57 protein-coding genes (2 of these 57 running past the window's edge) are annotated in these 56,127 nt (G+C 65.9%); 32 read left to right on the top strand and 25 right to left on the bottom strand.

Going from position 1 to position 56,127, the window contains the following annotated elements:
* The 4 genes from IV112_RS11345 to IV112_RS11360 form a co-directional block, all read left to right on the top strand.
* Positions 1-1,860, top strand: the 3' portion of a protein-coding gene (locus tag IV112_RS11345) for an EAL domain-containing protein (RefSeq protein ID WP_304003610.1). It extends 663 nt beyond the left edge of the window; 1,860 of the gene's 2,523 nt are visible here — the last part of the coding sequence; its start codon lies beyond the left edge, outside the window; it ends in the stop codon at positions 1,858-1,860.
* Positions 1,861-2,011: 151 nt separating this feature from the next.
* Positions 2,012-2,404, top strand: a complete 393-nt coding sequence (locus IV112_RS11350) for a DUF4398 domain-containing protein (protein ID WP_304003611.1) — start codon at positions 2,012-2,014, stop codon at positions 2,402-2,404.
* The gene (locus IV112_RS11355; protein ID WP_304003612.1) at positions 2,404-3,312 is read left to right on the top strand and encodes an OmpA family protein; all 909 of its coding nucleotides are present in this window, start codon (positions 2,404-2,406) and stop codon (positions 3,310-3,312) included. The genes IV112_RS11350 and IV112_RS11355 overlap by 1 nt, the downstream gene beginning before the upstream one ends.
* 254 nt (positions 3,313-3,566) lie before the next feature.
* Positions 3,567-4,190, top strand: coding sequence for a Crp/Fnr family transcriptional regulator (locus tag IV112_RS11360; RefSeq protein WP_438362236.1), 624 nt, complete (start codon positions 3,567-3,569; stop codon positions 4,188-4,190).
* A gap of 55 nt (positions 4,191-4,245) precedes the next feature.
* Here IV112_RS11360 and IV112_RS11365 read toward each other — a convergent pair whose 3' ends face one another.
* The 4 genes from IV112_RS11365 to IV112_RS11380 form a co-directional block, all read right to left on the bottom strand.
* Positions 4,246-7,170 (bottom strand): EAL domain-containing protein, encoded by a 2,925-nt coding sequence (locus IV112_RS11365; RefSeq protein ID WP_304003614.1) that lies wholly within the window; start codon positions 7,168-7,170, stop codon positions 4,246-4,248.
* A gap of 87 nt (positions 7,171-7,257) precedes the next feature.
* On the bottom strand, positions 7,258-8,421 hold the full coding sequence (locus IV112_RS11370; protein WP_304003615.1) for a methyl-accepting chemotaxis protein: 1,164 nt from the start codon (positions 8,419-8,421) through the stop codon (positions 7,258-7,260).
* A 161-nt stretch (positions 8,422-8,582) separates the two neighbouring features.
* Positions 8,583-9,281: a Bax inhibitor-1/YccA family protein gene (locus IV112_RS11375; protein ID WP_304003616.1), complete on the bottom strand. Its 699-nt coding sequence runs from the start codon at positions 9,279-9,281 to the stop codon at positions 8,583-8,585.
* 57 nt (positions 9,282-9,338) lie between these two features.
* Complete coding sequence (locus IV112_RS11380) at positions 9,339-9,677, bottom strand: HPF/RaiA family ribosome-associated protein (protein ID WP_304003618.1); 339 nt, start codon at positions 9,675-9,677, stop codon at positions 9,339-9,341.
* A 109-nt stretch (positions 9,678-9,786) separates the two neighbouring features.
* Here IV112_RS11380 and IV112_RS11385 point away from each other — a divergent pair, with 109 nt between their 5' ends.
* The gene (locus IV112_RS11385) at positions 9,787-10,659 is read left to right on the top strand and encodes a LysR family transcriptional regulator (protein ID WP_304003619.1); all 873 of its coding nucleotides are present in this window, start codon (positions 9,787-9,789) and stop codon (positions 10,657-10,659) included.
* A gap of 17 nt (positions 10,660-10,676) precedes the next feature.
* On the opposite strand, the gene IV112_RS11390 is transcribed toward IV112_RS11385, so the two are convergent.
* The 4 genes from IV112_RS11390 to IV112_RS11405 form a co-directional block, all read right to left on the bottom strand.
* Positions 10,677-11,525, bottom strand: coding sequence for a DUF429 domain-containing protein (locus IV112_RS11390; protein WP_304003620.1), 849 nt, complete (start codon positions 11,523-11,525; stop codon positions 10,677-10,679).
* 34 nt (positions 11,526-11,559) lie between these two features.
* Positions 11,560-12,219: a PEP-CTERM sorting domain-containing protein gene (locus IV112_RS11395; protein ID WP_304003621.1), complete on the bottom strand. Its 660-nt coding sequence runs from the start codon at positions 12,217-12,219 to the stop codon at positions 11,560-11,562.
* Positions 12,220-12,416: 197 nt separating this feature from the next.
* Positions 12,417-13,067, bottom strand: a complete 651-nt coding sequence (locus IV112_RS11400; protein ID WP_304003622.1) for a lamin tail domain-containing protein — start codon at positions 13,065-13,067, stop codon at positions 12,417-12,419.
* A 34-nt stretch (positions 13,068-13,101) separates the two neighbouring features.
* Positions 13,102-14,016 (bottom strand): SdiA-regulated domain-containing protein, encoded by a 915-nt coding sequence (locus IV112_RS11405; RefSeq protein ID WP_304003623.1) that lies wholly within the window; start codon positions 14,014-14,016, stop codon positions 13,102-13,104.
* A gap of 187 nt (positions 14,017-14,203) precedes the next feature.
* Between IV112_RS11405 and IV112_RS11410 the strand changes: the two genes are divergently transcribed.
* Positions 14,204-14,650 carry an MEKHLA domain-containing protein gene (locus IV112_RS11410; RefSeq protein WP_304003624.1) on the top strand — a complete coding sequence of 149 codons (447 nt, stop codon included), beginning with the start codon at positions 14,204-14,206 and terminating at the stop codon, positions 14,648-14,650.
* Entirely contained in the window at positions 14,647-15,858 is a 1,212-nt protein-coding gene (locus IV112_RS11415) for a M20 aminoacylase family protein (protein ID WP_304003625.1), read from the top strand. Before IV112_RS11410 ends, IV112_RS11415 begins: the two co-directional genes overlap by 4 nt.
* Before the next feature lie 114 nt (positions 15,859-15,972).
* Here IV112_RS11415 and IV112_RS11420 read toward each other — a convergent pair whose 3' ends face one another.
* Positions 15,973-17,598 carry a hypothetical protein gene (locus IV112_RS11420; RefSeq protein ID WP_304003626.1) on the bottom strand — a complete coding sequence of 542 codons (1,626 nt, stop codon included), beginning with the start codon at positions 17,596-17,598 and terminating at the stop codon, positions 15,973-15,975.
* A 134-nt stretch (positions 17,599-17,732) separates the two neighbouring features.
* On the opposite strand from IV112_RS11420, the gene IV112_RS11425 reads away from it, so the two are divergent.
* Positions 17,733-18,209 carry a cyclic nucleotide-binding domain-containing protein gene (locus tag IV112_RS11425; protein ID WP_304003627.1) on the top strand — a complete coding sequence of 159 codons (477 nt, stop codon included), beginning with the start codon at positions 17,733-17,735 and terminating at the stop codon, positions 18,207-18,209.
* Positions 18,206-19,327: an AI-2E family transporter gene (locus IV112_RS11430; protein WP_304003628.1), complete on the top strand. Its 1,122-nt coding sequence runs from the start codon at positions 18,206-18,208 to the stop codon at positions 19,325-19,327. Before IV112_RS11425 ends, IV112_RS11430 begins: the two co-directional genes overlap by 4 nt.
* A 5-nt stretch (positions 19,328-19,332) precedes the next feature.
* Here the strand turns inward: IV112_RS11430 and IV112_RS11435 are convergent, their stop codons facing one another.
* Positions 19,333-19,725: a group II truncated hemoglobin gene (locus IV112_RS11435; protein WP_019918310.1), complete on the bottom strand. Its 393-nt coding sequence runs from the start codon at positions 19,723-19,725 to the stop codon at positions 19,333-19,335.
* Between the two features lie 157 nt (positions 19,726-19,882).
* On the opposite strand from IV112_RS11435, the gene IV112_RS11440 reads away from it, so the two are divergent.
* Positions 19,883-20,653 (top strand): SapC family protein, encoded by a 771-nt coding sequence (locus IV112_RS11440; protein ID WP_304003629.1) that lies wholly within the window; start codon positions 19,883-19,885, stop codon positions 20,651-20,653.
* Here the strand turns inward: IV112_RS11440 and IV112_RS11445 are convergent.
* Both IV112_RS11445 and ompR read right to left on the bottom strand, forming a co-directional pair.
* Positions 20,650-22,065: an ATP-binding protein gene (locus tag IV112_RS11445; RefSeq protein ID WP_304003631.1), complete on the bottom strand. Its 1,416-nt coding sequence runs from the start codon at positions 22,063-22,065 to the stop codon at positions 20,650-20,652. The two genes, IV112_RS11440 and IV112_RS11445, sit on opposite strands and share 4 nt — an antisense overlap.
* 27 nt (positions 22,066-22,092) lie before the next feature.
* Positions 22,093-22,821, bottom strand: coding sequence for an osmolarity response regulator transcription factor OmpR (gene ompR / locus IV112_RS11450; RefSeq protein WP_019918306.1), 729 nt, complete (start codon positions 22,819-22,821; stop codon positions 22,093-22,095).
* Positions 22,822-23,000: 179 nt separating this feature from the next.
* Here ompR and IV112_RS11455 point away from each other — a divergent pair, with 179 nt between their 5' ends.
* From IV112_RS11455 to IV112_RS11465, 3 genes are all read left to right on the top strand, one after another.
* A complete protein-coding gene (locus IV112_RS11455; RefSeq protein WP_304003632.1) occupies positions 23,001-23,285 on the top strand; it encodes a hypothetical protein in 285 nt (94 codons plus the stop codon).
* An 87-nt stretch (positions 23,286-23,372) separates the two neighbouring features.
* On the top strand, positions 23,373-23,642 hold the full coding sequence (locus tag IV112_RS11460) for a hypothetical protein (protein ID WP_304003633.1): 270 nt from the start codon (positions 23,373-23,375) through the stop codon (positions 23,640-23,642).
* A gap of 147 nt (positions 23,643-23,789) precedes the next feature.
* Positions 23,790-24,827 (top strand): DUF1501 domain-containing protein, encoded by a 1,038-nt coding sequence (locus tag IV112_RS11465; protein WP_304003634.1) that lies wholly within the window; start codon positions 23,790-23,792, stop codon positions 24,825-24,827.
* A gap of 7 nt (positions 24,828-24,834) precedes the next feature.
* On the opposite strand, the gene IV112_RS11470 is transcribed toward IV112_RS11465, so the two are convergent.
* Complete coding sequence (locus IV112_RS11470) at positions 24,835-26,403, bottom strand: response regulator (protein WP_304003635.1); 1,569 nt, start codon at positions 26,401-26,403, stop codon at positions 24,835-24,837.
* 135 nt (positions 26,404-26,538) lie between these two features.
* Between IV112_RS11470 and tsaB the strand changes: the two genes are divergently transcribed.
* The 4 genes from tsaB to IV112_RS11490 are packed head-to-tail and all read left to right on the top strand — an operon-like array spanning position 26,539 to position 29,117.
* On the top strand, positions 26,539-27,234 hold the full coding sequence (tsaB, locus tag IV112_RS11475) for a tRNA (adenosine(37)-N6)-threonylcarbamoyltransferase complex dimerization subunit type 1 TsaB (protein ID WP_304003637.1): 696 nt from the start codon (positions 26,539-26,541) through the stop codon (positions 27,232-27,234).
* Positions 27,234-27,722: a ribosomal protein S18-alanine N-acetyltransferase gene (gene rimI / locus IV112_RS11480; protein ID WP_304003689.1), complete on the top strand. Its 489-nt coding sequence runs from the start codon at positions 27,234-27,236 to the stop codon at positions 27,720-27,722. The genes tsaB and rimI overlap by 1 nt, the downstream gene beginning before the upstream one ends.
* Before the next feature lie 10 nt (positions 27,723-27,732).
* Complete coding sequence (locus tag IV112_RS11485) at positions 27,733-28,509, top strand: uracil-DNA glycosylase (RefSeq protein ID WP_304003638.1); 777 nt, start codon at positions 27,733-27,735, stop codon at positions 28,507-28,509.
* 56 nt (positions 28,510-28,565) lie between these two features.
* Positions 28,566-29,117 carry a glycine zipper domain-containing protein gene (locus IV112_RS11490; protein ID WP_304003639.1) on the top strand — a complete coding sequence of 184 codons (552 nt, stop codon included), beginning with the start codon at positions 28,566-28,568 and terminating at the stop codon, positions 29,115-29,117.
* A gap of 74 nt (positions 29,118-29,191) precedes the next feature.
* Here IV112_RS11490 and lplT read toward each other — a convergent pair whose 3' ends face one another.
* Positions 29,192-30,457, bottom strand: a complete 1,266-nt coding sequence (lplT, locus tag IV112_RS11495; protein WP_304003640.1) for a lysophospholipid transporter LplT — start codon at positions 30,455-30,457, stop codon at positions 29,192-29,194.
* A 247-nt stretch (positions 30,458-30,704) separates the two neighbouring features.
* Between lplT and IV112_RS11500 the strand changes: the two genes are divergently transcribed.
* The 3 genes from IV112_RS11500 to radA are packed head-to-tail and all read left to right on the top strand — an operon-like array spanning position 30,705 to position 34,178.
* Positions 30,705-31,604 carry a LysR family transcriptional regulator gene (locus tag IV112_RS11500; RefSeq protein WP_304003641.1) on the top strand — a complete coding sequence of 300 codons (900 nt, stop codon included), beginning with the start codon at positions 30,705-30,707 and terminating at the stop codon, positions 31,602-31,604.
* Between the two features lie 46 nt (positions 31,605-31,650).
* Positions 31,651-32,811: an alanine racemase gene (gene alr, locus IV112_RS11505; protein WP_304003642.1), complete on the top strand. Its 1,161-nt coding sequence runs from the start codon at positions 31,651-31,653 to the stop codon at positions 32,809-32,811.
* Between the two features lie 5 nt (positions 32,812-32,816).
* Positions 32,817-34,178: a DNA repair protein RadA gene (gene radA / locus IV112_RS11510; RefSeq protein ID WP_304003643.1), complete on the top strand. Its 1,362-nt coding sequence runs from the start codon at positions 32,817-32,819 to the stop codon at positions 34,176-34,178.
* 232 nt (positions 34,179-34,410) lie between these two features.
* On the opposite strand, the gene IV112_RS11515 is transcribed toward radA, so the two are convergent.
* The 3 genes from IV112_RS11515 to IV112_RS11525 form a co-directional block, all read right to left on the bottom strand.
* Complete coding sequence (locus tag IV112_RS11515) at positions 34,411-35,304, bottom strand: nitrate- and nitrite sensing domain-containing protein (RefSeq protein ID WP_304003644.1); 894 nt, start codon at positions 35,302-35,304, stop codon at positions 34,411-34,413.
* Positions 35,298-36,497, bottom strand: coding sequence for a methyl-accepting chemotaxis protein (locus IV112_RS11520; RefSeq protein WP_304003645.1), 1,200 nt, complete (start codon positions 36,495-36,497; stop codon positions 35,298-35,300). The genes IV112_RS11515 and IV112_RS11520 overlap by 7 nt, the downstream gene beginning before the upstream one ends.
* 178 nt (positions 36,498-36,675) lie before the next feature.
* Positions 36,676-37,986, bottom strand: coding sequence for a DUF3422 family protein (locus tag IV112_RS11525; protein ID WP_304003646.1), 1,311 nt, complete (start codon positions 37,984-37,986; stop codon positions 36,676-36,678).
* 180 nt (positions 37,987-38,166) lie between these two features.
* Here IV112_RS11525 and IV112_RS11530 point away from each other — a divergent pair, with 180 nt between their 5' ends.
* From IV112_RS11530 to IV112_RS11585, 12 genes are all read left to right on the top strand, one after another.
* Positions 38,167-38,817 (top strand): GspH/FimT family pseudopilin, encoded by a 651-nt coding sequence (locus tag IV112_RS11530; protein ID WP_304003647.1) that lies wholly within the window; start codon positions 38,167-38,169, stop codon positions 38,815-38,817.
* On the top strand, positions 38,814-39,269 hold the full coding sequence (gene pilV / locus IV112_RS11535) for a type IV pilus modification protein PilV (RefSeq protein ID WP_304003648.1): 456 nt from the start codon (positions 38,814-38,816) through the stop codon (positions 39,267-39,269). The genes IV112_RS11530 and pilV (IV112_RS11535) overlap by 4 nt, the downstream gene beginning before the upstream one ends.
* On the top strand, positions 39,266-40,342 hold the full coding sequence (locus IV112_RS11540; RefSeq protein ID WP_304003649.1) for a PilW family protein: 1,077 nt from the start codon (positions 39,266-39,268) through the stop codon (positions 40,340-40,342). Before pilV (IV112_RS11535) ends, IV112_RS11540 begins: the two co-directional genes overlap by 4 nt.
* A complete protein-coding gene (locus IV112_RS11545) occupies positions 40,339-40,965 on the top strand; it encodes a pilus assembly PilX family protein (protein ID WP_304003650.1) in 627 nt (208 codons plus the stop codon). Before IV112_RS11540 ends, IV112_RS11545 begins: the two co-directional genes overlap by 4 nt.
* 20 nt (positions 40,966-40,985) lie before the next feature.
* Positions 40,986-44,633 (top strand): pilus assembly protein, encoded by a 3,648-nt coding sequence (locus IV112_RS11550; RefSeq protein ID WP_304003651.1) that lies wholly within the window; start codon positions 40,986-40,988, stop codon positions 44,631-44,633.
* Between the two features lie 16 nt (positions 44,634-44,649).
* Complete coding sequence (locus IV112_RS11555; protein WP_304003652.1) at positions 44,650-45,108, top strand: type IV pilin protein; 459 nt, start codon at positions 44,650-44,652, stop codon at positions 45,106-45,108.
* A gap of 108 nt (positions 45,109-45,216) precedes the next feature.
* The gene (locus IV112_RS11560) at positions 45,217-45,837 is read left to right on the top strand and encodes a GspH/FimT family pseudopilin (protein WP_304003654.1); all 621 of its coding nucleotides are present in this window, start codon (positions 45,217-45,219) and stop codon (positions 45,835-45,837) included.
* Positions 45,837-46,283: a type IV pilus modification protein PilV gene (gene pilV, locus IV112_RS11565; protein WP_304003655.1), complete on the top strand. Its 447-nt coding sequence runs from the start codon at positions 45,837-45,839 to the stop codon at positions 46,281-46,283. Before IV112_RS11560 ends, pilV (IV112_RS11565) begins: the two co-directional genes overlap by 1 nt.
* Positions 46,280-47,272: a hypothetical protein gene (locus tag IV112_RS11570; RefSeq protein ID WP_304003656.1), complete on the top strand. Its 993-nt coding sequence runs from the start codon at positions 46,280-46,282 to the stop codon at positions 47,270-47,272. Before pilV (IV112_RS11565) ends, IV112_RS11570 begins: the two co-directional genes overlap by 4 nt.
* Positions 47,269-47,808, top strand: coding sequence for a pilus assembly PilX family protein (locus IV112_RS11575; RefSeq protein WP_304003658.1), 540 nt, complete (start codon positions 47,269-47,271; stop codon positions 47,806-47,808). The genes IV112_RS11570 and IV112_RS11575 overlap by 4 nt, the downstream gene beginning before the upstream one ends.
* Positions 47,809-47,810: 2 nt before the next feature.
* Positions 47,811-51,197: a pilus assembly protein gene (locus IV112_RS11580; protein WP_304003660.1), complete on the top strand. Its 3,387-nt coding sequence runs from the start codon at positions 47,811-47,813 to the stop codon at positions 51,195-51,197.
* 2 nt (positions 51,198-51,199) lie between these two features.
* A complete protein-coding gene (locus tag IV112_RS11585; protein WP_304003661.1) occupies positions 51,200-51,532 on the top strand; it encodes a hypothetical protein in 333 nt (110 codons plus the stop codon).
* Between the two features lie 524 nt (positions 51,533-52,056).
* Here the strand turns inward: IV112_RS11585 and IV112_RS11590 are convergent.
* The 8 genes from IV112_RS11590 to IV112_RS11625 all read right to left on the bottom strand — a co-directional run.
* Entirely contained in the window at positions 52,057-53,127 is a 1,071-nt protein-coding gene (locus tag IV112_RS11590; RefSeq protein WP_304003662.1) for a zonular occludens toxin domain-containing protein, read from the bottom strand.
* Positions 53,124-53,264 carry a hypothetical protein gene (locus IV112_RS11595; RefSeq protein WP_304003663.1) on the bottom strand — a complete coding sequence of 47 codons (141 nt, stop codon included), beginning with the start codon at positions 53,262-53,264 and terminating at the stop codon, positions 53,124-53,126. The genes IV112_RS11590 and IV112_RS11595 overlap by 4 nt, the downstream gene beginning before the upstream one ends.
* Positions 53,265-53,609 (bottom strand): DUF2523 family protein, encoded by a 345-nt coding sequence (locus IV112_RS11600; protein ID WP_304003664.1) that lies wholly within the window; start codon positions 53,607-53,609, stop codon positions 53,265-53,267.
* 1 nt (position 53,610) lies between these two features.
* Positions 53,611-54,627, bottom strand: a complete 1,017-nt coding sequence (locus IV112_RS11605) for a hypothetical protein (protein ID WP_304003665.1) — start codon at positions 54,625-54,627, stop codon at positions 53,611-53,613.
* Between the two features lie 447 nt (positions 54,628-55,074).
* On the bottom strand, positions 55,075-55,209 hold the full coding sequence (locus tag IV112_RS11610; protein WP_304003666.1) for a hypothetical protein: 135 nt from the start codon (positions 55,207-55,209) through the stop codon (positions 55,075-55,077).
* A gap of 62 nt (positions 55,210-55,271) precedes the next feature.
* The gene (locus IV112_RS11615) at positions 55,272-55,631 is read right to left on the bottom strand and encodes a hypothetical protein (RefSeq protein WP_304003667.1); all 360 of its coding nucleotides are present in this window, start codon (positions 55,629-55,631) and stop codon (positions 55,272-55,274) included.
* Between the two features lie 47 nt (positions 55,632-55,678).
* A complete protein-coding gene (locus IV112_RS11620; RefSeq protein WP_304003668.1) occupies positions 55,679-55,942 on the bottom strand; it encodes a hypothetical protein in 264 nt (87 codons plus the stop codon).
* Positions 55,943-55,945: 3 nt separating this feature from the next.
* Positions 55,946-56,127 carry the final stretch of a replication initiation factor domain-containing protein gene (locus IV112_RS11625; RefSeq protein WP_304003670.1) on the bottom strand. It continues 772 nt past the right edge of the window, so 182 of the gene's 954 nt are visible here — the last part of the coding sequence; its start codon lies off the right edge, out of view — the gene reads right to left on this strand; the stop codon is at positions 55,946-55,948.

Below are 56,127 nucleotides of genomic sequence, written 5' to 3' on the forward strand. Positions count from 1 at the left end.
GCGGAGATGCGCCTGCTGCGCCGCGATGGCATCGTCGTATGGGCGCGACTGCATGCGGCCTTCATGGCGGATGGCGGCCTGCCCCGAGGATGCGTGCAGACGGTCGAGGACATCACCGGCCGCAAGGCGGCCGAGGCGGTGCTGCAGCAGGCCGAGGAGGCGCTGTTCGACGAGAAGGAGCGGGCGCAGGTCACGCTGAACTCGATTGGCGACGCAGTGCTGGCCACCGATGTCGACGGCTGCGTGAGCTATATGAACCGGGTCGCCGAGTCGATGACCGGCTGGACGGCGCGCGAGGCGCTGGGGCGGCCGCTGACCGAAGTATTCGCCGTCATCGACGGCACCACCCGCGCCGTGGCCGCCAATCCGGCGCAGCGTGCCGTCGCCGAGGACCGGACGGTCGGTCTGGCGATGGATTGCCTGCTCATCCGGCGCGACGGCGTCGAACTGCCGATCGAGGATTCGGCCGCTCCGATACACGACCGCCATGGCCGGGTGACCGGCGCCGTCATCGTGTTCCATGACGTCAGCCAGTCGCGCGCCATGACCGTGCGCATGGCGCACATGGCACAGCACGACTTCCTGACCGGACTGCCCAACCGGGTCCTGCTGACCGAGCGGCTGGCGCAGGCGATCGGCCAGGCGGCGCGCCACCACAAGCAGGTCGCGCTGCTTTTCATCGACCTCGATTTCTTCAAGCGCATCAACGATTCGCTCGGCCATGCCGTGGGCGACCAGTTGCTGCAGTGTGTGGCCGAACGGCTGGCGGGTTGCGTGCGCACGACAGACTCGGTGTGCCGCCAGGGCGGCGACGAATTCGTCATCCTGCTGGCCGAGATCGAACAGCCGCAGGATGCCGCCGGCGTGGCCGACAAGTTGCACCAGGCTTTCATCGAGCCACAGCAGGTCGCCGGGCACGCGCTGCAGATCACGCTGAGCATCGGCATCAGCGTCTATCCGGACGACGGCAACACGGCGGATGCCATGATGCAGAACGCCGATACCGCGATGTACCACGCCAAGGCGCAGGGCCGGAACAACTGTCAGTTCTTCACGCCCGAAATGAACGCGCGTGCAGTGCATCGCCTGCTCATCGAGAGCGGTCTGCGCCGGGCCTTGGGGAACGCCGAGTTCCGGCTGCACTATCAGCCGCAGATGAATCTGGCGTCAGGCAGCATGACCGGCGCCGAGGCGCTGCTGCGCTGGCGCGATCCGGACCACGGGCTGATCCCTCCAGCGCAGTTCATACAGATCGCCGAAGAGTGCGGGCTCATCGTGCCGATCGGACAGTGGGTGATGCGCGAAGCGTGCCGGCAGATACGCGCCTGGCAGGAGGCCGGGCTGCGCGTGGTGCCGGTCGCCGTCAACATTTCGGCGGTCGAACTGTGGCGACCGGGCTTCGCGGACAGCGTTGCGCGCATCCTCGGTGAAGCCGGCGTGCCGCCGCACCTGCTGGAGCTCGAGCTGACCGAGAGCCGGCTGATGGAGGACGCCGAATCGTCGATGAGCGTACTGAAATCGCTCAAGTGCATCGGCGTGCAGCTGGTGATCGACGATTTCGGAACCGGCTATTCCAGCCTGAGCTATCTGCGACGCTTTCCGTTCGACACCCTGAAGATCGACCAGTCCTTCGTGCACGACCTCGACAGCGACGAGGGCGACGACGGCATCGTCGGCGCCATCATCGGCATGGCCACTCATCTGCGGCAGAAGGTGATCGCGGAGGGGGTGGAGACCGAGCAGCAGCTTGCCCTGTTGCGCATCCGGCAGTGCGAGTCGGTGCAGGGACATCTGCTCGGCCGACCGGTGGATGCCGACGCGTTCGCCAGCCTTCTTGCGCAGCGTATGCCGCTGCGCTGAAGGCGCTGGGTACGCCAGCGTACCGACCTGCGGGTGCGGCGGCGCAACACTGATGTCCGAACGATGCGGCGGCAGCGCACCCCTGGGGTGCGCATCGCGCCGTGACCGCACGGCGACCGGTGTCGCCGGCGGCTTCAACAGGGAACACGATATGAACAAGCACTCCAGCCCGTACCGGGCAGGCCGGCAGGGCGTCGCCGCAGTGGCGGTGCTGATGGCGCTCGTCGGCTGTGCGTCGACACCACCGCCCACCGCATCACTGCAGGCAGCCGAGCGGGCCATCGCAAGCGCCGAGCAGGCGCGCGTGACCGACTTTGCCGCCAGCGAACTGGGCGAGGCTCGCGACAAGCTCAACGCTGCCCGTGACGCCGTGCGGCAGGAAGACATGGGGCGCGCCTATCGACTGGCCGAGCAGTCCCGCGTCGCCGCCGAACTGGCATCCGCCCGTGCCGCTCTGGCACGTGCCCGCGCCGTGAATGCGGACATGAGCCGCAGCACCGACACGCTGAAGCAGGAAATGCAGCGCAACACCGGAGACCGCTGATGGACATCACCCGATACGCCGCGACCAGACTGGGGGCAGCCGTTCTGAGCACGATTGCGCTGGCCGCCTGTTCGACACTTCCCGACGCCTCACCCGGTGCCGACGCGGCACGCAACAAGCTTGCGCAACTGCAGGCCGACCCGCAGCTAGCGCGCCGGGCTCCGGAGGCACTCCGCGATGCCGAAGCGGCGGTGCGCGAGGCGGAACTGCCGCCACGCGACAGCGAACAGGCAGCACATCGCGTCGTGATGGCTGAACGCAGGATTGATATCGCGCGGGCACTGGCCGAAGCGCGGCTGGCGGAAGACCAGCGCAGCCAACTCGCCGCGCAGCGCGAAGGCGCGCGACTGGATGCCCGGACGCGTGAGGCCGACGTCGCTCGGGACGATGCCACATCGGCGCGCAGTGACGCCGAGGACGCCCGCGGCGACGCCGAGCTGTCGCGCCGTCAGGCCGAGACTGCGCGGGCGGATGCGGCCAGGGCGGAACAGGCGAATGCGGACGCTCAGGCACGGATGGATGAGCTCGAAGCCCGTCCGACCGATCGCGGTCTGGTCATTACGCTGGGTGACGTGCTGTTTCGCAGCGGCGAAGCGGGGTTGATTGCAGGCGTCGCACCGGACCTGGACAAGCTTGCGGCGTTCATGGAGGCCTATCCGGAGCGCACCGCGACAGTCGAGGGGCACACCGACAACGTGGGCCGCGGTGACGCCAATCTCGGCCTGTCGCAGCGACGGGCCGATTCGGTGAAGGCCTATCTGGTGGCCCGCGGCGTTTCGTCGTCGCGCATCGTCGCCTCCGGCATGGGCGAACATGCACCGATCGCCAGCAACGAGTCCGCCAACGGGCGGCAGCAGAACCGCCGCGTCGACATCATCATCAACACCGCGGGCGACGGTCGCCGCTGACGCAACGGTGGTGTCCGGGCAGTTCTCCGCTGCCCGGAAGCTATGTACGGTAACGCACATAGCTTCCGGGTGATCGCTTGCTATAGTGATTTCAAGTGTTTTCCAGCGTGCATGCAGCACGCTTTTTTTTGATTACCCAAAGTCGCTGGAGGGCGCTGAACGTGAACGCCGCAGACCCGAAAAGCAACCGTCTGCTTGCCGCACTGCCCGAGGCCGACTGGCCGCGCTGGCAGCCCCTGCTGGAATGGGTCGATATGCCGCTGGGCGAGGTGCTGTACGAATCCGGCCGCACCCTCAGCCATGTCTACTTTCCGACCAGCGCCATCGTGTCGCTGCTCTACGTAATGGAGAACGGCGCCTCGGCGGAGATCGCCGTGGTCGGCAACGAAGGCGTAGTCGGCATTTCGCTGTTCATGGGCGGCGAGTCGACGCCCAGCCGCGCGGTCGTGCAGAGTGCCGGCAGGGGCGTGCGCATGCGCGCGCAGACGATCAAGGAAGAATTCAACCGCGCCGGCCCTGTCATGCATCTGTTGCTGCGCTACACGCAGGCGCTGATCACGCAGATGGCGCAGACGGCGGTGTGCAACCGCCACCACACGCTGGACCAGCAGCTGTGCCGCTGGCTGCTGCTGAGCCTGGACCGCCTGCAGGGCAGCGAGCTGACGATGACGCAGGAACTGATCGCCAACATGCTGGGCGTGCGTCGCGAAGGCGTGACCGAGGCCGCTCTGAAGCTGCAGAAGATCGGCCTGATCCGCTACGCGCGCGGCCACATCCACGTGCTCGACCGGGCAGGGCTGGAGGCGCGTACCTGCGAGTGCTACGCGGTGGTGAAGAAGGAATACGACAGGCTGCTGCCAGACCGCACGGCGACGTAATGGCCATCGCGGGTCAGGTAGTGCGCTATGCAATTCCCGCTGTGGTGAGCATGTTCTATCCCACCCCCATCATGTGCGCAAAGCCGTGCGGTGACGCCTGCTGCATTTTCAGCAAGGCCTCGAATTCCGCAGCCGGCAGCGGTTTCGCGAACAGATAACCCTGCGCGTAGTCGCAGCCCAGCCCGTCGAGGATGTCGCGTTGCGCCACCGTTTCGACGCCTTCCGCCACCACCTCGATGCCCAGCTTGTGCGCCAGCAGCACGATGGCCTCCGGCAGAGCCGTGCCGGACGGATCCACGGTCATGTTGCGGACGAAGGACTGGTCGAGCTTCAGGTAGTCCATGTCGAACTTGCTCAGGTATGACAGCGCCGAATAACCGGTGCCGAAGTCGTCGATCGAAATCTGCATGCCCGCCTCGCGGAATTTCTGCAGCTGTCGCGACACGCTGCTGCTGGCGTCGAGCAGCAGGCTTTCGGTGATTTCGATCACCACGCTGTCGCCCGGCAGGCCGAGCGCTTCGATGTGGGCCACCCAGTTGGCGTGGCCCTCGCTGCGCGCGAACTGGGCCGGCGACATGTTCACGCCCATCTGCAGTTCCGGCGCGTAGTGCGCACGCCAGTGCAGCAGCTGGCGGGTCGCGTCGCGGAACACGCGGTCGCCGATCGGCACGATGAGGCCGGTTTCCTCGGCCAGCGGGATGAAATCGGCCGGGCTGACCAGGCCGCGCTCCGGATGCATCCAGCGCAACAGCGCCTCGGCCTTGTGGATGCGCCCGCTGCTCAGGCTGATGATGGGCTGGTAGTGCAGCACGAACTGGTCGTTGTCGACCGCGGTGCGCAGGTCCTGCACCAGTTGCTGGCGCCTGAGCGCCGCCTCCTGCATCGAACTGACGAAGTAGTTGAAGCGGTCGCGCCCGGCATCCTTGGCGCCGTACATCGCCTGATCGGCGTTGCGGATCAGGCTGTCGGCGTCGGTGCCGTCCTGCGGGTAGACGGTAATGCCGATGCTGGCCGACAGATGGGCGTGGGCGTGGCCGAGTTCGAACGGCGCCTGCAGCGCCCGCAGCACCTCGCCAGCGATGCGTTCGGTTCCGGCGGGGTCGTCCTGCTCCGACAGGATGACGGTAAACTCGTCGCCGCCCAACCGCGCCACCGTGTCGGACTCGCGCACGCAACTCGTGATGCGACGCGCGGCCTCGATCAGCACGAGGTCACCGGTCTGGTGGCCGAAGGCGTCATTCACGTCCTTGAAGCGGTCGAGGTCGATGAACATCAGCACCATCGGGTGGCCGCTGCGGTGCGACTTGCGCAGTTCCTGCTCCAGCCGGTCGCGGAACATGCGGCGGTTCGGCAGCTGGGTCAGCACGTCGTAGTTCGCCTGCGTCCAGATCAGCTCCTCGGTGCGCTTCTGTTCGGTGATGTCGCGGATGAAGGCGCTGAACTCGTAGGTGCCGCGATGCATGTTGGCGGAGATGGTCAGTTCGATCGGCAGATCGTGTCCGTGACGATGACGGCCGCTGATCTTGACGCGCTTGTTCAGCACCGGGCCGACGCCCGATGCCATGAAGTGTTTCAGGCCGCGCACGTGAGCGTCGCGGAATTCCGGAGGAATGATAACGTCGTGCATCGGCCGGCCCAGCACCTCGGTTCGCGACCAGCCGAATATCCGTTCGGCCTGCGGGTTCCAGCCGGTGATCAGGCCGTCGGCGTTCATCTGCACGACCGCGTCGAGCGCAGACTCGATGATGGCGCGCATGCGCGCATCGTCCTCTTCGCGCGCCGCCATCAGGCCGGTCAGGCCGTCGGCCATTTCGTTGAAGCTGGCCGCGACCTGCGCCAGCTCGTCCTGGCTGTCCGGGCGGATGCGTACCTTCAGGTCACCGCCGGCCAGCGCGTGTGCCGACGCGGCGAGTCCGGCCACGGTCCGCGTGATCGCGAAATAGCCGCCGATGGCACAGTAGGCCGCTCCGACGAGCATCAGCAGGGCGACGCCGAGGGTCGTGTACAACGCCTGGTCGAGCCGGTCGATACGCTGGCGGATCAGGTCTTCGGCGGTCGGCAGCAGCGACTGTTCGATCTGACGATAGATGCGGTCGATGGCCGCCGTCGTGCCGTCGTAGAACACCTGCGGTGACAGCGCGGTCTGTCCGGAAGACGCCAGCAACTGCGTCTCGACCTGACGCACGATGCTGCCCAGCGAGTCGGCGATATCTACCGCCGACCTCGATACCGCCTCCTGCAGCGACGGGTTGTAGCGGCCGGTCTTCTCGATGTTGTAACTGGCGCTCTTGCGCGCGGCATCGAGCTCGGCGACCAGCGCTGACATTTCGATCAGCTGTTGCGGCGTCGCCGACCCGGCCGCGAGGATGACGGTGCCGAAGGCACGTACCCTGCCCAGTCGCTCTATCGTCGCCGGCAGCTTGCTCACGCTGCTGTCGATCAGATAATAGGAAGCGGGCTCGGGGTCCAGCGTCAGCAGGTAGCGGTCGGCGACGTCGGCCTCGAAATTGAGCATGTGCTCGATCAGCCGCGTGTGTACCTCGAAATTGATTTCCGGCGACCAGCCAGGCCCCTGCATGCGCAGACGTTCCCACTCGGTGCGGATGTCGAAGAAGTCACGACTGGTGGTCAGATCGCGCGAGAGTTCGTGCACCAGCACGTCGAAAGCGGCGGTGACCTCCGCCTCGCGCGCCTCGCGCTCCGACCGCATCGCCACGACGCCCCCCAGTTCGCCGGCAATCAGGCCGCGATGCTTCTGCAGCGACTGCACGACCTGCGTCAGCGTGCGGATGCGCGCGATGCCTTCAAGCTCGTACCGGGCCGCGCGGATATCGGCGCTCAGACTGCTGTAGAGGTTGTAGACGACGACCGCGAAGGCGAACAGCACCATGGAGCCCAGCACCGCGAACTTGCGGGGGTAGTCCAGCCGGTTCATCAGTCGGATGGCGGGACTGAACAGTGTGCGGATGCCGCTTGCCATTTATCTCTGATGCCTGCCTTGCTGCGTACTTGGAGTCGGATTTGCCGACGGGTGCAGGCGACGCCGTCCGCGGGGTGGCGGAGGTGATCAGGTCTTGAAGGCCTGCACCGCGGCTTGCAGTGTCTGTGCCGCGCTGGCCACTTCATTGCCCTGCCGGGCGGTTTCCTGCGCACCGTGCGCGCTCTCTTCCGACAGCGCGAACAGTACGTCGTTGTTGCGCACGATCTCGCTCACCGCCGCGTTCTGCACGCTGAGGCTGCTGCTGATCGTGGTCGACTTGCCAGACAGTTCGAGCAGACGCTGCAGGATGTCGTCGAACTCGCTGACCGCGGCCGCCGTGTTCTGCGTGGCGCCATTCACTTCCTCGCTCGAACTGCGGACCAGGGCAATCGTCTGTTCGGCGTCGTCGCGGATGCGCACCACCAGCTGGCTGATGTCGTTGGCCGACGCCTGGCTGCGCTGCGCGAGCTTGCGCACCTCGTCGGCCACCACCGCGAAGCCGCGCCCCTGTTCGCCGGCACGGGCGGCCTCGATGGCGGCGTTCAGCGCCAGCAGGTTGGTCTGATCGGACAGTTCCTTGATCAGTTCGTTGATGCGGTTGATCGCACGCGAGTCCTCGACCAACTGCTCGATCACGGTGAGCGAGCTGGCCATCTTGTCGGAGGCGGCATGTACGCTGGTCAGCGATGCCTGCAGCGTCGTCTTGCCCGCCTGCGATGCTTCGCCGGCGCTGCGCGCCAGTTCGCTGGCCTCGTGCGACAGCGACTCGACCTCGCGGATGTTGCCGCTCATCTGTTCGATCGCGCTGCCGACGGCGCGGATCGAATCGAGCTGGCGGGTACCGTTCTCGCGCGCGGCGCCGGAGAAGGTGGACAGGTCCACCGCGGCACTGGTCAGCGTGCCCGACAGCCCTTGCACGCGCTCGACCAGCTGCTTCACCGCCTTGCGGGCCGCGTTGTACTCGTAGCACAGCCAGGCGAAATCGTCCTTGCCATCGAGGCTCAGCTTGCAGTCCAGGTGGCCCTTCGCCAGCGCATTGAGGCCGCCGACGATCACTTCGGCGCGCAGGCCGTAGAAGCGGCCGATCATCGCACCGGTCACCGCGCCGCCGATCAGCAGCACCAGCGAAGCACCGATCTGCAGCGGCCAGTTCTCCCAGCCGGAGGCGACGTTCAGCACGACGCAGCAGACCAGCGCCGACGAGGCACCGAACAGTGCAAAGGCCTTGCGCACACTCAGATTCTTCAACATGGCTCCTCCGGCGGGCGTATGTGTTGTGTGTTGCCCGGGCGCCGCAGCTACCCGTCCTGCAGGGTAACGGGTGCATTTCCCTGTTTCTTGAGCCGGCACGGCCGCGTTGCGGGACGAAAAAAAGTCCGCGGGCGGACAACCGGGATCGCACCGGAGGAGTGTCAGTCGTTGCTGCTGCCCATGAAGCCGAACAACTGCAGCAGCGAAGTAAAGAGGTTGAAGATGGACACGAACAGGCCGGTGGTGGCCATCACGTAGTTCGTCTCACCTCCACGCACGATGCGCTGCGTTTCGAAGGCGATCATGCCGGCCATCAGCAGCACCACGGCGGCGGACACGGTCAGCGACAGGGCAGGGATCTGGAAGAACATGGCGCCCAGACCCGCCAGGATCGCCACCACCATGCCGATGAACAGGAAGCTGCCCATGCCCGACAGGTCGCGCTTCGTCACCGTTGCCCAGCCGGACATCGCGAGGAAGACGCCAGCGGTGGCGCCGAGCGCCAGCGTGATGGTCTGGCTGCCGCCGGGCAGGCTCATCACCGCGTTCAGCAGCGGGCCGATGGTGTAGCCCATGAAGCCGGTCAGCGCGAAGGTGAGCAGAACCCCTGCGCCGCTGTCGCGGAACTTGTTGACTGCGAACAGCAGGCCGAAATAGCCGGCCAGCGTCAGCAGAATGCCCGGTGCCGGCCAGCGCGCCGCCATGGCAACGTAGGCGACGAGTGCGCTGAACGCCAGGTTCAGGCCAAGCAGCATGTAGGTATTGCGCAGCACCTTGCGACCGGCGCCGTCGATGACGACTGCGTCGGCGACCTCGGCGCGCAGGCCGAGCGGGGTGGTACGGGGATATCGATGTTCCATGTCTGTATTACTCCATTCGTTGAAAGCGTTGAGACGGATGCGCCCGATCGTGCGGGCTCATTCGGTCTGGAAATTCAGTGTCCGGGCGGATGAGTGCTGCCGCGCGCGGCGCACCGTGCGCAGCAGGCGCTGCGCGGCGCGGGCGAGTGCGGCGTCGAGCGCACCGCGCCAGTCGCGCGACCGTGCGCTGACCACCACCGGTTCGCTGCCGATCATCTGCAGTTCGACGCGCACCTCCTTGTCGACGCCACCACGTGGACCATTGGTGTCGTCGAGCCTCACCTTCGCTCTCGGCACGCGCCAGGCGAGTCGCCGCAGCACGAAGCGCAGCCGGTTCTCGGCCACGCTGCGCAGGGCACTGACTTCCGGATTCCGTGATTCGACGATGACTTCCATGGCGGACCTCCTGTGTGGGATGGAAGCGCCACCTTACGCGCGTATGCGTTTCCTAAAAATAGATGTTTGTAGTAGCTTTACTTCGTAAATTACGAAGTCAAAGGCATCCATGCTGAACTACCGCCACCTCTATTACTTCTGGGTCGCCACCAAGGAGGGCGGCATCGCCCGCGCAGCCGAGCGGCTGGACATGGCGGTGCAGACGGTGAGCACACAGATCCGCGAACTGGAGCGCGCGCTCGGTCACGCGCTGTTCAAGCCGTCCGGCCGCACGGTCGAGCTGACCCCGGCCGGCAGCGCGGCGCTGCGTCTGGCGGAACAGATCTTCCAGCTCGGCGAGCAGCTGCCGCTGGCCGTGCGCGAAGCGGCCCAGGCGCAGGGCGTGCGGCTGTCGGTGGGCATTTCCGACGGCCTGCCGAAACCGGCTGCGCGCCATCTGCTGGCGCCGGCCACCGATACGCCGGGTCTGCACCTGATCTGCGTCGAGGGCAATTTCGACGAATTGCTCGCCGATCTGGCCCTGCACAGGCTCGACGTGGTTCTGGCCGACCGACCGGCGCCGGTCAATCCGAATCTGCGGGTCTACAGTCACGCGGTCGGCGACGCGGCGCTCGCCTGGTATGCGCCGGCCACGCTCGCCGCTCAGGCTGGCGAGGGTTTCCCGGCCTGTCTGGACCGCCTGCCGCTTCTGCTGCCGACGCGCGACTCGGCGGTACGCGCGCGCATCGACGACTGGTTCGAGCGCAAGGGGCTGCATCCGCGCATCGTCGGCGAATTCGAGGACAGCGCGCTGCTCGCCACCTTCGGCGAAAGCGGCCTCGGGGCCTTTCCGGCGACCGAGTGGTCACACGAGGAGTTCACGCACCACCGCCAGTTGCAGCTGCTTGGCCGCTGTACCGAAGTGGTCGAGCACTTCTACGCGATCTCCGCCGAACGACGTGTGCAGCATCCGCTGGTGCAGAAGCTGCTCGCCGGCCATTGACGGCTCGACGCGCCGTGTCAGTGCGTCGTGACGGCGACCCGTTCGGGCGCGGTGACGCCGACGATCCAGCCCTCGACCGGATCGATGTGCAGCGGCAGGCCGTAGCCGGCGTCGCGCCGCATCCACGCCCACGCAGCCTGCACCAGACAGAGCACGCAATCCAGCGTGTCGCCGGTACCGTCGGTGGTCATCGCTTCGAGCAGCGGTGCATCGTCACAGCAGAGCGGCACGCCCAGCGGATGCTGACCACGTAGCAGCGCTTCGGTCAGGAGCATCCGGTTGGCCAGACGCTCGCGTGTCTGGCCGGCGGCGTTTTCGCTTTTGTACGAGCCGGCGACGATGCTGCGCGCCAGCCAGCCTGGATAGGCTTCCAGTGCGATGCGACGGGCGTCGCCACCGTGCATGCCCGGGATGTGTACGCCGGCGTCGAGCAGCCGGCGCGCGCCCTCCTGGAACATCCATCCGACCGGTGGATTGACGAATTTGAGGGGGCTGTGCGACGCGGCAGGACGGTCGGTCACGCGGTGCGGATACTTCTGGCCTGCCGGGCGCTGCGCACGTTCGGCGTCGGCCAGGTTCTTGAATTCGCTGCGCGAAAGCGCCGCGACGGCCCGCACCATGCCGGCCCAGTCGGTCGGCCAGCCGTGCTCGAGCACCGATTCCCGCGGCAGGCCGAAAGGAAAGTCGAAAGCCCCGAGCCAGGGGCCCGGGCGACTCAGGAACGCCTCGAATCCGTCCCAAGACGGAAAACGCTCGATGCCCTCGAGGACCAGCCCGCGATCCGCCACCACCGTGCCGCGGGCAACGGTGATCGGCTTGCGGGCCGAGGGCGACGACGTGAAATCGATGCCGTACAGCGTGCTCATGGGCGCAGCATACGCCCGAAGGGCGAAATTCTGGCTATCGGCGGTCAGCGTCCATGTTGCGCCGCAGCGCGACGACCCCCAGGCCTGCAGCCAGCAGCAGGGCGGCCGTCGGTTCGGGTACGGTGCTTGCGATCGACAGAGGAGGCACGCGACTGCCGCCCGAATTCTGGCTGATGGCGACCGATGCGTCGCCGTCCCCGCCCAGCTGCAGGGAGCCCCCCTGATGAGACACGCCGGGGTCCGGCAGGCTGCCGCCGACGGACAGCGTCAGCGTTCCGCCACTCGCTCCATTGAGCGGAAGCGCGGGCAGCGGCCCACTTACGGTCGATGGTGCTGGCTGGGTTGGTGAAGCGGATTGCGGCACCGCGGCGCCGATGTAGAGGGCGCCGCCTGACCGCAGTGTCGAATCGGAGTCGATGTCGATCTGCGGCGCGACGAGCACGAGTTCGGGGGCTTCCAGGGTAGAGCGCAGCAGCGTCAGGCTGCCGGATGCCTCCAGCACGAGTTTGATCGGGTCCGCGACGACGGCGTCGCTGAGGGAAAGGTTGCCGGCACACGACAGGTGGCCGAAGGTGGCGGACAAGCTGCTCAGCTCGCCGCTGCAGGATACGTTTCCCGCGATGGACGTGGCGTGTGCGACCGGACTGAGCAGAATTACGCCCGTCAGCAAGGCAGAGGCAAACGGCGTGCGCATCGGATGAGCTCCTCGGAACGTCTGTCGGCAGGCGACGGTGTGTGTGCCGTCATCTTTACGCACATGTCCTGTATTCTGCCATCGTCCGAAGGGACGACCGATGCATATCGGGTGGCGTTTCCGACCGGCTCCCCGTTTCCCAAGTGGCCGGTGAGCCACGCAGCCCGACGGGTCTGCGTGGCATCGAGTGCTGCCGATCAGCCGCGGCGGCGGGCGGCGAAGCCGATCATGCCCAGGCCGGCCAGCAGCAGGGCGTAGGTTTCGGGCTCCGGCACTGCGGCGGCGAAGGCGGTGACGCCCGGGCTGGCCACGGCACCGCTGAGCGACACGTAGGAACCTTCGGCGTCGCCGACCGACGACAGCACCCACTGCGTTGCGTCGTTCGCGCCGAGCGCGGCTTCGGACGAGGCGCGGCCGCTGACGCCCTGGGTGCGCGGGCCACCGGCGGCGCTGTTGTCACCGTAGGTCAGGCGGTCGACCAGCGAACCCGAGGCGTCGAACAGGTTCAGCTCGTCGGCGCGGCCGATGTTGTTGGTGTAGCCGCCCAGCACCTTGACGCCAGCGCCGAGGTTCCAGTCGAGGCGGAAGGTGTCGGCATCGATTTCGGTGATGACCACCGATTCGCCGGCGCCGACCAGACCGAAGCCGCTCAGGTCGAACACGCCCGGCAGGCGGCTGTCGTCGTCATAGCTCCAGCCGGTGAAGTCGATGGCGCTGCTGCCCAGATTGGTGAATTCGATGAACTCGCCGCTGCCACCCGAGTACATCCACTCGGTGATGCGGACGTCGGCATGGGCCAGTTGTGGTGCAAGACCTGCAGCGATCAGCAGTGCGATGAGCTTGTTCATGTTGTGTTCTCCGTAGCGGGGTGTATCGAGGGGATCAGACGGGCATGCGGCGGCGTGCGAATGCGCCGACCAGCCCCAGGCCGGCCAGCATCAGCGCAGCGACTTCGGGTTCCGGCACCGGCGGGGTGGGCGCCAGCACGTACAGACGCGGCGTTTCGCCGACGATGTAGATGACGCCATTGCCGTCGATGGTGACGCCTTCGGCATCGCTAGCGATGGCCGAGAAGTCGAAGCTGCTCAGGATCTGACCGCTGCGGCTCACTTCCATCAGGCGCGGCGTTTCCTGGCTGAACACCAGCAGGTTGTCCTGGTCGGTCGTGCCCCGCAGCGACTGCAACGTGCTCAGCACCTGCACGCCGGACAGGTCCAGCGTGCCGAAGATCTGGGCGAACGGGTTGGCCGGCGGCACCAGTTCGGTGACCGCTGCGGAACCGTTCGCGAAGTCGAGGGCCGCGTCATAAACGGCCTGCGGCACTTTCTCCTTCACCAGCACGAAGCGGCCGCTCAGCGGATCGTAGGAAATGTCTTCCAGACCGATGTTGCCGACGGTGGGACCGACCGACACGGAAGGCAGGTTGTTGCGGCCGACCGCGCCGCCGGCCTGGTAGCTGAACAGGTAGACGTCCTGCAGGCGTTCCTCGACGACGGCGAACTGGCCGTTCCCGACATAGGTGAGACCTTCGGTGTCGTCGAAACCGAACAGGTTCATCGAACTGATGAGCTGGCCCTGCTTGTTCACCTCGACCACATAGTCGCCTTCGTCGCCGACGACGAACAGCGTGTAGCTGTCCCAGTTCCACGTGACGGCCGAGGCTTCGGAGGCGCGTGTCGCGGGCAGGTCGTAGGTGGCGACCAGGCTGTAATTCGCGAGATCGAGGCTGGCGATCTGCGCCTGCACCGGGGCGGCGAAGGCGAGGGCCAGCGCGGCTGCGCCCAATGTGAATTTCATGTTGCGGCTCCGTGAAGGTCGTGTCAGCCGCAACCATGCGTGGCGCGCGTTGCGCGCGCATGACGAACGATAGTCCGTCCGGACTACGCACACCGAAGGCTGCCGAACGGGGTGTCGTCCTCCGGGAGGCACCGGCCGCGTGGCGGAACCAGCCCGGCTCGTCGGCGAGCGATGGTATCTTTGGGCCATGAGCGCACCGCCTGACGACACCTTCCTGCGCGAGCACAGCGCATTGCTGGCCGACAGCTTTCACCGCGTGACCGGACAACTGCTGCCGTCGGATCCGCACACGCTGTATCACGCGCCGTTCGCGCTGGTGTCGCACGGCACGGAGGCCGACCCGGTGTTCAACTACGCCAATGCGTACGCGCAGCAACTGTTCGGCTACGACTGGGCCACCTTCGTCACGCTGCCTTCGCGTCTGTCGGCGCGCGTGCCTGAGCGCGACGAACGTGCGCGCCTGCTCGATCTGGTGACACGACAGGGATATATCGCCGACTACTGCGGCATCCGCGTGCGCAGCGATGGCACGCTGTTCCGCATCAGTCGTGCGACGGTGTGGAACGTGATCGACGCCGACGGCGTGCTGCGCGGTCAGGCGGCGATGTTTTCCGATATCGAGGAATTGCAATGAGCAGCACGCACCCGCTGATCGAGGCGCTGGACGCGCGTGTCGCCCGCTGGACACAGACGCGGCGCGACCTGCACGCCCATCCGGAACTGGCCTTCGAAGAGAATCGCACCGCCGACGTGGTGGCCCGCACCTTGCGCGCGGCCGGCATCGAAGTGCATGAAGGCATCGGCCGTACCGGGGTGGTCGGCGTGCTGCGCAACGGCTCGGGCCGCGGCGCGATCGGCCTGCGCGCCGACATGGACGCGCTGCCGATGACCGAGCAGAACACCTTCGCTCATCGCTCGACGCATCCGGGGCGCATGCACGGCTGTGGCCACGACGGGCATACCGCGATGCTGCTGGCGGCGGCCGAATATCTGGCCGAGACGCGGGGCTTCGACGGCACCGTGTACTTCATCTTCCAGCCGGCGGAGGAGGGCATGGGCGGCGCGCCGGCGATGATCGCCGACGGGTTGTTCGAGCGCTTTCCGATGCAGGCGGTGTTCGGTCTGCACAACTGGCCTGGCCTGCCGGTCGGCCAGATGGCCGTGCATACCGGGCCGGCGATGGCCTGCAGCGATTCGATCGACATCACGATAGACGGGCGCGGCGCGCACGCGGCGATGCCGCACCTGGGCGCCGACCCGGTGCTCGCCGGCGCGGCCATCGTGCAGTCGCTGCAGTCCATCGTGTCGCGCAATGTGCCACCGGTCGAATGCGGCGTCGTCAGCATCACGCAGTTCAATGCCGGCGAGGCCTACAACGTGATCCCGCAGTCGGCGACGCTGCGCGGCACGGCGCGCGCCTTCACGCCGGAAGTGCGCGACCAGCTGGAAGCCGGCATCGCGCGCGTGGTGCAGGGCGTGGCGTCCGCGCACGGCGTCACCGCCTCGGCGACCTACCGTCGGGGTTACCCGCCGACCATCAACAGCGAGAGCGAAGCCGCCTTCTGCGCGACGGTCGCGCGGGAAGTGTTCGGCGACGGCAGTGTGCATACGAACTACCCGCCCAGCATGGGTGCCGAGGACTTCGCCTACATGCTGCAGGAGAAGCCCGGCTGCTACGTTTGGCTGGGTAACGGCGGCGGACCGGACGCGGCGTCCGACCCGGCGCACGCCGAGGGCGGCGGCTGCATGCTGCACAACCCGCGCTACGACTTCAACGACCGCATCATTCCGCTGGGCGTCGCCTACTGGACGCGGCTGGTCGAGCGCTGGCTGGAAGGCTGACGCCGGGAGCCCTGTGGGAGGCGGTCTTCTGACCGCGACTGGGCGATCGGTTGGCCGCCGGCTTCGATTCTGGTCAGATTCGCGAGCGAGCGAGACATCGGCTCCGCCCGCAGATCAGGCACTGCGCAAACCAAGCCAGCGTGCAACCAGGATGGCACTCACCGGCATCAGCACGGCAATGCCGACCACGGTCAGCAGCAAGGGCGTCAGGTCGCCGTAGTTGGCGGCGGTCACCACGGCGCCGGTGGCCGGGTCCTTCACTTCGCGCGACAGCACGTAGATCTGGTTCAGGTATTTGGTGCCGAGCTGGCTGGCCGACAGCGCCAGATTGGTGAAGGAGGCCATCACCGCGAAGAAGGTCGCCTTCAGATGGGCCGGCGCCGAATTGGCGATCCAGGCCAGCATCGGAATCATCGAAATCTGCCCCAGCGGCGATTCCAGCGCGGTATCGATCACCGCGATGAAGCGCGCGTCGACCACGCCGCCGGTCATGCGAGCGGTCCATTCGTGCAGGCCCAGGCTCATGCCCAGCGTCGGCATCGACAGGATGAAACCTGCCGCGGTAAGCCAGCCGACCACATAGGTGATCGAGCGCTCGGCCATGAAGCGGCGGAACATGAACATGCCGATCAGCGTCAGCGTCGAGCCGATCAGCGACAGCACCGAAAAGAAGGCCTGATCGAAGCCGAGCACGTCTATGGTCCACCACGACACGCCGGGGCCGGTGCCGGGCGTGGCGCGGAACATGAAGATGACCAGCGCGGTGCCGATCAGCGTATTGCGCGCACTGGCGTCCAGCTCGCGGGTGAGCCGGGTCATCAGGAAGGCGATGATGGTGAAGGAGCCTAGAAAGATGATTTCCTGGTTCCACTTCAGGTCGGACAGACCCATGCCCAGCGTGAACACGACGAACACCAGACTGCCGCCGAGGATCCACCAGTTCGGATCGGTGTGGCTGTCGGGGTCGCGCAGCAGCGCGGCGGCCTCGGCGCGCGACAGCCCGCGCGCCATGTGGGCCGCGATGGCGCCGCGCTTGAGCCAGGCGGCGAAAGCGACGCCGGCGACGGAAATGGCGGGAATGGTCAGTGCCATCAGGTAGACGTCGCGGTAGATCAGTACCTTCTGCGCTTCCGGCAGCTTCTCGGTGCCGGCGAACACGTAAAGATTGATCAGCGCCACCAGCACGCTGCCGCCGATGATGGCCACACGGCCCAGCGTCTGCATCGTGGTGTGCATCAGCTTCAGTCGGGCGGGCGGCACCGGCGCGCCGTTTTCGTCGACGTGCGGTACGGCTTCCACCGTCATCGCATCGGCCACCGCGTCCTGCAGCACGTAGCCGATCGGGCTCAGCAGCGCACTGATGACGAACCAGGTATTGACCGGCAGTACCGCCGCCATCGCCTCGCGCTCGGCGATCAGGCCGGCCATGATGAGCAGGCTGGCGGCGATCAGGCCGGCGCCGAGGTAGATGAGCAGGCTCTTGAAGCGCCACAGCAGATCGACCAGATGGCCCATCGGCATCTTCAGCGCCCACGGAATGCCGACCCAGAAACCCAGCATGGCCAGGAATTCGGCCGACAGTCCGAGGTAGTCCTTGACGAAGAAGGTGCCGACGATGCCGGTCAGGCCCTGGATGCCGGCCGCCATGTAGACCATCAGTGGCGGCAGGTAGGAAAGGCGCATCTCGCGCCCGAGGGACAGGATGTTCAGATCGATCCAGCGCAGCAGTCGGGATGTCATGGTCTGTTCTTGTTGTGGCGATCGCGCCTGTGACCGGCAAGGATAGGGGGAATTCCGTGTGCCGTGGCGAAAGCGCCGGCGGAAAGCCGGTATGCTTGCGAGCTGACCGCCCACCTACCCTACGGAGCCCAGAAGTGCGTCTTTTCGGCCGCGACGACGACCGCGCAGCGCTGCAGCCGCTGCGCCAGATCAAGCTCTTTTCGTCGCTGACTGCGCGCGAGCTGAAGGTGGTGCAGGCGCTGCGGCACGAACGTCAGTATCTGGCCGGCGAAATCGTGTTCGACGAGGGCGACGAGGGGCAGGCGATCTATGCCGTGGTCGAGGGCGAGGTCGAAATCCTGCGCGCCGACGGCAACCGCCAGCAGCGGCTGGCGCTGCTCGGCAGCGGCGAGGTGTTCGGCGAACTGGCGCTGCTCGATCAGGCGCCGCGGGCGGCGCAGGCGAGGGCGCACAGCGACTGCCGGCTGGTGGTGTTCTTCCGCGCCGACTTCATGAGCCTGCTGGAAACCCATCCCAAGATTGCCTCCAAGATCGCCTTGGCGCTGGCACGCCATCTGGGCGGCCGGCTGCGTCAGGCCAATGCCGGCGCCCGCCAGGAAGGACATCTGTGAGGCGGCTGCAGCCCTCGGGCGCCGGACCCGTGGCGTGGTGCGGCATCCTGCTGGCCACCACGCTGGCGCTCTATCTTTTCCAGCACGTGCTGTGGCTGGTGCTGCCCTTCCTGTTCGGGCTGATCGCCTACTACTTTCTCTACCCGCCGATGCAGCGGCTGATGTTCGCCGGCTTTTCGCAGGCGGCGGCGGCCAACATCACGGTCGGCGTGTTCGCACTGCTGCTGGTCGTCTGTTTCGTGCTGGTGCTGCCCTGGTTTGCCGCGCACGCGGTCAGCGTGCAGGACACCGGGCAGCGCTATCTGCAGGGCGGGCTGGCCTTGCTCGACGACACGCTGCGCGCGCTCGAAGCCCGTTCGCGCTTCATGCGCGACGCGCACGTGGCGGATGCAGTGTCGTCGCACATTGCCGCGGCGGGGGAGGGCTTCGCCCAGGAACGCCTGCCGGCGCTGATGCTGGGCGTCGCCGCCTGGCTACCGTCCTTCCTGCTGGCGCCTTTCCTCGCCTACTTCTTCCTGCGCGACGGCCGGCGCTTCCAGCGTTTCCTTGCACGTGCGGTGCCGAACGCCTTCTTCGAGCGCACGCTTCACCTGCTGTATGAGGTCGACCGCACCACGCGTGCCTACTTCCAGGGGCTGATCAAGCTCACCGTGCTCGACGCCGCCTGTCTGGCCGCCGGCCTGTGGCTGATCGGGCTGTCGTCGCCGTTGATGCTGGGGCTGATCACCGCAGTACTCGCCTGGGTGCCTTACGTCGGCTCGATACTGGGGTGTGCGGTGGTGGTGATGGTGGCGGCGACCGACTTCCCCGGTTCGCCGTCGGTCGCCTACGCGGCGGTCGGGCTGTTCGTCTGTGTCCGTCTGCTCGACGATTTCGTGTTCATGCCGCTGACCATAGGCCGCAGCCTGAAGATGCATCCGCTGGTGACGGTGCTGATGATTTTCGTCGGTGGCGCGGTCGCTGGCGTCGCCGGTCTGCTGCTGGTGCTGCCGGTGCTGGGCGTCGTGATGGTGATCGGCGAAACGGTCAGCATCGTCGCCGCCGACCCGCGACTTCACGCACGGCACGCACACGCGCGCCGATTGCGCCTGCAGTCGGTCACGCGCGACCTGGGCTGACGATATCAGCCCTCGCGATTGCGCATGTGGTCGGCGAGATCCTCGATGGCACTCAGCAACTGGGCGTTGGCTTCGTCCGGCGGCAGCACTTCGTCCATCGCCATGCGCATGCACATGAGCCACTGGTCGCGCTCGGCCTCGCCGATGGTGAAAGGCAGGTGTCGGGCGCGCAGGCGCGGGTGACCGTAGGCTTGCACGAACAGCTGCGGGCCGCCGAGCCAGCCCGACAGATACATGAACAGTTTCTGGTTGGAGCCGGACAGGTCGGCCGGATGCAGCTTGCGGATGCCGTAGGCCTCCGGCAGCGTGTCCATCAGCTCGTAGAAGCGGTCAACCAGGCGGCGTATGGTCGGCTCGCCGCCGATGTGTTCGTAGAAGGTGGTGGCAGTCTGGGTCATGGCGTGGTGATTCTGCGTCGAGGCGTGATTTTATCGCGTTGCGGGACAGCTACATCGCGTGGATGGCGGTCGTTTTTCGCAGGGACGTCATCGCTGCAGGCATAGAATCGCGGCGCTGCGCGTCGCTTACATGACCCGAGCCGAACCGAGGACTGCCATGAAAACCCTGCTTTTCTACGACAACGTGGTCGTGCTGAACCGCGACACCCACCGCGACCTGCGCCTGAAGCCGCAGGACAACCTGAAGTTCGCGGCGGAAACCAATTGCGTGCCGCTGGCCCTGGTCGAGTTCGGCGACGTCGCCCGCGAATACCCCATCGTGTTCGCCCGCCTGCCCGGCGGCTTGGTGCCGGTCGCGCTGCTCGGCCTGCGCGACGCCGAAAACCTCTATGTCACGCCGGAAGGCAAATGGGACGCGCGCTATGTGCCGGCCTTCGTGCGCCGCTACCCCTTCGTCGCGGTGCAGGACAACAACGCGCCGGACAAGCTGCTGGTGTGCATGGACGACAAGTTTCCCGGCTTCAACACGGAAGAGGGCGAGCGCCTGTTCGACGAGAACGGTGCCGAAACCGACTTCCTGAAGAATGCGCTCGCCTTCGTGCAGGGTTATCAGAACGAGGCGCAGCGTACCGCCGAGTTTTGCCGCGAGGTCGAGCAGCTCGGCCTGCTCAACGAAATGAGCGCGATGGCGGAGCTCAACGACGGTCGCAAGTTCCGCTTGGACGGTCTGTGGGTGATCGACGAAGCCAAGCTGCAGGCGCTGTCTGCGGCGGCAGCCGTCGATCTGTTCCGTCGCGGCTGGATGGGCCTGGTCTATGCGCAACTGCTGTCGCTCGGCCACCTGCGCATCCTGCTCGACCGCACCGCGGCGCGCAGCGCGGCCGACGTGCCGGTGACCGCCGAGGCGGCAGAAGCGACGAAGCACTAACTTTTCGCGGTCGCCGCGTTTGCCGTCACCGGCAGGGTCAGGCGGGCGATCAGCCCGCCGCCCTCGCGCGGCAGCAGGTCGAAGCGCCCGCCGTGCGCGCGCATCGTGCGCTCGACGATGGCCAGGCCGAGCCCGGCGCCGCTCTGGCCGGTGCGCGAATTGTCGAGCCGGGTGAATGGGCGCTTCAGCCGCTCGACCTGCTCCGGCGGAATACCCGGACCGCGGTCGCTCACGTCTATCCTGACCTCGTTGCCATCCAGACTGCAGTTCAGCTCTATCGGCTGGTCTTCGCCGGCGTGGCGCAGCGCATTGTCGATCAGGTTGTTCAGGCAGCGGCGGATCGCCAGCGGGCGAAAGCGCATTGCCGGCAGCGGATCGATGTGGCCGGTACTGACCGGCTTGTCGTGGCGCGCGTAGGCTTGCGCCGCTTCCAGCACCAGACTGGCCAGATCGCCGTCTATCGGCTCTTCGCCGGTGGTGATGCGCGCGAAATCGAGGAACTGGCCGATGATCTTGTCCATGTCGTCGATGTCGGCGCTCATGTCGCGCACCGTTTCGGGGTCCAGTCCGGCCAGTTCCATGTCGAGCCGCAGACGGGTCAGCGGCGTGCGCAGATCGTGTGAGATGCCGGCCAGGATCAGCGCGCGCTCGTCCTCGTTGCGGGCGATGTCGTCCGCCATCTGGTTGAAGGCGTGCGCCACTTCGGCCAGTTCCTCGGCGCCGCATTCGGCCAGCGGGGCAGGGCGCTCGCCGCGCCCGATGGCCCGTGCGGCGCGCTTCATCGCCGCCAGCGGCCGCGTCACCCGCTGCACGATCAGATAGGCGCCACCGAGCGCCAGCAGCAGGGCAGCCGTGCCCCAGCCGATCACCTCCAGCGCCAGCGGGCGCTCGATGCGGTTGCGCGGCAGCATGAGCCAGTAGTCGTCCACGCCTTCTTCGTCGGCAATGCTGAAGCTGACGAACAGCCCGCTCTGCAGGCCCTTGGTGACGACGATGCGCGTGCGCGGGTCGAGCCGCTTGCGCAGTTCCTGTTCGATGGCGAGCAGCGTGCTGTCGCCCTTGACCGGCTGAAAGCCTGGAATGTCGCCGTCGGGATAGATGCGCAGGCCCTCGCGCATCGACAGTTCGGTGAGCAGTTCGAGCCGGCGCTGCGGATCGGCGCTGACCAGCGAAGCGCGGGTCAGGTTGATCACGCTGATGACGATCTGGGCCGCCTGCTGGGCGCGCGGCCCCTGTTCGAGCCAGCTGTAGATGCCGGACCAGGCCAGCACCGACGCGGTGAGCAGGCCGGCCAGCAGCAGGAAGGTGCGCGCGAGCAGCGAACGCGGCAGCAGCGTGAAGCGGCGCAGCGGACGACTCAGATTCTGCCCGGTCCAGCGCGTCAGGCTGCCGCGCCGACGTGCCCGCTTCACCACTTCGGCGCGTGCCCGGGACGGGCGTCAGCCATGACGGGTGCCGTCAGGCACGAACACGTAACCGAAGCCCCATACCGTCTGCAGATAGCGTGGCTTGGCCGGATCGTCCTCGACCAGCTTGCGCAGACGCGACATCTGCACGTCGATCGAGCGGTCGAAGGCGTCGTATTCGCGGCCCCGCGCCAGTTCCATCAGCTTGTCGCGCGACAGCGGCACGCGCGGCGATTCGAGCAGCACGCGCAGCAGCGAGAACTCACCGGTGGTCAGCACCTGCTCCTGCCCGTTGCGGGTGAGCGTACGTGCCGCCAGATTGACCTCGACCTGGCCGAAGCGCACCACGCGTTCGTCCAGGGTCGGCGCGCCCGGCGGCGGTTTCGGCGCCTGGCGGCGCAGTACCGCATTGATGCGGGCGACCAGTTCCCGCGGGTTGAAAGGCTTCGGCAGGTAGTCGTCGGCGCCCATTTCGAGACCGACGATGCGATCGACCTCGTCGCCCTTGGCGGTCAGCATGACCACCGGGATCGTGTTGTCCTGAGCCCGCAGTCGTCGGCAGATGGCCAAGCCGTCCTCGCCCGGCAGCATCAGGTCGAGCACCATCAGGTCGTACAGCTCGCGGGCCAGCGCGCGATCCATCTGCGTGCTGTCGGCCACCGCCTTGACGGTGAAACCCTGTTCGCCGAGGTAGCGTTCGAGCAGCGCGCGCAGGCGGGCGTCGTCATCGACGACAAGTATCTTGCGTTTTTTTTCTTCCATGGACCGATGCTACCCGAGCGCATCGGCGCAATTCAATTGCGCCGTGAGCGGATGTAACGCGGTTGCAGGGTGGTTACCCGCGCTTACAAAGCGCTGCCACCCCCTCACACAAGGCTTACAGCCGCTGCACAGCATGGAGCCCAAGGTAATCGACGCAAGGCTTCAGGGGGACAACGGGGGTGAGCAAACGCAGACTGATGGGCATGGCAGTGCTTTGCGCTGCACCGGCCTTCGTCATGGCAGCGGTTGTGCCGGCTGTACAGACGTCGTCGGAAGGGGTGGGGCCGGCCGTTCAGGCCGACGCGCCCGCGATCGACAGACCGGAGACGGCGGGCGGCAGTGTTGCGGATTCGCACCTGCTGCTGCAGTACGCGCTACACCGCTCCAGTCGCTACCTCTACAATCCGGGCGACGGCGCACAGTTGGCTGGCGCGGCCGGCCTCCTGGAGACTGTTGAACACTAGCGATTTGAGGAGCGTAATCGGATGAAGTGTGCTGACCTTGCCGGCTCGCGACTGTACGGCATCCTTGCCGGGTCCTGTGTGGGTGCGGTGTTGTTCGCATCGGCACCGGCATTGGCAGGCCCCGGTGAAGCGGGCGGGCGTCGGGATTTCGTCGAGCCGCAGCGCTTCGAGCGCGTGATTCCGGCCGGGGCGACGTTGCAGCCGATGCGCCGTTTCGACGAGGAAGCCAGCCCGGTCCGGCGTCTCGACTTCGGTGACCAGCGCGGAAACCGGATGACGCCTGAAGAACGTCGTCAGTTGCGACGCGACATCCGCGATGCGGCCCGCGAGCTCTATCGCGACGCACCTCGGCCGTGACCGGCTTCGGCCTCCCGCTTCGCTTTTTCCAGTTTCGCCCGTTGTCCGCTACAGCAGTTTTCGGCCCACACCTCCTCTTCGTGGGTTGCCGCGCAGCGGCATTGCGACCTGCCCCCAGGGGCAGGTCTTTTGTTTTCGGGAGCCTGAATGGACCGTAGGCATTTTCTGCTGACCGCCGGAAGCGCGTCGCTGGCGCTGGCCAGCGAACTTCGCGCAAGCGAACCTGCGCCCGCTCCACGACTGCTGTTCCTGATCGACCTGGCCGGCGGCAATGACGCGCTGAATACGCTGGCACCGCACACCGACCTCGCCTACTACCGCGCCCGTCCGACCATTGCACTCGACCGCCGCACGGTCATGCCGATCGCACCGGGTCAGGCCCTGCATCCGTCACTGCGTCCGTTGATGCCGCTGTGGGATGCCGGCGAGCTTGCGCTGGTGCAGGGGGTGGGCTGTACCGGCGGCAGCGTGTCGCATCACCGTGCCACCGAAATTCTCGACAGTGCCTTGCTCGAAGACGCGCCGCTGCAGACCGGCTGGCTGGCGCGCTGCCTGTCGCTGCACGACGGCATCCGCCACGCGGCGACGCAGGCCTTGACGGTGTCGTCCGACCTGCCGGGACCTGTACACGGCTTGCCGCGCTGCCGCCGACTGGCCGACGAGTATCCGGAGAATGTCGCCGGGCGCTTCGGCTTTCCGCAGGACGTGCTCGGATGCGCACTGGCGCAGGCCTGCGCCGAACTGCTGGCCGGCTCGGACGCTGCGGTGGTGCGGGTGGCGCTTGATGGCTTCGATACGCACGAGAACCAGCCTTCGGCCCACGCCCCTTTGCTGGCTTCGCTCGCCGCGTCGATGACGGCGCTGCGCAGCGCGCTGAGCGCGATGGGTCGCTGGCGCGATACGCTGGTCCTCACGCGCAGCGAGTTCGGACGACTGGCGCACGAAAATCTGAGCGCCGGCACCGACCATGGCAATGCCGGCATCCAGCTGCTCGCCGGCGGCCGCGTCGTCGGCGGGCTGCACGGCCGGACATTGAGCTTCGATGCGCTCGATGCTCGCGGCGCCTTCGTGCCGGCGGTCGACTTCCGATCGGTCTATGCATCGATCTCGCGTGACTGGCTCGGCGTCAGTCCGATTGCCGCCTTGGCAGCAACGCCGCCGCTACCGGGATTGCTGCACGTCTGAGGCGCGATCAGACGGCGCGGGCGGTCGGCTTGTGCCGGTCGTAGCCGTGCTTCTGCGCAACGCGGTTGTACTGGATGTGCGCGTCGATCACGCGGCGCTCGCGCGGGGCGAGTGTAAACACATCGATCAGGATGTTGCGCGCGTCCTCGGCCAAAGCGTCGTCCCAGTGCGGGTCGAGCTGCCTGATCAGTTCGGCCAGTCGAGCCAGTTCGGCGTCGACGTGGTCGAGGTCGGGGCCGGCCGCGCTTTCCTCGGCCAGATGTGCAGCGGCCGCCTGCGCGCGCTCGCGGGCCGAGCGCGCGTTCTGGCGTTTCAGGCGGTTCGATACCGTACCGCCGGCCGCTTCGATCTTGTCGACCAGACCGGCTGCGGCTTCCTCGTTGTTGGTGGCGAAACAGGCTTCGGCCAGTTCGCTGGTCGCCAGCATGTCCGGTTTGCTGAGGCGCGCGTGCGTCTGCAGCGCACGGTTGATCGCTTCGCGCGCGCCGCCCTCGTCGCCGCGCTGCGACAGCATGCGCGCCTCGACCACGTCCGACAGCACTGCCGCCGTTTCGCTGCCGCCGAGCAGACCGCGCATCGTTTCGAAGCGGGCATTCAGTTCCTCAGCCGCGTCGGGCAGTTCGATCAGGCTTTTGATCAGCGTCAGATGGTCCTCGGCGCTGGCCAGTGACGTTCCCTCGGTACGGTCGACCACGCGGCGCATCACGCTTGCCGCGCGCTCGACTTCACCGGACTCGAGACAGATCTCGCCGATGCTGCGAAGCCGGCGGAGATTGTCCGGCGCGATCGAGTCAGCGCGCTCGTAATAGGTGCGCGCCTGTTCGAGTTCGCCATTGCGTTCGTGCAGTTCGCCGAGGAAGTCGTACACGCCCATAAACTCGGGAAATTCCTCGTTGATCTCGGCAGCGTGGCGTGCGGCCTCCGCCACGTCGCCACGTTCGCGCAGCACCATCGCATAACCGATGCGCGCCCAGGGCACGGTGTTGCGGGCCATCACCGCCTTGTAGATCTCGGTGGCTTCGTCGAGGCGACCCAGGGCGATCAAGGCCTCGGCCCGGATGCGCAGCGCGTCCATCGAGTAGCGTGGCTGGCTGGCGAGCACCTTGTCGCACTCTTCTATCAGCGCTTCCAGATTGCGCGCCGCCATCTGTTCGTAGATCGACTTCAGCGCGTGCTTCTTTTCGACCGCCTTGACCAGGCGTTCGCCGAGCTGACCGGACGTGAAGGGCTTGAGCAGGTAGTCGTCGGGCGCGAATTCTGCGGCCGCAACGACGCGCTTGCGGACGCGCTCTCCGGTCACGATCATGAAGACCGAGGACAGCGGCAGGATGTCGTTCAGGCGCAGTTCTTCGAGCACCCGCAATCCGTCCTGCTTCTCACCGAAGTTGTAGTCACACAGCACGACGTCGGGCGTAGCTGCCGAGCATTGCCGCAGCAGGTCGGCCGAGCTGCCGGCCATGCCCACGTGCTTGACGCCCGCCTGCGACAGCTGCGTGCGCACCCAGGTACGCACGACCTGATTCGCGTCGGCGATGACCACGCGCATCTTGTCGAGGACTTCGGTCGGCAGGAACATGAGGTGTGACGGACTCCGGACTCTGGGGCACAGTCAGGTGTAACGGCGGTACCCGCGTCGAACTTGAAGTATCCGCCCGCGCCGCAGGCAACAGAAGCCCCTACAATTCGCCTTTGCCCCCGGTTGCTGCACTGCATGAAGCTGCTTGCTCTCGAAACGTCCGCTGAAATCGCCTCCGTCGCGCTGCGCCTCGATGACCGCATGTTGTCGCGGGAGGGCGGAACACCGGGCACGCACGCGCAGTTCATCCTCGGCTGGGTGGGCGAACTGCTGGACGAGGCGGGCCTGACACTGAACCAGCTCGATGCGATCGCATTCAGCGCCGGCCCGGGCAGTTTCACCGGCCTGCGGCTGGCCGTGTCGGTGGCGCAGGGACTGGCGCTCGGCGCCGGGCTGCCGCTGGTGCCGGTGCCGACGCTCGATGCGCTCGCGCTGGGACGTGGCGACGGGCTGCATCTGTGTTGCGTCGATGCGCGCATGAGCGAGGTCTATAGCGTGGCCTGCGAGGTGCGGGGCGGGCAGGTCGAGGCGCGCACCGACATCCGGGTCGGACCGCCCGACAGCCTGCCGCCACCGCCGGACGGCCCGGCGCACTGGAACGGTTGCGGCAGCGGTTTCGCACTGGCACCGCTTGCTCAACTGGCGTGGACGACGGATCTCGCCTCGATCGATGCCACCGCCGCGGTGCATGCGCGCGATATCGCCCGGCTCGGGGCGATCCGGTTGGCCGCGGGGCTGTCCGTCGATGCAGCGCTGGCGGCGCCGCTGTATGTGCGCGACAAGGTGGCCCAGACCACGGCCGAACGACTGGCCGCGGGAGGCCGCGCTTGATGGCGGCGGCGGGCGTCAGCTTCGGCACGGTTACTTCGTTCGCGCCGATGCGCGACGAAGACCTCGACGAGGTGGCACGCATCGAGCGCACGCTGTTCGATTTCCCGTGGACGCGCGTCAATTTCGCCGACTCCCTGAGTGCCGGTTACTGCTGCCGCGTCATGTGGCAGGGGCGCTCGATGGCAGGCTACGCGGTCATGATGTGCGTGCTCGACGAGGCCCATCTGCTGAATCTCAGCGTGGCACGCGAATATCAGTGCCACGGGCTCGGTCGGCGACTGCTCGCTCACCTTGGCCGCGAGGCGATGAGCCATGGTGCGGCACGCATGTTTCTCGAAGTCAGGCCGTCCAACGTGGCCGCGCGCGCGTTGTACGAGCGCACCGGCTTTCAGCCGATAGGGCGGCGCCCACGCTATTACCCGGCGCTGGACGGTCGCGAGGACGCCATCGTGATGAGCGCAGAACTGGACGACACATGGATGCAATGAGGTCACCGCGATGAGCCGCCGCGATTCGATACTGCGCGAAATGGGCATCGCACCGCTGTGGCGCGATCGCGCTTCGCCGTCGCCGCAGCTGACCACGGTGGAGGCACTGCCGAACGCACAGGCACCGGTCGAGGCACAGCCGCCGGCCGCTCCGGTGCGCGTCGACGCTGCCCCTGCGCGACCTGTCGCGCCCGTGGTGACGCCGGTCGCTGAGCCATCCACTACCGTGTCGGCCGAGGGCCTGGGTTGGGACGAACTGGAACAGCGCATTCGCGCCTGCCAGGCCTGCCGCCTGAGCGAGCGTCGCACGCAGGCGGTGCCCGGCGTGGGCGACCGCGAAGCCGACTGGCTGTTCGTCGGCGAGGGGCCGGGCGCGGAAGAGGACGCGCGCGGCGAGCCCTTCGTCGGCCAGGCCGGCAAGCTGCTCGATGCGATGCTGGCCTCACTCGGGCTGGCGCGCGGCCACAAGGTCTACATCGCCAACGCGGTGAAATGCCGGCCGCCAGGCAATCGCACACCCGAGGCGGACGAGATCGCGACCTGTCACCCCTATCTGGATCGCCAGATCGAACTGATCCGGCCGCGCATCATCGTCGCGCTCGGCCGGCCTGCCGCACAGACGCTGCTCGGCGGCGAGATCAAGATTGCCGCTGCGCGTGGCCGTCTGTTCCAGCGCAAGGGCGTTCCGGTGGTGGTGACCTACCATCCCGCCTATCTGCTGCGTAACCCGCAGGACAAGGCGCGGGCCTGGGAAGATCTGTGCTTCGCGCGTGCCAGCGTCGTCTGACAGCGTCGGTATCAGGCCGGCGCTAGCATCGCGCCACTTTCATCCGGAGTCCCCACGTGTCCACCCTCAGAAACTTCGCGATCGCCCTCAGTCTGACCGCGTTTGCAGCGCCGATTCTTGCCCAGCCGCCGGCCCATGCGCCGGCGCACGGCTGGCGCAAGAAGAACGATCCGCACTACGTCGGCTATACCGGCTACAAGTGGAACGACGACTACGGAATCCGCTCCGGCCGTTGCAACCGCGAAGCGGTCGGCGCGGCACTTGGCGGGACGGTGGGTGGTCTGGTCGGCTCGGCGGTATCGGACCGCGACAGCCGCCTTGTTGCCATCGTGCTCGGCACCACGATAGGCGCGCTGATCGGTGCCCGCATCGGCCGTGACCTCGACGAGGCGGACCGCGCCTGCATCGGTCACGCACTCGAACTGGCCGACAATGGCAAGCCGGTGCGCTGGCTGTCGGAAGGCGTCAGTTACACGCTGACGCCGGGCAAGGCAAGTGGGGAGGGCTGTCGCAGCTACACGCTGCGCGGCGAGGCGAACGGTCGCAGCGATACGTCGAAAGGGACGGCCTGTCGTCGTGACGACGGTGCCTGGGTGCCGCGCGGCTAGGGTCAGCTGACATTGAATCGCGCGCCCGGCGATTCAATGGCAACAGACCCTAGACTGCGATCCGACGGCGCCGGTCAGTGGATTGCGCCGTCGTCCAGCTGCGCGACGTCGTCGTGCCGGCGTTGATTGGCGTGGTGCCATTTGCGCACCGCGTACATGGTCGCCGCGACGAAAGCGCCGAACAGGATCATGACGATGTAGACCGACAGGCCGGCCGCCAGCAGCGCGGCGTAGAGCCCAGTCATGATCAGGATGGACAGGTTTTCGTTGAAGTTCTGCACGGCGATCGAATTGCCGGCACCCATCAGCATGTGGCCGCGGTGCTGCAGCAGCGCATTCATCGGCACCACGAAGAAACCTGCACAGGCGCCAATCAGCACCAGCAGCGGTACCGCCAGCCACAGATTGCTCACCAGCACCATCAGCGGCACCAGTACGCCCATCGCGATGCCGAGCGGAATCACCCGTACCGAGGCGCGCAGGGAAATGCGGCGCGCTGCCATCACCGCGCCGATGGCAATGCCCACCGCCACCACGCCCTGCAGCTTGGATGCCTGGGACAGACCCATGCCGAGTGCGCGGTCGGCCCAGTCGATCACGATGAACTGCAGCGTGGCGCCCGCTCCCCAGAACAGCGTGGTCACCGCCAGCGAAATCTGCCCCAGCTTGTCCCGCCACAGACCGGTGAAACAGCGGCTGAAGTCGCCGAGCAGTGCGACCGGGCTGGCGTGCAGCGGCTTCATCGGTACACCGGTGTCCGGAATGTAGAGGTTGAAGAATGCTGCAAGTGCGTACAGTCCGCCGACGATGATCAGACTGACCTCGACCGTGGTGTCCAGGCCGGTGTCGATCAGCGGCAGGTCGATGGCAAGCAGGCGCGCGCTCAGCGACGGATCGATCAGCAATCCGCCCATCAGCACGCCGAGGATGATGGCGCCGACCGTCAGGCCTTCGATCCAGCCGTTGGCGACGACCAGCAGACGGTGCGGCAGGTACTCGGTCAGGATGCCGTACTTGGCCGGCGAATAGGCGGCCGCGCCAAGACCGACGACGGCGTAGGCAAACAGCGGGTGCACCCAGCCAAACATCAGCGCGCAGCCGCCCACCTTGATCATGTTGCTGATGAACATGACCCGCCGCTTCGGCATCGAGTCGGCGAAGGCGCCGACGAAAGCGGCCAGCGCCACGTAGGAAATGGTGAAGAACAGCTTGAGCAGCGGAATCTGCCAGCCCGGCGCCTGCATGTCCTTCAGCAGATAGATGGCAACGACCAGCAGGGCATTGTCGGCGAGCGCGGAAAAGAACTGCGCCGCCATGATGATGTAGAAGCCGAAAGGCATCGAACGTCTGCAGCCGGATCAGGCCGCCGGCCGGGCGAAAAAAGTGCGCCTTTATACCATGAACCCCTTGACGCCCTTGCCGCCCCCGCGCTTCGTGTCACAAAGCGTATCCTGTCGCGCCGCAACACGATTTCGGCATCCGTAGCGCTGCTGTCGCATCGCGTCCACTGACGCATTTTGGTTTACCCGCCAACCCCCAACTTGGTCTATAACCACGAGGGCAGGCGTCACTTATATAGAGGGAAAAATGCCCGATAGAAGGCTGGAAGTCTTTCACGCAGCAGCGAGCCAGATGTCGTTCACGCGCGCGGCGGAACTGCTGCAGATGACCCAGCCTGCGGTCACTTTCCAGATCAAGCAGCTGGAGGAGCATTTCGGCACCCGGCTGTTCGAGCGCGCCCACGGCCGCGTGTCGCTGACGCCCGAAGGCGTCAAGGTGAAGGACTACGCCGACCGCATCCTCGACCTCTTCGCCAATCTCGAGAACGAACTGCAGGCGATGGCCACCGACTTGCGCGGCCACCTGCTGATCGGCGCCACGCCCACCGTCGCCGAATACCATCTGCCGCCGGTGCTGGCGGAATTCCGCATCGCCCATCCGAACGTGGTGCCGCGCCTGACCGTCGACAACCCTGATGTGATCGAGGACATGGTGGACCAGCGCGTGCTCGACATCGGCATCGTCGAAGGTCTCGGGCGCGGCGGCTCGCAGGTGATGGTCGAACCGTGTGCCGAGGACGAGCTGGTGGTCGTCTGTTCGCCCGACTTCCCGCTCGCCAAGCTGAAGGAAGTGACGCCCGAACACCTGCTGCTGCACCCCTGTGCCGGGCGCGACGCGGGCAGCGTACGTGCGCTGCTCGAGAACTACCTGTCGCGCGGCGGCGTCGATCCGGCCAAGCTGCCACTGGCGTTCGAGCTCGACCGCCTGTCCTCGGTCAAGGGCGTGCTCGAGCGCGGGCTGGCCTACGCCATCCTGTCGCAGGCCGCCATCCGCCACGAAACCAGTCTCGGACTGCTGGTGGCGGTGCCGCTGCGCCCGCGGCTGGTACGGCACATGACGCTGCTGTACCCGTCGGAACGCTTCCGTACATATATGGCGAAACAGTTCGGCGAGTTCGCGGCAACCCGGCTGTCGCAGCGCCGATAGTACAATCCGGGGCTTCGCAGCTCGCAGTTCCCTCCGAACGCCCCTCATGTCGCGCCCGCACTACACCGAACCCTTTCCGCTTTTCCGTCCCATCCACGCCTGCATCGATTTCGATGCGCTGCGCCACAACTACCTGCGCACGCGCGAGCTTGCCGGCGGCACCAAGATGTGGGCCGTGATCAAGGCCAACGCCTACGGTCACGGCATCATGCGCATCGCGCGCGGCCTGGCGACGCTGGCCGACGGCTTCGCGTTGCTCGACCTCGAGGACGCCGTCCGCCTGCGCGAGGCGGGCATTGCGCAGCCCATCCTGCTGCTCGAAGGTTTCTTCGGCGCCAAGGACCTGCCGGAAATCGCCGCGCGCAAGTTGTCCACCGTGGTGCACACGCTGGAACAACTCGACTGGCTCGAATCGGCGCAACTGCCGGCCGGCGCGCGCATTCCGCTCTTCCTCAAGGTGAACACCGGCATGAACCGGCTCGGCATTACGCCGGCCCAGGTGCCGGCCGCACTGGCGCGCCTGCGCGCATGGCCGCACGCGGGGCAGATCGGCCTGATGACCCATTTTGCCGACGCCGACGGCGAGCGCGGTGTCGATGCCCAGTTCGCGCGTTTCGCACCGCTGGCCGCCCAGTTCGACGGTCCGGTGTCGATGGCGAATTCGGCGGCCTTGCTGCGCTTCCCGCAGACGCACGCCGACTGGGTGCGCCCCGGCATCCTGCTGTACGGCGCCAGCCCGGCCACGGCCCACGCCACGGCAGCCGACATCGGCCTGAAGCCGGTCATGCGCTTCGAGGCGCGGGTCATCGCGGTGCAGCACCTGCAACCGGGTGACCGCGTCGGCTACGGCGGCATGTTCACCGCCGAGCGTTCGATGCGCGTCGGCACCGTGGCCTGCGGCTACGCCGACGGCTACCCGCGTCACGCGCCGAGCGGCACGCCGGTGGCGGTCGATGGTGTGCGCAGCCGGCTGGTCGGCCGGGTGTCGATGGACATGATCGCCGTCGACCTGACCGACATCCCGCAAGCCGGCCTCGGCAGCGTGGTCGAACTGTGGGGCGAGCATGTATCGCTGGACGAAGTCGCCCTGCGCGCGGGTACCGTCAATTATGAACTGGTGTGCGCGCTGGCCCTGCGCGTGCCGGCGGTTGAGATCGGTACGGCCGAACTGAACGAGCCGCAGCCGACCGTCGCGCTCGCCCGCTGACCTCGATGGCAAAGCCGAAAACCAGTTACGTCTGCAATGAATGCGGTGCGGTCAGCCCGAAGTGGGCCGGCCAGTGCGCCGACTGCAAAGCCTGGAATTCACTGGTCGAAACGGTGCCGGAGCAGGGCACCGGCGCGCACCGCTTCGCCTCGCTCGCCGGCACCGCGAAAGTACAGGCGCTGGCCGACATCCGGCCGCGCGAAGAGCCGCGCCTGCCCACGGGGCTGGACGAATTCGACCGTGTGCTGGGCGGGGGCCTGGTACCGGGCGGCGTGGTGCTGATCGGTGGCGACCCGGGCATCGGCAAATCAACGCTGCTGCTGCAGGCGCTGGCCCAGCTCGCGCCGCGTGTACCGGCGCTCTACGTGACCGGCGAGGAATCGGGCGAACAGGTGGCGCTGCGCGCGCAGCGGCTGGCGCTCGACCCGGCCGGCATGCAGCTGCTGGCCGAAATCAATCTGGAAAAGATCGGCGCCGCGCTGAACGATACGCGACCGCGCGTGGTGGTGATCGACTCGATCCAGACCGTCTATTCCGAACAGCTCACGTCGGCGCCCGGTTCGGTTGCCCAGGTGCGCGAATGCGCGGCCCAGCTCACGCGTGCGGCCAAACAGGCCGGGCACAGCCTCATCCTGGTCGGTCACGTGACCAAGGAAGGCACGCTGGCGGGGCCGCGCGTGCTCGAACACATCGTCGATACGGTGCTTTATTTCGAAGGCGAAACCGGATCGAGCTTCCGCCTGGTCCGCGCCTTCAAGAACCGCTACGGCGCGGTCAACGAACTGGGCGTTTTCGCGATGACCGAGCGCGGGCTGCGCGGCGTATCGAATCCGTCGGCGCTGTTCCTGTCGCAGCACGCGCAGCCGGTGCCCGGTTCCTGCGTACTGGTGACGCAGGAAGGCACACGACCGCTGCTGGTCGAAATACAGGCGCTGGTCGATAGTGCGCACGGCAATCCGCGCCGGCTCACCGTCGGTCTCGACAGCGCACGCCTGGCCATGCTGCTGGCGGTGCTGCACCGGCACGCAGGTGTCACCTGCGCCGACCAGGACGTGTTCGTCAACGCGGTGGGTGGCGTCAAGATCGGCGAACCGGCGGGCGATCTGGCCGTGCTGCTGGCCATCGTGTCGTCGCTGAAGAACCGGCCGCTGCCAGCCAAACTGATCGCCTTCGGCGAAGTGGGCCTTGCCGGCGAAATCCGGCCCGCGCCGCGCGGTCAGGAACGCCTTCGCGAAGCGGCCAAGCTCGGCTTCACGCATGCGCTCATCCCGCGCGCCAACGCACCGAAACAGGCGATCGAAGGGCTGACCGTCATACCCGTGGAGCGGCTGGAAGAGGCATTCGCGCGGCTGAGAGAGCTGGATTAGCGCGGTTTATGGAAGCGCTCTGCTGAGCGCGACGGATGCCTGAGACGAAGCCGGCGGTCTGCGTCAGCCGCGTCGCGGCCAAGGCCGCTCCCACAAGAAGCACTCGCCGGTTGCTGCCCGAGCCGAGGCCGATGGTCTGCATCGGCAAGGCGGCTCCCACAAAAGAGCGCGCCTGATCAGGCTGCCGACGGGCGCTTCGAGCACATCCGCAGCCCGTCCTGGCGCACGAACCTCAGTGCGCCGCCATGGTGGCCTGCAGCAGCGGTGTCGGCGCCTGCAGTTCCCGCCGCAGTTCGACACCACACTCATCGACCCACGCATACACGCTGTCGATGGCGCGGGTCGCTTCGGCGAACCAGACCTGGGCGGTGATACCGCCTGTCTCGCCCAGCAGATTGCGGCGCAACGTCGTCATCATGCTGCCCACAGTGCGTCCGGCCTCGATCGCGGCGCGGCTGCCGTCGGCCGCAGCCAGTGCCTGCCGGACCAGCGCATCGATGCGTGCGGCGAGGAACATCAGGCGTACGCGCGCCACCGGTGCGCACTGACCGCGCGACGCGACGCCGGTGCCGATGGCGCGGGCCTGACCGAGGTATTCGGCCAGCGCCGGCAGACTCGCGACGTGGTTGCGTACGCGGCCCGCGTCGACGCGACCGGCCGCGCCCAGTTCGACCCGACTTTCGCCCAGCGCGTCCAGCCACTCCAGCGCACGCGACACCAGTTGGCCGTGGCGGCTCAGGCTCTGTTCGGGCAACAGTTCGCCACTGCCGAGCAGCTCGATCAGTTCGCGCCACTGGAAGCGGAACACCATCAGTTCGTTGTGGGTGAGGCAGGCACGCGGCATCGCCTCCTCGGCGCGCACGGTGCCGTCGAGCGCCGCGATGCAGCGATCGATCTCCTGCTGTCGTTGCCGCAGCTGCGGGGCGAAGCTGGCATCGCCGGCCAGCCATGCGACGCTCATGCCGCGGTGCTGTTGCAGCGTGCGCACCAGCTGCAGCAGCAGCGCACAGTCGTCGAGCGCACGCAATGCCGTATGCGCAGTCAGCGAGGCCGTTCGGCGACGGTGCCAGGACAGCAGCGCCAGGGCGACGACCAGCACAGAGGAAATCAGGAGCGCGTTCAGCATGTCGGCTCGAAGCGGTAGGTTTTGAGCGTGTCGCCGAGCTGTCCGGCCATCTGTTCGAGATAGCCCGACAGTTCCTGGTTGTCATGCACCAGGTGCTCGTTCCGTTCGGCGAGGTCGGCGACCTGTTCGACGTCGCGCGCCAAGGCCTCGGCGGCGCGGCTCTGTTCGATGCTGGCCTGGGCGATCTCGGTCGCCGCGTGCAGCGTGGTGTCGATCTGGGCGGCGATGTGCTGCAGGCCGGCGAGCACCGTGGCCGTGTCGGCCGCGCCCTGCGCGACTTCGTCGCCGGCGGTGCGCAATGCCTGGCTGACGGCCGATACTTCACCCTGCAGGCGCTCGATCAGCGCCTGAACCTCGTCGGTGGCCTGGCGGGTCAGGCCGGCCAGCTTGCCCACTTCATCAGCCACCACGGCAAAGCCGCGTCCGGCCTCACCCGCGCGCGCTGCCTCGATCGCTGCATTGAGTGCCAGCAGATTGGTCTTTTCGGCGATTGAGGCGATGGTGCCGACGATGCCACCGATGTCGATCGAGCAGGCGTCGAGCCCGGTCATGCGCTCACCGGCCGTCTGCATGTCGGCGGCGATGTCATCCATGCGATGGCCCAGCTGTCTGCCGGTGCGCATGCCGTCGCCGGCCGCCTCGTGCGCGACACGCGCCATTGCGGCGGCGTCGCCCGCCTGTTCGGAACTGAGGGCGAGACTGGTCGACAGCTGTTCCAGCGTGGCAGCCGACCCGACTGTGACTTCGCGCTGCGAGCGCACGCCGTTGTCGCCGGCCTGGGCGTTGGCGCTGCTCTCGCGCGCCGAGTGCTCCAGCTCGCGTACCGCGCGCGACAGTCGAGTCATCAGTCGGACGAACGAGCGCGCCATGCTGTTCATGCTCTCCAGCAGCGCCGGGGCGTCGATGCTGCCGGGCTGCAGACGGGCGGTCAGGTCACCGCTTTCGAGTGCCATGGCGAAACGGGTCAGGGCCTGTTGGGCGCGCGCCTCGCGTCGGCGTTGCAGTGCCAGGCAGAACACGCTTGCAGCGAGCGCCGGCGGCGCAGCAGTCGCCGCCCAGCCCGACAGGCTGGCGAGCCAGCCGGCGGCAAAGGCGAGCACGATGGCAAGCGCGCCGTGCAGCGAAGTCGAGAGCGGGAGACGCATGCGGACGGGTGCCTGCGCGGTCGGGTCTGGAAGCGTGAGCGTATTCATGTGCGCGCTCATGCAAGAGGCAGGCCACCCGTCACCTTCTGCATTCCTGCGCGGAAAAGGTCACGTCGACCGCTGCACGACGCACACCGTCGGTGCGCGCGCACCGATGCCGAACGCATCGCCGGCAGTGGGTGCCGTGACCGGCTCGGTCACAGCTCATCGATCCAGGGGCGGTCGCTCAGTGCGCGCCTTCTTCCGCCGCGAGCTTGCGGCGCATGCGCCGCAGGCCGAGCGCGACAAGACCGGCGATGAGCGGAATCGAGATCGCGGTGATCGCCTCCGGGCTCAGCGGCAGCAGATGCTTCACGCCCTTGGCCAGGTACTGCACCAGTTGCGAGGCGTAATAGGTGATGGCGACGATGGACAGCCCTTCGACTGTTTCCTGCAGGCGCAACTGCAGACGCGCGCGCCGGTTCATCTGCGCCAGCAGTTCCTGGTTCTGCCGCTGCAGTTCGATGTCGACCCGGGTACGCAGCAGTTGTGAATTGCGCGCGACCCGGCCGGACAGATCGTCCTGGCGTCGGGCGATCGCCTCACAGGTGGAGATCGCCGGCGCAAGCCGGCGGTCCATGAACTCGCCTATGGTCGGGAAGCCTTCGATGCGCTGTTCGCGCAGTTCGGCGATGCGGCTCCGTACCAGCCGGTAGTAGGCCTGGGCAGCGCCGAAGCGGAAGGTGGTGCGCGCGACCGAGTGCTCGACTTCTGCCGCGAGGCGCGTCAAGTGCGACAGCACGCTGCGTTCGTCCTCGGCGCTGGATGCGCTGCCCATGCCGTCCATCAGATTGGCCAGTTCGCCCTCGGCGCGACCGAGCAGGCGACCGACGTCCTTGGCCACCGGAAAGGCGAGCAGGGCGATGATGCGGTAGGTCTCGATCTCCAGCAGCCGCTGTACGGTGCGCCCGGCCTGCCGCGGCGTCAGCCGCTCGTCGAGCACCGTGTAGCGCGACCAGCCGTCGGTCAGCATGAAGTCGGTGAACACCCAGGCGGCACCGTCCGACACCTGGGCGCCGACCGCCTGCCGCCCGCTGGCGATCAGCCTGTCCATCACGCTGCGCGGCGGCAGTTCGGCCGTGGAGCGCAATTCGATATGGGTGGCCACCATCAGCGAACCCGGCAGGCCGTCGAACCAGTGCGCCGGCACCGAGGCCAGCGCGCCACGGGCGCAGTCCTCACCGTCCGATGGCGTGCGGAAGAAGGCGTAGCTGGAGAACTCGTTGTGGCGCTCCCACTTCAGCTTGAAGTCGCCGAGATCGAGCTGCAGGTGGCCGCCTTCGGCCAGCGGCAGCGGGCGCGCGTAGGCGTCGGCCAATGCCTGCAGGTGACGAATTTCGTCGTCCTCGCGCACGCCGTCATGCATCAGCGCCACATAGGACACCAGTTGCGGATGCGCGACCGGCACCGGCGGGCGCGCGTGCAGTTCGTTGTTCAGCTTGTAGCGCAGCGGATGCTCGGTCAGCTTGCCGCCGGTGGCGTGTTCGGGCGTCGTCATGAAGAGAGGGCGTGTGATGTCCGGTGCGCATTGTGCAGCAGAGCAGGGCGGCGCGGGCGCGTGACGCATTTCACGCGAGCGGTCGGCGCGGCGCCGTTCGGGCGGTGACTTCTGCCGTTCGTCATCGACGGGTCGAGATTGACGCTGCGCTGATTTAACCTCAAGTCACAAATTCTCCGCATGGACGTGCAGCTCATGATTCCTGCCAGGTCAGCCCAGCACGGCTTCACCTTGATCGAACTGATGATCGTGGTGGCGCTGCTCGCCATCATTTCAGCCTTCGCGCTGCCTGCGTTCCAGACCTTCATCGCGTCAAACCGACTGACGTCGGAGGCGAACGAACTGCTCGCGGGACTGAATCTCGCGCGTTCCGAGGCGGTGCGAACACAATGCTCAGCGCGGCTTTGTCGTGCCACTTTTGCCAGCGACGGAGCGGCGAGCTGCGTGAATACGAATGACAGACAGCCGTGGGAGGGATGGGTGGTACTTGTCGGCATAACTACCGCGACAGGAGCTTGTGATTCGGAGATGCGCTTGCGTACACAGATGGCACCGTCGAACCTGAACATCATTTCGGACGCTCAATTGGCGGCCTCCGGCAATAGCATCGTGTTTCGCCCTGATGGCTTGGCAAGACCTCTTGCCGCGCCCACTGCCCTCCAAAACGCCCAGATAGATATTTGCGACAGCAGCGGAACGCTTACGTCGAATAACGTGCGCCGGGTGACATTGCGATCGGGTACTCGTACGGCAGTCGAACGTGCAAGTGATACGACCTGCGGGACGGCTGCCGCTGCTGAGGAAGCAGAAGCTACGGAGGAGGGCGCATGATCTGTTCAATCAAGGCGTCTCGGCAGAGCGGCGTATCGTTGATCGAAGTGCTGGTTGCGCTGTTCGTGCTTGCCTTTGGCATGCTTGGCATCGCCGGCATGCAGACCATGGCGATGAAGGCCAACCAAAGCGCCTTTGAGCGCAACGCGGCCGTGATATCTGCGGGTTCAATCGTCGAACGCATACGTAGTAATCAGGCGTGGGCGCGGGACGGTAGCTACAACCGTGCGCTTCCGACGGGCGCGTGCACGGTACCCGAGGGAAATGACCGGGTATCTCTGGATGTCCGGAGTTGGCTCGGCGAGCTGTCTGCAAACCTGGGCGAAGGCGCGTGCGGCGGCATCAACTGTGCGGGCAGCCCGGTGTTCTGCCGCATTTCCGTGCGCTGGGATGACAGCCGTGTCCGTGGCGGTGCCTCAGCGCAGGTATTCGAAGTGGATGTACGCATATGAGTCGGCACGCAAACAGAGAGGCGGGGGTTTCGCTCGTCGAGGTGATGATCGCGCTGGCGCTGGGCCTTATCTTATCGGTCGGTGCACTCTCTCTCATGCTTGGCAACCGACAGGCCTACAGCACTACAGAATCACTCGCCCGCGTGCAGGAAGCGACGCGTATCACCTTCGACTTGATGTCACGCGACCTTCGTGCTGCTGGCATCAACGCGTGTAGCGGCGGCGTCCGCGTGATGAATCTGCTCCGAAATCCGGACAACTTATGGTGGTTGAACTGGAATGACGGTCTGCGCGGCTACGACGGTAACGAGGCGTCGTCGGCGGTGACTACGGGCCCTGCGGAGGGGCAACGAGTCGATGGTACGGACATGATCGAGGTGATGCATGGAGCGACGACCGCATTGCCGGTGAAGGTTCATAACATCGGTGGCGCTCCGGCAACGCTTGCCGGCGTGAATGTTCCGGCTCGCTCCATTGCGCTGGAAAGGCCGAACGGACGGCCGCACGGTTTCGTCGCGGGTGATCTGCTCGTGATATGTGATTACGAGGACACCACGATCTTCCAGGCCAGTGGCGTCGACGCCAGCGCAAATTCCGTCGCACATGCCGCCGAGACAGGCGTGCCGGGTAACTGCTCGGATGCCATGGGGGTGCGTCCGACCTGCACGCCGGGGGTGACGCGGATTTTCCAGCCGGGAGCGCAGTTGATGCGCTTTGAACCTGTGGCCTGGTATGTCGGCAACAATGGCCGCACGGGAACCACGAGCAGCCCGACGTCGCTTTACCGTATCAGCATCCGCTCTGACGGGGCCGGAAACGCGTCAGTGCAGACGGAGGAGGTGGTCGAGGGCGTACGTGACATGCAAATGCGTTACATGTATGACAGTGACAATCTTTATCGATTTGCATCGGGCACCGGTACCGAGAAGGTTGAAGACTGGCGTTTGGTCACCGGCATCGAGATCCAACTGACGATCGAGTCGCCCGAGGCGGGTACGACGACTGACGCCTCGCGCCCCAGACTCACCCGCACGCTCACACACGTGGTTAATCTGAGGAATCGCGTGCCATGAAATATCCAGTCCCATTCACATTCAGGTCGCGGCAGAGAGGTGCAACACTGCTGATCGCGATGGTCATGCTGATCGTGATGACATTGCTCGGGCTGGCCAGCATACGCAGCGCGAGCATGCAGGAGCGCATGGGCGCAAACCTATATGACCGCAGCCTGGCGTTCCAGGCCGTTGAGTCCGCGTTGCGCGAGGCGGAGGCGAGGATTTCTGCCGGCACCGTAGTGACCAACAGCAATGGTTTCTACTGTCCCCCCAATGGCATACCGCCGAGCTGCGCGGCCCCTGGGCCATCTGCAACCGAGTCCGCGCCGTCCGAGACGGAGAGCGAGACGCCGGCCTCTGCGACTGTCAGCTATATCGAACGCTGGAAGGATTCGAGTACGCAGTGGGCGGCAGCCACGACCTGGTGGGGCAGTGTCGACGATGACATGAAAGCGCGACTGGGCGGGGCTAACCGACGTCCGGAGTACATCATTGAATACATGGGGCAATCCGAGGACGGAACGGGCTGTGGCCGGAAAGGAGGCACAAACTGTCGTGGCCCGCGCTATCGCGTTACCGCACGCATGCCGCCTGTCGAAGGCATGCCCAACGTGATTCTTCAAACAAGTTACCGGCCCTGAACCCTACCGGAGTACTCATCATGACCGCCGTTTTTTTCCGTTCCTGCGGGCGCCCCGGGAAGCTGAGCGCAGCCTTTGTAGCCGCCCTTGCCGTGTCGTCGCCCGCGAAGGCGCAAACCGACATCTCGAACCAGCCGTTGGTGCTGAACGTTACGGCCGCACCGAACGTGATGATGATTCTCGACAACTCGGGGTCGATGCTCTACGAGACGCTGCCGGACTACTTCCGCGACATCTGGGACTTCGAGCTGGCGATGCGTAATAGCGGCAGCACCAGCGTCTACATGCCGGACTACGACGATCTGAATATTTTCAATCTGGCCCTTCGGTCCTCGTCGCTGAACCGCATTTACTACAACCCCAATGTCACCTACCGTACCTGGACGAACGCGGACGGAACCGCCTATGCCCAATCTTCGCCGACGGCCGCGCCGATACGCCCCGGGTCCGCGACGACGATTGATCTTACGACGGAGAAGACCCACACCTTCCGCTGGCGGACAAACACTACGGTCACGACTTTCTCCGCAAGTTCAACGGCGGTCCCGCGCACCTTCTCCTGCCCCGACGGGCCCGATGGCAATACGCAACCGGACGACACCTGCGCCCAGACCTACGCGCCGATGACCTTCTTCGTCCACAAGGGCACAGGATCGATCTACGAGCGGGCGAACTATTACCGCTACCGCATCGTCGGCGCTGCCGCCACTCGTAAGGATATGGCGGATGGCACCGAAACAGCAGTGACAAGCTTCAGCTGGGCGGGCGGCATCACGCGCACGCTGGACCAGGAAAAGCAGAACTTTGCCAACTGGTATACGTACAACCGCAGCCGTATCAATGCGGCAAAGAGCGGCGTGAGCTACGCCTTTTCGACGTTGGGGCAGAACTATCGCGTCGGCTTCCGCACCATCAACGGAAGTACCGGCTGGCTGGACATCCCGACTGACGGCACCTTCTCGGATACCAATCGCAGCAATTTTTTCAGCAGCCTGTTCGACGCCGTGGCCGACGGCAACACACCGCTGCGCGTATCGCTGTGGAACGCAGGCGCCTACTTCAAGACGGCTGCCCCATGGGGGCCGAACGTCGGTGGCGCACCGCTCAGCTGCCGCCAAAGTTTCTCCATCCTGACCACCGACGGCTACTACAACGACAACAGCACGGTCTACGCCACCGCGGGCAATGCCGACGGCACCAAGGGCCGACCCTACGCAGACACACAATCGGTGACACTCGCGGACATTGCGATGTACTACTACGACACCGATCTGCAGCCCGACATCGAGGACAACGTGCCGACCACCCCAGAGGACGGCAACAACAAGCAGCACATGAACACCTTCGGTGTGTCCTTCGGTCTGACCGGTTCGCTGAATACGGCAACCGATCTGCCACGCCTGACCTCCGGCGAAATTTCCTGGCCAAGCATTTCGACGGATGCCGGGAAGCTCGACGACCTGTGGCACGCGACGATCAACGGGCGAGGCAAGTTCGTCAACGCGGGCGATCCACAGGAATTTGCGGACGGCCTCAAGGGCGCGCTGGATACCATCGTCGCGCGGACGGCGTCGTCCTCCAATCTGGGTGTATCGGCTACGCAGTTGCGTCAGGGTAGCCGGGTCTTTCAAGCTCGATTCACCAGCGAAATCTGGACCGGTGACGTATGGTCCTTCCTGATTGACAGTAACGGCGATATTTCGACCAACCCGGAGTGGCGAGCCGGCGATCAGGTACCTGCCCCTGCCAGTCGCAACATATATACGCGCAATGGAAGCACCGCCGTGCCCTTCGTGTGGAGCGAACTGAGTACGGACCAAAAGGCGGCGCTCGGCAACAGCAGCGCCGTGCTTGACTACCTGCGTGGGGTGCGTAGCGGAGAATCGAGCGAGGGGGGCACCTTCCGCAACCGGTCCTCGCTGATCGGCGACATCGTTCATTCATCGCCGATATACGTGGGGGAGCCGGAGGACTTCGCCTACGAGCGTTTTGCCTGGACGGGCGCATCGAGCTATCAGACTTACCGTACCCTCAGCGCAAGTCGCACCCCCATGCTTTATGTCGCTGCCAACGACGGCATGCTGCACGGCTTCGTTGCGAGCACCGGTGTCGAACGTTTCGCCTACGTGCCCTCCTCGTCGCTGGCCCAGATGTATCAGCTCACCAGCCCCAACTACACTCACCAGTTCATCAACGACGGAGCACTGACCGTAGCGGATGTTTACGATGCGGGCAGCGTGGGGGCGTGGCGCACCGTCCTGGTAGGTTCCACCGGCCGAGGAGGGCGCCAGCTCTACGCGCTCGATGTCAGTGACCCCACCATCCCGACAACGAACGCTGCAGGCCGCCGGGTCATGTGGGAGTTCTCGGATTCCGACTTCGGCAAGTTCACCGGCAAACCGGTTGTTGCCCGCATGAATAACGGCGAGTGGGCCGTACTGGTGGGCAATGGCTACAACAGCAACGAGTACAAGGGCTTCCTGTTCGTAGTGAATGCGATCACCGGTGCACTCATCAGGAAGATCGATACCGGAGCCTGCCCGGAGACCGACGACCCTTGCGTCAGCAATGGGCTGGGCGAAGTCACTCCATGGGACGAGGACAACGACGGTGATGTCGACTACATCTACGGCGGCGACCTGCGCGGGAATCTGTGGCGTTTCGATGTCTCGTCCAGCACACCCTCAGAATGGAAAGTGTCTTTCGGAACTCCCACGTCGCCGCTGCCGTTGTTCAGGGCGCGGGACGCATCGGGTACGCCGCAACCGATCACCTCAAAGGTCGAACTCCTGCTCGATCCGTCCAACAGCACCCGCTGGGTGTCTTTCGGAACAGGCAAGTTCCTCGGTAACGACGATCGCACCAGCAACGCTGTGCAGACCTGGTATGGCCTTTACGACAATTACACGAACGTCGCCACGACACCGGTGAGCGGCCGTTCGGATCTGGCGCAGCGGGTCATTCTCGTCGAAACCCGGCAGACGTCAGAGACTGAAACGGAGAATGCCAGCGGCGAAACCGAGACGACGACAACGAGCTTTGACGTGCGAGTGATCTCCGCGCCAGGAGATACCGTAGGGGGCGCCGAGGTCACGGACGCCGATGGCAATTACACTCGCAAAGGCTGGTATCTCGATCTGGTTCCGCCGAGCGGCACCGCGGCCGGCGAACGCATCATTTTTGGCGTGCAAGCGTTCGGTGGGGCACTTTTTGCAACGAGTGCAATCCCGGCCGACGATCCCTGCAGTCCGGGCGGGTCCGGCTGGTTCATGGCGATCAACCCCTATACCGGTGGGCGATTTGACTCCGAGGTGATTGCAGGACGTGATCAGGTGACCGTGACTGCGGGGGAATCGACGGTCAACTACTACGTCAGCGCTCTGCGCATAGACGGCATGCCGTCCAGCCCCATCTTCGTGCGCGATGGCAGTTCCAGTTCCGGCGGAAGCGGCGGAGGCAATCACAGCGGGGGCTCCGGCGTCGGCACCTCCGACGCGCTGATCAACACGTCGGATCTTGGCGCAGGCGGTAGCGGTACGGGTAACACAGGGGGGCAAGGGCCGAACGGAGAACCGCCACGCAAGTGCTCCGGCGGGATTGTGTGTCCCCGTCTCTACCTGCCCGACCGCTTCGGCCGGATTTCCTGGCGCGAACTGATTGCCGACTGACACGGAATACATACAGATGAACACGTCCAACAACACTCGCCTGCAGCGCGGCTTCACGCTGGTCGAACTGATGATCGTGGTCGCCATCATCGGCATCCTCGCCGCGATCGCCTATCCGAACTACACGCAGTACGTGATCGACAGCCGGCGCGCGACGGCCGCCGCCTGCCTGTCCGAACAGGCGCAGTCGCTCGAACGCTTTTTCACCACCACGCTGTCCTACGTCGGCGGCGGCACTAACCTGAACACGCGGCAGTGTGTCACCGACCTGGCGGGTTTCTATACCTTCGCGTCCGACATCGACGAGGACACGCCGCGCGCCTTCGCAATTACGGCCACGCCACTCAACGCCCAGCTGAACAACGACAACAAGTGCGGTTGCGTGCTGAGGCTGGACCAGACCGGCACCAAGGGTGCGTCCGGTTCGGCGGCGCGCTGTTCGACCGCGGCCGGTGTGTCCGCCTGCTGGAAGTGAGTGGCAGACACCGAAATTGACACGGAACGGCGTGCCGCCGGCCAGGGGACGCTCAAGCTGCAAGGTGGGCAGGCCGTATACGACTGATCGTCCCTCACCTCGTCTCACATGTCCGGCCCCCATCCACAGTCGGGTTTCACGCTGCTGGAACTGATGATCACGGTCGCCATCCTGGCCGTGATCACTGCGTTCGCGGTGCCGTCCTTCCAGTCGCTGATCATGCTCAACCGTCTGGCCAGCGAGGCGAACGAACTGGTCGCCGCACTCGGTCAGACACGGACCGAAGCGATCCGCGTGAACCGGCGCGTCATCCTCTGCCGCGCAGCGACCGACGGCGGCACGGTCGCCGCGGCCACCGGCTGCGTGGCCGGCGGCGGGCGCTGGGCCGGCTGGATGGTCTTCGTCGACGCCGACGCCAGTGGCACCTACAACCCGAACGCGGCGAGCAACCCGGACGAGGTGCTCATCCGCACGCACGCCTTTCACGGCAACCTTCTTCAGACCGTCGCAGGCAATGCGCTGTCCGGCGCCGGTAACCGCATCGTTTTTCGGCCGGACGGCCTGGCGCGCGCGCCCGGCCAGACCCTGCTGCAGACGGCCACGCTGCGGCTGTGCGAGGCGTCGGCGACAATCCAGCAGAACGCCCGCGACGTCAGACTGGGCGGCGGCAGCCGCGTCAGCGTGGCGCGCGCGACCTCGGCCGCCTGTGCGGCGCCGGAGGACGTCTGATGCGCGCGCCTTCCGGGCAGTCCGGCATTTCGCTGATCGAGGTGCTGGTCGCCATTTTCGTGCTGGCCATCGGCATGCTGGGCATGGCCGCGCTGCAGATGGCCTCGCTGCGTTCCAATCAGAGCTCCTACGAGCGCAGTGCGGCCGTCATGGCCGCCTATACGATGATCGACCGCCTGCGCGCCGACGTCACCGCGGCGCGCGCCGGCAGCTACAACCTCGCCCTCGACGACGACTGCGCGTCGCCGGGCGGCTCCACTTTTCCGGAAGTCCAGCTCGCCGCCTGGCTGGCCGATCTGCAGACCAGCATGGGACCGTCCGCCTGTGGTGGCGTGACCTGCAGCGCAGGGGCGGCCGCGAGCTGCGTCATCAGCGTGCGCTGGGACGACAGCCGGGTGCAGGGTGGCCTGAGCAACCAGACCTTCAGCATCGAGGCGCGGCTGTGAGTACGCGGGGGGAGGGCGGCAGCACGCTGATCGAACTGATGATCGCGCTCACGCTCGGGCTGTTCATCATCGGTGCCGCCATCGCGCTGATGCTGAGCAACCGGCAGACCTACGACACGACCGAAGGTCTGTCGCGCATCCAGGAATCGACACGCACTGCGTTCGAGCTGCTCGCGCGCGACATCCGCGAAGCCGGGCTCAATTCCTGCGGCGGCGCGCTGCAGTTCGTCAATGTGCTGACCAATTCGTCGTCGCTGTGGTGGACGCAGTGGAACGGCGGCGTACGCGGCTACGGCGGCAGCGACGCCTTCGCTGGCGCCACCTTCGGCTCGGGCGTCGGTCAGCGCGTGGCCGGTACCGCGGCGCTGCACATCATGCGCAGCGGCAGCCAACCGCAGACGGTGGCCAGTCACGATACCGGCAGCCAGTTGCTGACGCAGAGTCCGCGCAACAGCGCGCTGTCGGCCGGCGATCTGGCCATTGTCTGCAATTTCAGCCAGGCCAGCCTTTTCCAGGTGTCGGCGGCCGACGCGAGCACGGTGTCGCACGGCACCGGCGGCACACCGGGCAATTGCTCGCGCGGTCTCGGCTTCGCCAATCCGCCCGACTGCAGCGAAACCGGTCAGACCTACCGCTTCGAGGCGAACGCCGTGGTGATGCGACTCGAGTCCCTGGCGTGGTACGTGGGAAACACCGGCCGCACATCGACGACATCGCGGTCGCTCTATCGCGTGGCCCCGCAGAACGAGGCCGGCACGCTGTCGCTGGTGACCGAAGAGGTACTCGACGGCGTGATCGACCTGCAGCTCGACTACCTGATCGAAGGCGGCAGCGCCTACGTCGCCGCATCGGCGGTCACCGACTGGAATGCGGTCACCGGTGTCCGCATGCGTCTGACGATAGAGGAACCGGATCGCCCCGCAGCAGTGACCGACCGCGTGCGCCGGACGATGACGCACGTCGTCACGCTCAGGAACCGGATGTCATGAGCGTCCGTCAGCCGCATGCGCAACGTGGCGTCACCCTGGTGGTGGCGCTGATGCTGCTGATCGCCATCACGCTGCTCGGTCTGGCCAGCATGCGCGGCACCGGCATGCAGGAGCGCATGAGTGCCAATCTGTACGACCGCGCGATCGCCTTCCAAGCCGCCGAATCGGCGCTGCGCGAAGCGGAGGCGCTGCTCGCCACCGGCACGGCCGGACCGTTCGACGGCACGGTCAGCGGCCTCTATCCGAAGCCGGCGCCGGGTGCCGAGGATTTCGCCAATCGCTGGGAGGCGGCTGCCACCGTGTGGGCCAACGCCTCGGTGTGGTGGGAGGGGGCCGACGCCGACACGCGCGCCAAGGCGGCAGGGGCGCCGCAATACATCATCGAGGATCTCGGCATCTGGCCGTCCACGCCCGACTGCGATACGGTCACCACCATCGCCGCCGATTGCCTGAAACCGCGCTATCGCATCACGGCGCGCAGCGCACCGGTGTCCGGTCGACCTTCGGTGTTGCTGCAGACCACTTACCGGCCATGACCATGCACCCGCTTCCCGCCCTCTACCGCTTCCTCGCTGCGCTGCTGCTGGCCTGCCTTGCAGGGCAGCCTTTGCGCGCGGCGGTCGATATCGCTGACGCACCGATCATGGTGGGCAGCGCGGTCGCGCCCAACCTGATGTTCCTGCTCGACGATTCCGGCTCGATGCAGTGGGAGGTCATGCCGGACGAAAACCTCTATTCCGCCTACTACCTGTTTCCTATCCCGTTCGGGCTGTACGGCGGCAGCACCTATACCTCGCAGGTGCCGACCTTCCAGGACAACAACATCCACAACTTCTTCAGCAGGTCGCCGGACAACAACGCGGTGTTCTACAACCCGCAGACGACCTACAAGCCCTGGATACGTCACACTGGCGTCAGCTTCGGCGACGTGTCCCCGACGGCGGCACCTTACAACCCGTCCGACACCTCTCGCGGCACGCTCAATCTCACGGCCTCGCAGACGCAATCGGCGTACTGGTTCACCAACACGTCGAACACCAACCAGAATTCCGCGAGCTACGCCTGCGGTCCGCCGTGCAACCAGACCTTCCAGCCGATCACCTTCTTCATCTATCGGGGCAGCGGCTCGCGGGTCAGTGCGGCCAATTACACGAAGTATCAGATCCGCGGCACGCGGGCCTACAAGCGCGACCCGGTCACCGCGGCGGAGGTCGAGATCACCAGCTTCAGCTGGCCGAATGGCGTCACCCGCACGGTCGCGCAGGAGACGCAGAACTTTGCCAACTGGTTCAGCTACTACCGCAGTCGCATCCTTGCGGCACGCGCCGGCGCGTCGATCGCGTTTGGCCAGCTCGGTACCAATTACCGGGTTGGTTTCCGCACCATCAACGGCGACGGGCAACTGCTGATACCGACCAGCGGAACCTTCAGCGGCAGCAATCGCGAAACCTGGTTCCAGCGTTTGCTCGAAACCGACATCAGCACCAGCGGCACGCCGCTGCGCACCGCGCTGAACTGGGCCGGCAACTACTTCGAGAACAAGACAGGAAACGACGATCCGTGGAAGGACGCGGCCTACGCCAATCCGCTGGCCTGCCGGCAGTCCTTCACCATCCTGACCACCGACGGCTACTGGGGTGACACGTTTTCGCTGCCGGCGGGCAGCCAGAACGCTGACGGCAACGAAGCGCGGCCTTACCGCGACACGCACAGCAACACGCTGGCCGACGTCGCGATGTACTACTACAAGCGCGATCTGCGCACCGGCATCGCCAACAACGTGCCGACCAGCACGCGCGACCCGGCTGACTGGCAGCACATGGTCACCTTCGGCCTGTCGCTGGGCACCAGCGGCACGCTGGACCCGGCCACCGATCTGCCGGCGCTGACCGCGGGCACCAAGAGCTGGCCGAATCCGACGCTGAGCTCGCCCGCCAAGCTTGACGACCTCTGGCACGCCAGCCTGAACGGCCGCGGCGGCTTCGTGAACGCGACCAATCCGACGCAGTTCATCGACGGTCTGTCGGCCATGCTGACCGATATCGGCGAACGGGTGGCCTCGAGCGGCACCGTCTCCGCGACCAGCACGTCGGTCACGTCGAACACGCTGCTGTTCCAGGCCCGATTCGTCGGTGGCGACTGGACAGGCGACCTGTGGGCGACGCGCATCCTGACCGACGGCACGCTGGCGACCACGCCGAGCTGGAAAGCGTCCGAGCACCTGCCGACGCCGGCCAACCGCTCCATCTACACCTGGTCCGGCACGGCCGGCATTCCCTTTCAGTGGGCGAACCTGACGGCAGCGCAGCGAACCACACTCGGGTCATCGGCCATCCTCGACTACCTGCGTGGCGTGACCTCCGGCGAGGCGCGCAACGGCGGCGGCTACCGCAACCGTTCATCGGTGCTGGGCGACATCGTGAATTCGGCGCCGCTCTATGTCGGCGCAGTGACCGATCTGCGACTCGACCGCTTCGGCTGGACCGGCGCCAGCACCTATCAGGACCACCGCGCGGCGGTCGCATCGCGACGCGAAATGGTCTATGTCGCGGCCAACGACGGCATGCTGCACGCCTTCGACGCGCGCACCGGTGACGAGCGCTTCGCCTTCGTGCCCAGCGGCGCGCTGGCAACAATGAAAACGCTGGCCAACACCGATTACGCCCACAAGTTCATCAACGATGGCTCGGCCGTCGTGGCGGAGGTGTATTTCGGCGGCGCCTGGCGTACGGTGCTGGTCGGCACGCAGGGTCGCGGCGGCAAGAGCGTGTACGCGCTCGACATCACCAATCCGGACGGCTTCGCCGCGAACAAGGTGCTGTGGGAATACACGCACACCAGCCTGGGACAGACCACCGGCACGCCGGTCATTACCCGGCTCAACGACGGCAACTGGGCGGTCGTCGTCGGCAATGGCTATAACAGCACCAACGCGCGCGCCGAGCTGTTCGTGCTGAATGTTTCGAATGGCGCGCTGCTTGCGCGCATCGATACGCTGCGCGGCTCCAGCGGTACACCCAACGGTCTGGCTGCGGTGGAGGGCGTCGATGTCGATCGCGACGGCGACACCGATTTCGTCTATGGCGGCGACCTGCTCGGCAATCTGTGGAAGTTCGACCTGAGCAATGCCGCGCCGGCGCAGTGGCGGATCGCCTACGGGACCACCGCGGCCCCGGATCCACTCTTCACTGCGCGCAGCGCGAGCAACGCGGTGCAGCCGATCACCGGCGGCGTGAGCGTCGGTTTCAATCCGGCCGACCGCAAGCTGTGGGTGTTCTTCGGCACCGGCCGCTATCTGTCGACCGGCGACCTGTCCACCACGGCAACGCAGACCTGGTACGGGCTGAACGACACCGGCAGCACCATCGCCAGCCGCAGCAATCTGGCGCAACGCGTCATTCTGGAGGAGGGCGCGACGGGGCAGGGCGACCGCTATCGCGTCATTTCCAAGCCCGGCGACACGACCGGCGGCAGCACGATGACCAACAAGCGCGGCTGGTACATCGACCTGACCTCGCCGACCGCCGGTGCCGAAGGCGAACGCATGGTTTTCGCACCGGTGCTGGGCGCCAGCACGCTGTTCGCGAGCACCCTCATTCCGAGCGACGATCCCTGCGAGCCGGGTGGTCGCGGCTGGGTGCTGGGCGTCAATCCGTTCACCGGCGGCCGCCAGGATTTCGACGTGTTCGACTTCAACCGCGATGGCGGCGTTGATGCAGGCGACCAGGTCAATCTGGCCAATGGCAACGGCACCAACCGCAAGGTGGTCGGCAGCGGTTACAGCACGGACAGCCTGCCGGGCAGTCCGCTGCAACTGGGCAAGCAGCAGGTCGTGGGTGGGTCTGACGGCAATGCGCAAACACGCCGTGTGTCGGACGGACTGCGCTCCGGGCGCGTGTCGTGGAAAGAGATACTGAGGGACTGACGATGAAAGCCTTGATTGCAGGACTGATGTACGTGGCCACCGGCGGCGCGTACGCCGCCGAACCGTTGTCGCCGATCGCCAATCCGTCGCTGTACGAATCGCGCGGCACGGTCGGCAGCGTGGACAGCGCGTCCGGCACGCTGATGATCGGCGGCAAGCGCTACAAGGCGAACGCCAACACCGTCATTTTCATCGACGACGGTCGCGGCAACGTGCGCAAGGCGCTGAAGCTGGCCGACATTCCGCCCAATGTACCGGTCAGCTTTTCAGCCGGCGAGGACGGACAGGTCACGCAGATATACGTCGGCAGCGGAATCCAGCCGTTCCGGCCGTAGTGACTGGGCCGCAAGTGCCCAAACGGAAACGGTACTCGGTCGGGGATGTGTGGGGATTTTCGAGTGCTTTGGATGAATCGGACGCACGGATACCCCCAATATCCTTACTTCTGAAAATTACTGTTTTCAGAAGTTAGATTGCGAGCGCTGGCGCTGCTCTCGTCGATTGTCAAGAGCGTTTCACGCAATATTTCGCGCTTGCGTCCGTCATTTTTTGCTGCGGGCGCACATAGTTGCATCGGTGCGTAAGCGGAGCGGCCCTTTCTCACCCCGCGTCACGAGCCGGGCGCGCAATGTAGCCCGGTCCTCATGAGCGTGCAAGACGGACCAATTCGCGGGTCCCCCCTCAGCCACGGGCCGCCCGTGTCCAGGTGATCACATGTTGTCCGTCCGGGGCGGTGCCCTTCGGTGCCCTTCCGGACTAGGCTGCATTTGGGCTTGCAGGGGATGAATGAAGGGATCGGCGACGACGGCGACGGCGCCACCCCGCAAGCGGGGTCCCCTCCGCCGCCTATGTCGCCGCCCTAGATCGGTCCGACCTTGGGAAAGTCGCAGGTGACAGAACGAATGGAACCGTCCCACGTGAGCCAGCCGGCGCACTCTGTGCCTGGCTCCCATGTATAGCCGAGCTTGACGAGTTCCACCGAGGTGACAGTCGCGACCGGCTGGCCGTTCTGGCTGACGGTGAAGGTGTAGAGAGAACGCGAACCCATATGCAGCGAACCGATGATGTGCAGCCCGTTCGACTTGTATGGTTCGGGCTTCTGACCCTTCTGTGGCGCGTCCGTAACCGGTTCGACGCTGCGCGCAGGCGAAGGCGAGTGCGCGACCTTGACGACGTGCGCCTGCTGCGGAGTCTTCAACTCTACGTCCAGCGGATTGAGCTTGTCCGACGAAGACAGGATCGCGACGAACAGGACGGCCATGACGCCGGCACCGATGAACGTCCAGTGCTTCCAGATCGGGCGAACGTCCTGCGCCTGTAGCTCTGCCCCGCCGCCACGAGTATGGCTCTTGTACAGGTCGAAAAACTGACGCTTGTACTTGCGAATGGTCGTGTTCACGACCTCACCGCGTAGCCCATCCTGCACCTTGCGCGTGTAGCTGGTCGGACTGCCGAACGCGATGTTCTTGCGCACCCGATAGACCAGCTGCACCAGATCGCGGATTGACTGATTGATCTTGCCGTAGCTCTGCGTAATCAAGAGCACGTCGGCCGATTCATGGCGGTGAAGGCTGTACCAGTGTTCCACGTCGCGCGGCGTGCCGATCTTGGGCAACGCGATGTGACACTCGTCTATGACGTACAGCGGACCCGCGCCCGATTCCGGATGGCGCCACGGATCGCCATAGTCCTCGACGTGAGAGAACGGGTAAGCCGTCCAAGCTTCCGCCGACGCCGGACGCACGGCGCGGGTTTCGTCGCGCTTCTCGATCAGGTCCGCATATGCCGGATCAATAGCCGCAATACGCTCGACATTAAGCGGAAGATTCGTGATGACCTTCCGCCCCTTCTCCAACGCCGGGAGGATGTGGAATACAACGGCCTCATAGCTCTTTCCGCCACCAGGAGCGCCGAGAAGAAGATTGATCACAGGCGACCCGCCTCAGCCGCGCAATCGACACACAGCCACGATTCGCCGTCCTCGTCGAGGGTGCAGGAGCCTTCGCCGTTATCGTCCGGCTCGATGTCCGCGCCGCAGCGTGCGCACTCGTCGTGCTCATCGTCCATTTATGACCCCAGTCTAGTGAAAGGAATGATCTGCAAGGCGAAGCGGATAGCGATCGCTGCGGCGATGATCTGGAACGCGGTGCCCAAACCGATCACGGAAAGAACGTCCCACATTTCGGCCGGCACCATCGACCAGTAAGCGCCCCACCCTTCCGCCGCCGACCAGTCGAGCGCACCCACCGCGGACACAGCGACAGAAAGCACCTGATCGAAGACCCAGACGGCGGCATCGGTGACCAGCCACCACAGAGCCGCGAACACCGCCACGAACAGAGCGCCGAACCACGACGCGAGCGCGGCGACCTTGGAAATCAACAGAGAGAGACCGGCAGCGAGTGCGCCCATATCAGCCCCCGAAAACCAGAGAACGCGCGAGGAAAAGCGACGTGATGACGATCACGACCTTGACCCATGGCCAGACCCAGCACGGCGGGCCGAGATTGCCACCGGGGAAGGCGAAGCCGGCGATAGTGCCACCGGGCAAAGAGAACTGAGGACAGCCGCCCCCGTCCGGAATGTCAGGAAGCAGCGCGTCAAGAGCCGCCGAGAAACCTGTCTCTTGGAGTTCCGCCTTACGGGTTTCCCATACGCCGATGATGCCGTCGGGATACTTGCGCTCGTAAAGCGTAGGAACGGGCGGCATGGACGTATCCCGCACTGCGGGCGTCACCTCAACGTCACCGGGTTCCGGGCTGGTGTCCTCGGTGGTCTCGTCCGTCGTGTTGCCTTCGGAGTCCTTCGTCGTCGTCGTAGTGCTGCTGCTGTACGAATAGGAGCTGTTGTTGTACGTAATGTTGTACGTCGTTTGAGACGTCTTGGACCCGGTGGATGTCGTCGTTGTCTTGCTTGGACTATTAACGGAAGCTGGACCGGTGACCACGGGCGAACTAGCGAGAATTTCCCCGCCATATGAAGCTACCTGATCATGCACAGAAGGCGCGGACGCCGGATTGTCCTCAAGAGCACCGGTAACGGCGTCTTCGAGATCGCCATCGCTCGCCGGAATGGGCTCGTACTCCGGGTTATAGGGCGTGTTGATCAGCTTCCGGTGTATCTGAGGAAATCCATTAGGCGTATAGGGCTTAGCGGTACAGTTGCCGATCGGCGAGTAACCGGCTTGAATGTCATTCGGGTATGCCATTCGATAAAATGCATGGTTACTGCCGCCGTCCATAACAATGGTCTGCCCGGGTTCCATGCGAGCACACAGATCGTACTCCGACCATCCGGGCGTGCCCGAAGGAACAACCGGCACAGCTGAAGACATGTCCGGCTTCATCCAACGGTCAAGCGCCCAAGTGAGGCCCGCACCGACGGCCAACGAGCCGAGGGCGCCGACAGGCCCGCGCTTGAGCAGCGGCAATGCACCCTGCGCAATCTGGCGCGCTGTCGCTGTGCGGGATGCGGTAATGGTCGCGGTCGCCGCGTTAGAGCCGGAAGCACCCGCAAGTGTGACCGGCCCGGAAATGGACCGAGTAACGCCGCCTGCGCCGTTTGGCGTGGTCTGACCGACAGCGGACGGACCCATCGGGTAATGGGTGGTCTGGCCGTTCGGACCTGTGAGCGTGCCCGTAACCTTGCCGTTCGCCCACTCATACGACCATGAGCCGAAATCGTTAAACCCGGCTGTTTGGGCAGATGCATGCGTACATGCAGCCGCTGAAACAGCCGAGACAACGAACCACAGGAGATTCCGGAGGACGCGCATCACCACGCCCCCCGGATGCCCTGAACCATGGCAAACGCGCTCATCGCACCTATCAAGGCCACGATGGCGTAGAAATGTGCGATCAACGCGCCTTCCATGGTCTTAGGCCTTACGGACGCCGCGCTTGCCCAGATCCACGCCCTTGAAGGCCATGGCGATACCGATGATCGCGACGCCGGTTGCCGCCACGAAAGCGGCGACGGTCGAGAAATCGACCGCTGCGAAGATGTCAGCCATTTTTGATGCTCCTTGCATATGCCGGAAAACGCCGGCGCGTTATCGGGAAAACCCCGAAACCTTCAGGCCCTGCGAATGACGCCAAGAACGGCGCCAATGCACTGACCGAGAAACCAGAAGAAGACGACCGCACCGAAGCCCCACGAAAACACCGTGGCAATCTCGGACGCGGTGAAGCCCGGATAAGCCGGATCACCACCGCCACCGGGCTGAATCGTGTAGTCGAACGTACCGACAGGAAGCGGCGTGCCTGTCGTGTCACGAAGCTCGCCGTACTGCTCGCCGTTGATCGTGACGGGCGCCCAGTACTCACCGGAGCCGGTCCAGCTCCACTGATCGCCCGGAGGCGGAACACCGCACGCCTGTTCCCAGTACGCGGCGGCATCCTGAAATGCGGCTTCCGGCGTGGAGCCGGCGCCCATGAGGCCGGCGCCACCGGGGTGACATGAGAACTCCGCCTCGAACACGATCAGGCAGCCTTAGCCGGTGCTGCCGTGAAACCGGTGCAGCGCAGGATAAGGCGACGATCGCGATCGATCTGGACGTCCAGGTGGCAGACGTACTGCCCCGGCGTCAAATGATGCGTGTCGGACAGCAGCATTTCCGCGTAGCCCTGCTTGCCGTCAGGCAGCGTGATGAGGCCCCCGACAATGGTGTATTTCTTGGACTTATCCTGTTTGCCTTCGACGTGGCGGACTTCAACAAGTTGGAACGCGACCTTAATTTGCGACATGGGTTACACCCCTTGGAGTAGTGGCGCGCTAAGTGCGCGGTGATATCGGAGCCGTTCGGCTTCCGTGGAATCGCGCCACCATGACGGCGGTGCGTGTGACGTGATGAGCTTTTGCGCGACGGCGTAGAGCTCGCGGCAACGCTTGGGAATCTCAGGGCGGTAAATGGCCTCGAAAGCCGCGCCGA

The organism is Methyloversatilis discipulorum (assembly GCF_018780585.1).
Lineage (GTDB): Bacteria > Pseudomonadota > Gammaproteobacteria > Burkholderiales > Rhodocyclaceae > Methyloversatilis > Methyloversatilis discipulorum_B.

Coding starts and splice junctions, on each gene's coding strand:
- IV112_RS11360 (WP_438362236.1), top strand. CDS start 3,567: ATGCCGCTGGGCGAGGTGCTGTACGAATCCGGCCGCACCCTCAGCCAT.
- IV112_RS11415 (WP_304003625.1), top strand. CDS start 14,647: ATGAGCAGCACGCACCCGCTGATCGAGGCGCTGGACGCGCGTGTCGCC.
- IV112_RS11405 (WP_304003623.1), bottom strand. CDS start 14,016: ATGAAATTCACATTGGGCGCAGCCGCGCTGGCCCTCGCCTTCGCCGCC.
- IV112_RS11620 (WP_304003668.1), bottom strand. CDS start 55,942: ATGTCGCAAATTAAGGTCGCGTTCCAACTTGTTGAAGTCCGCCACGTC.
- IV112_RS11550 (WP_304003651.1), top strand. CDS start 40,986: ATGACCGCCGTTTTTTTCCGTTCCTGCGGGCGCCCCGGGAAGCTGAGC.
- IV112_RS11515 (WP_304003644.1), bottom strand. CDS start 35,304: ATGCTGAACGCGCTCCTGATTTCCTCTGTGCTGGTCGTCGCCCTGGCG.
- IV112_RS11470 (WP_304003635.1), bottom strand. CDS start 26,403: ATGTTCCTGCCGACCGAAGTCCTCGACAAGATGCGCGTGGTCATCGCC.
- alr (WP_304003642.1), top strand. CDS start 31,651: ATGTCGCGCCCGCACTACACCGAACCCTTTCCGCTTTTCCGTCCCATC.
- IV112_RS11525 (WP_304003646.1), bottom strand. CDS start 37,986: ATGACGACGCCCGAACACGCCACCGGCGGCAAGCTGACCGAGCATCCG.
- IV112_RS11385 (WP_304003619.1), top strand. CDS start 9,787: ATGCTGAACTACCGCCACCTCTATTACTTCTGGGTCGCCACCAAGGAG.
- IV112_RS11555 (WP_304003652.1), top strand. CDS start 44,650: ATGAACACGTCCAACAACACTCGCCTGCAGCGCGGCTTCACGCTGGTC.
- IV112_RS11520 (WP_304003645.1), bottom strand. CDS start 36,497: ATGAATACGCTCACGCTTCCAGACCCGACCGCGCAGGCACCCGTCCGC.
- IV112_RS11375 (WP_304003616.1), bottom strand. CDS start 9,281: ATGGAACATCGATATCCCCGTACCACCCCGCTCGGCCTGCGCGCCGAG.
- IV112_RS11485 (WP_304003638.1), top strand. CDS start 27,733: ATGAGCCGCCGCGATTCGATACTGCGCGAAATGGGCATCGCACCGCTG.
- IV112_RS11410 (WP_304003624.1), top strand. CDS start 14,204: ATGAGCGCACCGCCTGACGACACCTTCCTGCGCGAGCACAGCGCATTG.
- pilV (WP_304003648.1), top strand. CDS start 38,814: ATGATCTGTTCAATCAAGGCGTCTCGGCAGAGCGGCGTATCGTTGATC.
- IV112_RS11370 (WP_304003615.1), bottom strand. CDS start 8,421: ATGTTGAAGAATCTGAGTGTGCGCAAGGCCTTTGCACTGTTCGGTGCC.
- IV112_RS11420 (WP_304003626.1), bottom strand. CDS start 17,598: ATGACATCCCGACTGCTGCGCTGGATCGATCTGAACATCCTGTCCCTC.
- radA (WP_304003643.1), top strand. CDS start 32,817: ATGGCAAAGCCGAAAACCAGTTACGTCTGCAATGAATGCGGTGCGGTC.
- IV112_RS11440 (WP_304003629.1), top strand. CDS start 19,883: ATGAAAACCCTGCTTTTCTACGACAACGTGGTCGTGCTGAACCGCGAC.
- IV112_RS11530 (WP_304003647.1), top strand. CDS start 38,167: ATGGACGTGCAGCTCATGATTCCTGCCAGGTCAGCCCAGCACGGCTTC.
- IV112_RS11435 (WP_019918310.1), bottom strand. CDS start 19,725: ATGACCCAGACTGCCACCACCTTCTACGAACACATCGGCGGCGAGCCG.
- pilV (WP_304003655.1), top strand. CDS start 45,837: ATGCGCGCGCCTTCCGGGCAGTCCGGCATTTCGCTGATCGAGGTGCTG.
- IV112_RS11500 (WP_304003641.1), top strand. CDS start 30,705: ATGCCCGATAGAAGGCTGGAAGTCTTTCACGCAGCAGCGAGCCAGATG.
- tsaB (WP_304003637.1), top strand. CDS start 26,539: ATGAAGCTGCTTGCTCTCGAAACGTCCGCTGAAATCGCCTCCGTCGCG.
- IV112_RS11610 (WP_304003666.1), bottom strand. CDS start 55,209: ATGGCTGACATCTTCGCAGCGGTCGATTTCTCGACCGTCGCCGCTTTC.
- IV112_RS11585 (WP_304003661.1), top strand. CDS start 51,200: ATGAAAGCCTTGATTGCAGGACTGATGTACGTGGCCACCGGCGGCGCG.
- IV112_RS11545 (WP_304003650.1), top strand. CDS start 40,339: ATGAAATATCCAGTCCCATTCACATTCAGGTCGCGGCAGAGAGGTGCA.
- lplT (WP_304003640.1), bottom strand. CDS start 30,457: ATGCCTTTCGGCTTCTACATCATCATGGCGGCGCAGTTCTTTTCCGCG.
- IV112_RS11390 (WP_304003620.1), bottom strand. CDS start 11,525: ATGAGCACGCTGTACGGCATCGATTTCACGTCGTCGCCCTCGGCCCGC.
- IV112_RS11395 (WP_304003621.1), bottom strand. CDS start 12,219: ATGCGCACGCCGTTTGCCTCTGCCTTGCTGACGGGCGTAATTCTGCTC.
- IV112_RS11380 (WP_304003618.1), bottom strand. CDS start 9,677: ATGGAAGTCATCGTCGAATCACGGAATCCGGAAGTCAGTGCCCTGCGC.
- IV112_RS11575 (WP_304003658.1), top strand. CDS start 47,269: ATGAGCGTCCGTCAGCCGCATGCGCAACGTGGCGTCACCCTGGTGGTG.
- IV112_RS11400 (WP_304003622.1), bottom strand. CDS start 13,067: ATGAACAAGCTCATCGCACTGCTGATCGCTGCAGGTCTTGCACCACAA.
- IV112_RS11600 (WP_304003664.1), bottom strand. CDS start 53,609: ATGGGCGCACTCGCTGCCGGTCTCTCTCTGTTGATTTCCAAGGTCGCC.
- IV112_RS11465 (WP_304003634.1), top strand. CDS start 23,790: ATGGACCGTAGGCATTTTCTGCTGACCGCCGGAAGCGCGTCGCTGGCG.
- IV112_RS11365 (WP_304003614.1), bottom strand. CDS start 7,170: ATGGCAAGCGGCATCCGCACACTGTTCAGTCCCGCCATCCGACTGATG.
- IV112_RS11560 (WP_304003654.1), top strand. CDS start 45,217: ATGTCCGGCCCCCATCCACAGTCGGGTTTCACGCTGCTGGAACTGATG.
- IV112_RS11355 (WP_304003612.1), top strand. CDS start 2,404: ATGGACATCACCCGATACGCCGCGACCAGACTGGGGGCAGCCGTTCTG.
- IV112_RS11595 (WP_304003663.1), bottom strand. CDS start 53,264: ATGGACGATGAGCACGACGAGTGCGCACGCTGCGGCGCGGACATCGAG.
- IV112_RS11580 (WP_304003660.1), top strand. CDS start 47,811: ATGCACCCGCTTCCCGCCCTCTACCGCTTCCTCGCTGCGCTGCTGCTG.
- rimI (WP_304003689.1), top strand. CDS start 27,234: ATGGCGGCGGCGGGCGTCAGCTTCGGCACGGTTACTTCGTTCGCGCCG.
- ompR (WP_019918306.1), bottom strand. CDS start 22,821: ATGGAAGAAAAAAAACGCAAGATACTTGTCGTCGATGACGACGCCCGC.
- IV112_RS11350 (WP_304003611.1), top strand. CDS start 2,012: ATGAACAAGCACTCCAGCCCGTACCGGGCAGGCCGGCAGGGCGTCGCC.
- IV112_RS11540 (WP_304003649.1), top strand. CDS start 39,266: ATGAGTCGGCACGCAAACAGAGAGGCGGGGGTTTCGCTCGTCGAGGTG.
- IV112_RS11615 (WP_304003667.1), bottom strand. CDS start 55,631: ATGGGCGCCGGCTCCACGCCGGAAGCCGCATTTCAGGATGCCGCCGCG.